Raw genomic sequence first — 55,175 nt, forward strand, 5'->3', positions numbered from 1 at the left:
AAAGCCGGGGCGCCGGCACCAAGCTCGACCTGACCGGCACCGCCCTGCTCAGCCTCGGCCTGTTCGGCGTGGTCCTCGGGTCACCGGGCCCGTTCCACCCGTCGTTCGTCCCAGACCGGCTCCGCCGTCTCGCGGACCCGGCCGTCGCTGCCGAAGACCAGGTAGCGGTCGAAGGAGCGGGCGAACCAGCGGTCGTGGGTGACCGCGAGGACCGTGCCGTCGAAGGCTTCCAGGCCCTCCTGGAGGGCTTCGGCGGACTCCAGGTCGAGGTTGTCGGTGGGCTCGTCGAGCAGCAGGGCCGTGACGCCCTGGAGCTCCAGCAGGAGGATCTGGAAGCGGGCCTGCTGGCCGCCGGAGAGCCGCTCGAAGGTCTGCTCGGCCTGGTTCGTCAGCTCGTAGCGGCGCAGCCGGGACATCGCGGCGCCCCGGTCCTGGGCGTGTTCCTTCCACAGGATGTCCAGGAGGGTGCGGGCTTGCAGCTCGGGGTGGGCGTGCGTCTGGGCGAAGTGTCCCGGCACCACGCGCGCGCCGAGCTTCCACATCCCCGTGTGGGCCACGTCCTCGCCGGCCAGCAGCCGCAGGAAGTGCGACTTGCCGGAGCCGTTGGAGCCGAGGACGGCGACCCGCTCGCCGTAGAAGACCTCCAGGTCGAACGGGTTCATCAGGCCGGTCAGTTCGAGGCCTTCGCAGGTGACGGCCCGCACCCCGGTACGGCCGCCCTTCAGGCGCATCCTGATGTCCTGCTCGCGCGGCGGCTCCGGCGGCGGGCCCGCCTCCTCGAACTTGCGCAGCCGGGTCTGGGCGGCCTGGTAGCGGGAGGCCAGCTCGTGGCTGATGCTGGCCGCCTGACGGAGGTTCAGGACGAGCTTCTTCAGCTGGGCGTGCTTCTCGTCCCAGCGGCGGCGCAACTCCTCGAAGCGGGCGAAGCGTTCACGCCGGGCCTCGTGGTACGTGGCGAAGCCGCCGCCGTGCACCCAGGCGTCGGCACCCGCGGGGCCCGGCTCGACGGAGACGATCTTCTCGGCTGCGCGGGCGAGGAGTTCACGGTCGTGGGAGACGAACAGGACCGTCTTGCGGGTCTCCTTGAGGCGCTCCTCCAGCCAGCGCTTGCCGGGCACGTCGAGGTAGTTGTCGGGCTCGTCCAGCAGCAGTACCTCGTCGGTGCCGCGCAGCAGCGCCTCCAGCACCAGACGCTTCTGCTCGCCACCGGACAGGGTGCGCACCTGGCGCCACTGCGCCTTCTCGTACGGCACGCCGAGCGCGGCCGTGGTGCACATGTCCCACAGCGTCTCCGCCTCGTAGCCGCGCACCTCGGCCCAGTCGGACAGGGCCTGCGCGTACGTCAGCTGGGCGGCCTCGTCGTCGACGGTCATCAGGGCGTGCTCGGCCTTGTCGACGGCCTGGGCCGCCTCACGGATCCGCGGCGGCGCCACGGACACCAGCAGGTCCCGTACGGTCGTCTCGTCCCGTACGGATCCCACGAACTGGCGCATCACGCCGAGGCCGCCGCTGACGGTGACCGTCCCGCCGTGCGGTTTCAGCTCGCCGGCGACCATCCGCAGCAGGGTCGTCTTGCCGGCGCCGTTGGGTCCGACGAGGGCCACGACGGCCCCTTCGCCGACCCTGAAGGACACATCGCCGAGCAGTGCCCTCCCGTCGGGGAGGTAGTACTCGAGGTGCGCTGCTTCCAGGTGTCCCATGGGAAGCCAGTCTGCGGTCGCCGGACCGCTCCGACAAGCGGATTTCCCACCGGTCCGGCACCCGGACGGTGCCGTGACAGCGCGTGTGGGGCCGTACAGGTTCCGTGCCGGCCGGGGTACACGCACGGCATGAAACCCGACGTCGACCTCACCGCCCTGAAGCCCGGCCCCCACGCCCTGCGCGACCGGCTGCTGGCCCTGGACTGCCGGCTCTTCGAGTTCGCCGCCGAACGTCACTGGCCCGGCGCGGAGCGCGTCCTGCCGCGGCTGAGCCGGAGCGCCAACCACGGGGTGCTGTGGTTCGCGACGGCGGCCGCGATGGCCGCGAGCCGCACCCCGCGCGCCCGCCGGGCCGCCGCGCGGGGCCTGGCCTCGCTGAGCCTGGCCTCCCTGGCCATCAACACCCTCGGCAAGCGGTCGGTGCGCCGGACGCGGCCCGTGCTGGACCCGGTTCCGCTGGGCCGGCAGCTGAAGCGGCAGCCGATCACCACGTCGTTCCCGTCCGGTCACTCCGCCTCCGCCGCCGCGTTCGCGGCCGGGGTCGCCCTGGAGTCGCCGGCCTGGGGCGCGGCGGTGGCGCCGGTCGCGTTCTCGGTGGCCGCCTCCCGTGTCTACACCGGCGTCCACTTCCCGAGCGACGTGCTGGCCGGTGCCGCGCTGGGCGTCGGCGCCGCGTTCGCCGTACGGCGTCTGGTGCCGACCCGGGCGCAGGTCCTGCCGTCGGCCCGGCCGCACCCGGAGGTGCCCGCGCTGCCGGACGGCGAGGGGCTGGTGATGGTCGCGAACACCGGCTCGGGCACCGCCGACCGGGTCCGCGCGCTGCGCGCGGGCCTGCCCGCGGCCGAGATCGTGGAGTGCGAGCCGGCCGACGTACCGGCGGAGCTGGAGAAGGCGGCGGCCCGGGCCCGGGTGCTCGGGGTGTGCGGCGGCGACGGCACGGTCAACACCGCCGCCGGGATCGCCCTGCGCCACGGCCTGCCCCTCGCGGTGCTGCCCGGCGGCACGCTGAACCACTTCGCCTACGACCTCGGCGTGGAGGGGGTCCGCGATCTGAGCCGGGCCGTCCAGGAGGGCGAGGGCGTGCGGGTGGACGTGGGCCGGTTCACCAGCGGCCCGCAGGAGGGCATCTTCCTCAACACCTTCAGCCTGGGCGTGTATCCCGAGCTGGTGCGCGAGCGGGAGCGCTGGTCGTCCCGGATCGGCGGCTGGCCGGCCGGGGTGCTCGCGGCGCTGCGGGTGGTGCGCGCCGACCGGCATCCGCTGGAGGCCCGGTTCCGCGGCGAACCGCGGCCGCTGTGGCTGGTGTTCGTCGGCAACGGCACGTACCACCGGATGGGTCTCGCGCCCGGCCGCCGGCTCGACCTGGCGGACGGTCAGCTCGACGTCCGGGTCGTGCACGGCGGGCGCCGGCCCGCCGCGCGGCTGCTCGCCGCCGCCCTCGCCGGACCGCTGACCCGCTCCCCGGCCCACGCGGCGGTCCAGGTCGGCCGTCTCCACCTGGCGGGCGTCGCACCGGGCACGCTGCTGGCGTACGACGGCGAGGTCACCGAGGTGGCGGGCGAGGTGACGCTGGAGAAGCTGCCGCAGGCACTCACCGTCTACCGGCCGCGGCCCGCCACCTGACCCTCCGTCAGTCCGTATCGCAAGACACCTGGTCTCAGCATGCGACATGCGCGCGTACGGTGATCCGTATCGCCTCAGGGGCCGCACGGCCCTTGTGCGCCGGTACACCGAGAGGGGACCAGCCATGTCCGAGGTACGGGAGACCGCCGTCTACACGCACGGGCACCACGAGTCGGTGCTGCGGTCGCACACCTGGCGCACCGCCGCCAACTCGGCGGGATACCTGCTCGGTTCACTGCGACCGCACATGCGGGTCCTGGACATCGGCTGCGGACCCGGCACGATCACCGCCGACCTGGCGGAACTGGTCCCCGACGGGCACGTCACCGGCGTCGACCAGGCGCCGGGCATCCTGGACCAGGCCCGGGCCACGGCCGCCGGACGCGGTCTGACGAACGTCGACTTCGCGGTCGCCGACGTGCACGCGCTGGACTTCCCGGACGACACCTTCTGCGTGGTCCACGCCCATCAGGTGCTCCAGCACGTCGGCGACCCGGTGCGGGCGCTGCGCGAGATGCGGCGGGTCACCGCGCCCGGCGGTCTCATCGCCGTCCGCGATTCGGACTACGCGGCGATGACCTGGTATCCCGGCTCCCCCGGAATGGACGACTGGCTGGACCTGTACCGCCGGGTGGCCCGCGCCAACGGCGGCGAGCCGGACGCCGGGCGCCGGCTGAAGGCATGGGCGCTGCGAGCGGGCCTGACGGACGTCAGGGCGACCTCCGGCACCTGGACCTTCGCCACCGCCGGTGAGCGGGCCTGGTGGAGCGGCCTGTGGGCGGACCGCACGATGGCCTCCACCTACGCCGAACGGGCCGTGACGGGCGGGCACGCGACGGCGGAGCGACTGCGGGCCGTCTCAGCGGCGTGGCGGGAGTGGGGGACGCGGGAGGACGGGTGGTTCAGTGTCCTCCACGGAGAGATCCTGTGCCGGAAGGAAGCCTGATCCCGTACTTCCGGGCACCCCGGAATGGACGACCTCGGGCGGGGGCAGGAGTCGCTGGTACAGGTGGTGAGGTGAACCCGCGGGCCCCGGGAGTGAACCCGGGGCACGGGATCACTCCCGGGGAAGCAGCGGTCCGAGCGGCCCGAGGTCCAGATTCAGGTCCTCCGGCCGCAGTCCGTAGCGCTCCCGCAGCTCGGTCATGCGGTCGTCGAGCAGCATCAGGGTGAGCCCGATGCGCTCCTCCTGCTCCTCGTCGAGATCGCCCGCGTCGAACCGGCGCAGCGCCTGCCGCTCCATGAGCTGGCGCAGCAGTTCCACCACGGTCAGCACCAGCTTGACCAGGTCCCGCTCGACGGTGTCGGGCTCCAGGTCCAGCCGGTTGCGGTCCACCGGGTTGCGGCGCTCGCTCACGACGACTCTCCCCACGGCGACGGCACCTGTTCGTTCACCGAGCTGATCAGCGCGTTCAGGTCGATGCGGACGAGGTCGACGTCCGCGATGCGCAGGGTGATGTCGCCGGTGATGACGACCCCGCCGGCCAGCAGCCGGTCGAGGAGGTCCACCAGGGCGACCTCACGCCGCTCGATCACCGTCACCGGCCCTCCTCCCCCGCGAAGGAATAGGCGGCCCAGGGACCGGTGAGTTCCACCCGCATTCCCGGGGCCTCGTCCTTCGTGCGGTCCACCATCTCCACGAATTCCTCGGAATCGGAGCGCGGCACGAGATAAGCCGCGTTGAGCACGTTCTGTCCCGAGGCACCGGAGAGAGCGGGGTTCTGGGGGGCGTGCAGCCGGGAATCCTCGGCGAACGCGGAGAGGCTCTCGTGGAGCCGGCCGGCGAAGGCCTCCGCCTGCTGCCACATGTCCTCGTGCGTCCGCACCCGCATGCGGCGCTGGCGCAGGTAGTCCCGGCCCGACGCGGCCTTCTCCGCCGGAGGACCGCTCTCCTCGGCGGTCTGCGGCTCCGCGTACACCTTGACGCCCCACTCGACCCGCCCCTCCAGGCGGTCGAGGGTGCTCCGGAAGCCGTCCTCACGCTCCTCGATCATCACGCGGACCCCGCTGTCGTCGCGGAAGACGGTGCCCAGCCGCAGCGGCAGCGGGGTGGTGACGACGGTGAGCGCGTCGATCACGCCCTGGTGGGCGCGGGCGGTCGCGGTCAGCCAGTCCAGGTCCTCCAGATGACGGCGGAGCGGTTCCTCGGCGAAGTCCCGCTCCGGCACATGGCTGACCACGGCCACCAGATCGTGGTGACGCAGCAGTCTGGGCGGATCGCCGGCCACTCCCGTCAGCTGGGACTGCAACGGGGAGCCGAAGGGGCGGCAGACGGCATACACGTACCGCAGTCCGGTCATGACGGCTCCTCCTCCTTGGCGCGGGAGGGCTCGAGCTGCTCCAGCCGCTCGAGCCGTTCCCGCAGCTCGGCGTTCTCCCGGGCGAGCTCGTCGCGCCGGGCGCGGGTGGACAGCGCCGGGTCGTCCTCCCACCAGTCGATACCCATCTCCTTCGCCTTGTCCACCGAGGCGACGATCAGCCGCAGCTTGATCGTGAGAAGTTCGATGTCGAGCAGGTTGATGCGGATGTCACCGGCGATCACGATGCCCTTGTCGAGGACGCGCTCCAGGATGTCCGCGAGGTTGGCGCCGCCGCCCTGCCCGTAGGGCTCGGGCAGGCGGCTCGGCATGCTCATCGCCGGCTCCCGCGGTCGGCGTCGGCGTACTCCTCTTCCTCGTCCTGCGCCGCCTCCGCCTCGGGCTCCTCGGCGTCCTCGTCCTCGTACTCGTCGTACTCGTCCTCGGTGCCCTTCTCCTGCTCGCCCTCCTCCGCGGTCTCGTCCTCGGCGTAGGGACCCTCGTCCTCTTCCTCCTCGTCCTCGTACGCCTCGGCGTCCTCGGTGTCCTCGGTGTCCTCGTCCGTCTCCTCCGCCTGGGCGGCCTCCTCCTCCTCGGCCACGACCTCGTCGTGGCCGCGGACGACCTCGCCGTCGCGGATCTCGCCGCGCCAGCCGTCCTCGGCCTCACCCTTGAGCGTGATGAAGCGGACGTAGTTCTTGAGGTCGAGCCGGGCCCGGCGGCCCTGGGCGCGCCATATGTTGCCGGTCTTCTCGAACAGACCCTTGGGGTAGTACTCGATCACCAGCAGCACGCGGGTGAGGTTGTCGGCGAGCCGGTGGAAGGTGACGACACCCTTCGTGGTGCCCTTGGCGCCCTCCGAGGTCCAGGAGATCCGGTGGTCCGGCACCTGCTCGGTGGTCTTCGCCTTCCAGCTGCGGTTGGACCAGAAGACCTTCATCTGCCAGTCGGAGGTCGTGTCGTCGGCGCGGTTCGCGCTCTTGACGCCCTTCGCGAAGGTGCTGAAGTCCTGGTACTGGGTCCACTGGTCGTAGGCCGTGCGCAGCGGCACACCCACGTCGACGGACTCCATGATGACGGTGGGCTTCTTGCCCGCCCCGCCCTTGTTCTTGCCCTTGCCGCCGCCGAGGCCCTTGAAGGCGCTCACCACCTTGTCCTTGGCCCGCGAGGCACCGAGCTCCACCGCGCTGCGCACGGGCCCCTTGCCCTCGGCCAGCTTGCGGCCGCCGTCGAGGGCGAGCTTGGCGAAGCCGGGGCTGTTGCCCTCGGCGATGTCGTTCAGCTTCCCCGTGGTCTGGCCGAGCTTGTGGCCGACCCCGACCAGCATGCGCTGGACCTGGGCGGCGAGATACTCCTGCACCTCCGCCTTCAGCCGGTCGGCGGCCTCGCTCTTGGCCACGTCCGTGATGGGGTTGTTCTTCGTCGCCTTGTCGGTGACGCCCCGCGCCGCTCCGAGTGCCTCGGTCATCACTCACCGCCTCCCTTCGGGAGCCGGTTCCGGGTCCCGCGGCCGGCATCCCGGGCCGCGGCGGTCTTCTTGCCGGCGGTCCGCTTGGACGCGGTCTTCTTGGCCGCCGTCTTCTTCGCGGGCTCCCCCTTGGCCGGGGCCCTCTTGGCCGGGGCCTTCTTGGCCGCCGGCCTACGGCGGGGCTCGGGCTCCTCATCGGCCTCGTCCGCCTGCTCGGCCTCGGGCTCCTCGTAGTCCTCCTGAGGCTCTTCGTCCTCGAAGTCCTCGGCCCGGTCGTCGTCCTCGGCCCGGTCGTCGTCCTTGGACCCGAGGTCCGGGACCACACCCGAGAGCTGGTCGCGGACCTGGGCGGTACGGCCGTGCAGCCGGTCGGCGATGGCGTCGATCTGCCGCTCGACCATGGCGCCCGAGGCCGCCTTGCCGACACCGCGCAGGTCGACGCGGAGCTGGTCCCCGATCTCCTTGAACTGCGGATTGTTCTTCAGCTGCCCGGACACCAGTTCCGCGACGGCCTTCGGAGTCAGATTCATCCGCTTGCCCGCCACGAAGGTGCCGACGGCGACCGCCAGTTTCAGTTTCTTCGTACGTCCGAGGACGTAGCCGGCCCCTATCGCGAGGCCCAGTCCCACTCGGTTCATCGTGTCGTCCCGTCGCCTGTCCCCGCGCCACCGCGCAGGCCGATCTCCAGCCGGTCGAGGAGGTCGTCCTCCTGTCGGTCGAACTCCTCCTCGTCTATCTCGCCCGCCTCCAACCGCTCCTCCAGCTGAGCGAGTTCGGCCCTGACCGTGGCCGGGTCGTAGTAGAGGCGTTCCGCCTCGCGCAGTACCTGTCTGATCACCCAGCCGCTGCCGCGCACGGGTGCGAACGGCAGCAGGAGGACCTCTCCGATGAGTCCCACCGCACCTCATCCCTCCACGTGGCCCTGGCCGGCCGCGCTGTCCGCCGGCTCGGCGGGTCCGGGGTCGACGAAGCTGTACGGCGGCAGCGGGCCGTTGACGCGCAGTTCGAGGTGCGGATGACCCTTGCGGATCTCCTCCACCGCGTTCAGGAACTCCGCGGCCGAGTCACGGCCCACCAGGAACGACACGTTGGCGAGCCAGCCGCTGGACTCCGGGCCCACGCTGATCGCCTCGGCGAGCGGTTCCAGGGCACGCTGCACCTCGCCGGAGTCCTCGGCCTCCCGGGCCTTGACCGCGGCGACGACCATCTCGCCGAGTTGCAGCTTCTGCTCGTAACTGCCGCCGCCCGACTGCCGGTTGGCCTCGGTCAGGGCGCGGATCTCCGGGCTCTCGGACATCACGCGGTGCAGTACGGCCTCTTCGTCGTGCGTGGCCTTGACGTTGTACTCGACCTTGCCGTCGAGCGTCCGCAGCCGCTCCTGGTAGTGGTCGGCGCGCTCGGCGAGCACCCCGGTGACCGTGCCGTCGTCCGGGGCGACGCTGCCGAACCGCATGGGCAGGATGCAGCCCTCCGCGCCCACCTCGCTCAGCACGTTCTGATGGGCGAGGAGGTCCTTGCGCTTGGGCCGCAGCCCCTCGGGGGCGTCGCTGACGACGGCCGCCAGCTCGCCCTCCCGCAGGATGCGCACGGGAAGCGGCGGATCACCGACGCCCGCCATGCCCTCGGGCAGCCCGGGATGGGACGAGGCCGTGATGCCGTAGACGTAGGTGCTCACTCCTCTTCGTCCTTCCTGCGCGCGGCGGTGGACTTGCGGGCGCGGGGCCGGGACTCGGTCTGGCCCTCCTCGCGCGCCTGCTTGAAGGCGCCGGAGATGGTGTCGGCCGCACCGGAGAGCGCGCCCTTGGACTTGCCGCGGGCGCCGGACTCGGTGATCTGGCCGACCATGTCGGGCAGGCCGGGGCTCTTGCGCGGCCCTGCCTCCAGGTCGAGCCGGTTGCACGCCTCGGCGAAGCGCAGATACGTGTCCACGCTGGCCACCACGACCCGGACGTCGATCTTCAGGATCTCGATGCCGACCAGGGAGACCCGTACGAACGCGTCGATGACAAGCCCCCTGTCGAGGACGAGTTCCAGCACGTCGTAGAGGCCACTGCTGCCGCCTCCGCCGCCGCTCTGCTGAGCCGGGACAACGGTCATGTCGACCGCGCCTCCTTGTCTGTGGGTTGGTATGCGGGTTGGTATGCGGGTTGGTGCTGTTCAGCTGGGCGGCCCTACCGGCCGCCGGACCTGTGGGGGTCGGCCCGCCCGCGTTCGTAGCGTCGAACGCGCCGATAACCGGTGAGCTCGCCCTCCGGGTCGAGCTCGACCTGGTAAGTCGCCATCAGGCTCATCGTGTCGGGCACGCGGGCCAGTTCGAGGACTTCGACCTCGAGCGACCAGCCGTCCTCGGTCTGTTCGAAGGACGACACGTTCTCCGCGGACATGCCGGTCAGCTCCCCGAGCTGGGTGCACGCGTCGCGCAGCACCTCCATGGGGCGCGGGCGTCGTCTCCTCGTCGCACTCCCCCCTGTGTCCTTTTCCTCCCCTTCGGGGGGACCCTGTGAATCGTGTGCGTCTGATGTGTTTTTTGTGTTCGACATCGCCACCTCTTACTTCGGGTGGCCGCTCGTTCGTTGGCCAAACCTTCAGCGTGGCATCAACGCGTTCAGTCGGCGGCGTGCCGGTCCCAGGGCGCGGCCCCTGCGCATCACATCGGCCCACGGGTCGGTGCGGGCCTGCTCGACAGCGTCGGCGATGGTCCAACGCCGGGCGTCCAGGCCGGGATCGTCCAGCTGGGACCAGGCGAGGGGGGTGGCCACCGGGGCGCCCGGTCTGGCGCGGACCGTGTAGGGGACGACCGCGGTCTGGGCGTAGGCGTTGCGCTGGATGTCCAGGTAGAGCCGGTCACCGCGGTCCTTCTTGCGGGCCGCGGTGGTGAGTTGACCGGGGTGGCCGGCCACGAGGGTGTCGGCCACCTCCCGGGCGAACTCCCGCACCTCGTCGAAGTCATGGCGGCCGGCGACCGGCACCACCACGTGCAGGCCCCGTGAGCCGGTGGTCATCAGCGCCGAGGGCAGGTGCAGTTCGTCGAGCAGTTCACCCAGCAGCAGAGCCGTCTCCCGTACCACCGCGAAGTCCTCCCGGGAGTCCCCGGGCGGGTCGAGGTCGAAGACCATCCGGTCCGGCCGCTCGACGCGGCCGGCACGGGACAGCCAGCGGTGCAGGGTGAGGGCGGCCTGGTCGGCGAGGTACAGCAGGGTGGCGGTGTCGTCGCACACGGTGTGGCGGACGGTGCCGCCCTCCTTGGCGACCTCGACGCGAGTGATCCACTCAGGGGAGGAGTCCGGGGTGTTCTTCTGCATGAACCGGGGGCCGCCGACGCCGTCCGGATGCCGCTCCAGCATCAGGGGGCGGCCCCGCAGGTGCGGCAGCATGAACGGGGCGACGGACCGGTAGTAGTCGACCAGGTCGCCCTTGGTGTACTCCTTCGCGCCGCCGCCCCCGGGGAAGAGGATTTTGTCCGGGCGATGCACCCGCACCGTGCGCCGGCCGGCCCGGACGGTGCGCGGTCCCTCGCCGCTCACCGCACGACGGACGGTGCGCGGTCCCTCGCCGCTCACCGCACGACCGCCTCCTCCACCAACAGCTTCCCGGCCGCCGCGATCGACTCGGCGTCGATGCCCGCGGCGTGCAGCTGCTCCTCCGGGGATCCCGAGCCCGGCATCGAGCGGACGGCCAGGCGCACCAGACGCGGCACGGGCCGCCCGTCGGCGAACGCGTCGAGGACGGCGTCGCCGAGGCCGCCCTCCTCGTGGTGGTCCTCCACGGTCAGCAGGCAGCCGGTCTCCTCGGCGGCCCGGCGCAGGGTGGGCCGGTCGACGGGCTTGACCGAGTACAGGTCGATCACCCGGACGCTGATGCCCTCCCCCGCGAGCGCGTCGGCGGCGGCCAGTGCCTCGTGCACGGTGACGCCCGCGGCGACGATCGTCATCCGGTCCTGCCCGGAGGAGCGCAGCACCTTGCTGCCGCCGATCGGGAACTCCTCGTCGGGCCCGTAGATCACCGGGCTCTCGCCGCGCGAGGTGCGCAGATAGCGGACGCCCTCCAGACCCGCCATCGCGGCGACGAGACGAGCCGTCTGGTTGGCGTCGCACGGGTACAGCACGGTCGAGCCGTGCACCGCCCGCATCATCGCCAGGTCCTCCAGACCCATCTGGCTGGGCCCGTCCTGCCCGATCGCCACACCCGCGTGAGAGCCGATCAGGTTGATGCCGGAGCCGCTGATGGACGCCATGCGGATGAAGTCGTACGCGCGGGTGAGGAAGGCCGCGAAGGTGGTGGCGTACGGCACCCAGCCGCGCGCGGCGAGTCCGACGGCGACGGCGACCATCTGCTGCTCGGCGATGTAGCACTCGAAGTAGCGGTCGGGGTGTTCCTTGGCGAAGAACTCCGCGCGCGTGGAGTCGCCGACCTCGCCGTCCAGGGCGACGACGTCACTGCGTCCGGTGCCGAGCGCGGCGAGCGCCTGCCCGAAGGCGTTGCGGGTGGCGACCTCGTCACCGCCCTTGTCGAAGCGGGGCAGTTCGAGGTTCCCGGCGTGCACGGCGTGCAGCATGCGGACGGTCGGCGGCTCGTTCACCTGGAGGCGCAGGTCGCGGGGCCCGCCGAGTTCGGCGATCGCGTCGTCGGCGTTCTTCAGCGGCTTGCCGTGCAGGCCCTCGCGGTCCTCGACGTCGGCGACTCCCTTGCCCTTGAGGGTGCGGGCGAGGATCGCGGTCGGCTGGCCCTTGGTGGAGACGGCCTCGCCGTACGCCCGGTCGATCGCGTCGACGTCATGGCCGTCCACCTCGACGGTGTGCCAGCCGAAGGCCTGGAAGCGGCGGGCGTAGGCGTCGAGGTCGTGGCCGTGCCGGGTCGCGCCGCGCTGGCCGAGCCGGTTCACGTCGACGACGACGGTGAGGTTGTCGAGGTGCTCGTGTCCGGCCTGTTCGGCGGCCTCCCACACCGATCCCTCGGCCATCTCGCTGTCGCCGCACAGCACCCACACGCGGTAGCCGGTGCGGTCCAGCCGCTTCTCGGACAGCGCGATGCCGACGCCGACCGGCAGTCCCTGCCCGAGCGAGCCGGTGGCCGTCTCCACCCACGGCAGTTGCCGGGGCGTGGGGTGCCCTTCGAGCCGGCTGCCGAGCGTGCGGAAGGTGAGCAGTTCCTCGTCGTCGACGGCGCCGACCGCCTTGTAGACGGAGTACAGCAGGGGCGAGGCGTGCCCCTTGGACAACACGAAACGGTCGTTGCCGGGGTGGGCGGGGCGGTCGAAGTCGTAGCGGAAGTGGTGGGCGAAGAGGACGGCCATCAGGTCGGCGGCGGACATCGAGGACGTCGGGTGCCCGGAGCCGGCGGCGGCCGAGGCGCGCACGCTGTCGACGCGCAACTGCTGGGCCAGTTCGACGAGTTCACCGGTGTTCATGAGTCTCCTTCCGCGGGGGTGACGTCAGGTGTGCCGTCGGTCCGCTTGACGGGGCCGGGAGCCCGGTCGGGCTCACCGCCGGTGTTGTCCTGGTTCCCGGCGGGTTCGCCGCCGGGTTGGTTCTTCACGGGCTCGGGACCCGGCTGGTTCTTCGCGGGCTCAGGGCCCGGCTGGTTTCTCGCGGGCTCAGGGCCCGGCTGGTTTCTCGCGGGCTCGGGGCCCGGGTGGCTGCCGGCGGGCTCGGAGCCCGGGTCGGGGCCCGTCGAGTCCTCCGCGTCCCTCCCCGGCCTTGCCCCGGGACACGCGGGACAGCTCGCGGGCGGTCCGGTACCCGGCGAAGCCGGTACCGGCGATCACGATGCGGGGTCGACTCACGGTTCGCCTCCGGCGCTGTCGCGTACCTCGGGAGACTTCCGCGTCCCCCTGGTCAGGTCAGCCAAACGTCCGCCGGGGCGCCGCCGCGGCCGGTGTTCGCCCGGTTTCCGCCGTGGCCGCCGGGTACCCGGGACGGCGAACCACCCGCCCACTCCGTGGAGGCACACCCCCCATGCCCGAATACGGTTACTTCCTCTCGTGCGAGCAGTACGGTCCCGCCGAGCTCGTCGAGCAGGCGCGCATGGCCGAACAGGCCGGGTTCCAGGCCCTGTGGATCTCCGACCACTACCACCCGTGGAACGACGCGCAGGGCCAGAGCCCGTTCGTCTGGTCGGTGATCGGCGCCCTGTCGGAGGCCGTGTCCCTGCCGATCGAGACGGCGGTGACCTGCCCGACCGTACGGATGCATCCGGCGGTGGTGGCGCAGGCCGCGGCGACCAGCGCGGTGATGACGAACGGCCGTTTCCGGCTGGGCGTCGGCACCGGCGAGGCGCTCAACGAGCACATCCTGGGCGACGCCTGGCCGCCCGCGCACGTCCGGCTGGAGATGCTGGAGGAGGCCATCCAGGTGATGCGGCGGCTGTTCACCGGCGAGGAGGTCAGCCACCACGGCACGCACTACACGGTGGAGAACGCCCGCCTGTACACCGTCCCCGACGAGCCCGTCCCGATCGACGTCTCCGGCTTCGGGCCCGCGGCCACCCAGCTCGCCTCCCGGGTGGCCGACGGCTACATCACCATCCAGCCGGACGCGGCGATGGTGGAGCAGTACCGCAAGGGCGGAGGCGGCGGAAAGCTCGTCAGCGGCGGCACCAAGGTCTGCTACGACACCGACAAGGACGAGGCCGTACGGACCGTGCACCGGCTCTGGGCCAACGAGCAACTGCCCGGCGAGCTGGGCCAGGTGCTGCCCTCGCCCAAGCACTTCGAGCAGGCGCAGTCGCTGGTCACCGAGGACATGGTCCGCCAGAACCGGGTGTGCGGCGACGACGTGGAGGAACACGTCGCGGAACTCAAGCAGTTCGCCGACGCGGGCTTCGACGTCGTCTACGTCAACCAGATCGGCCCCGACCTGCGCGGCTTCTTCGACTTCTACCGCACGAAGGTGCTGCCGCAGCTCCAGGGCGGCTGAGGACCCGCCGGACGACGAGACTCGGGGGCTCTCGGGGGCCGGGGGCTTCCCCGGCCCCCGAGAGCCCCCGAAGCGGCCCCCGAAGTCCCCGAAGCCCGGAACGGAGTTACCGTCCGTCACGCTGGCAACCGCCCGCCGGCAACCGCCCCCCGCGGATGCGGCGCACCACGCGTCACGCCCGGTGGTGCGGCTGCTCGGGGACGCTGCCGTCGGGCCGCGGCGCGGCCGGGGTCCCGGACGCGCCGGGGGCCGGGGCGCCTACCTGGGGAGCCACGGGCGGCATCGGCGGGTACGACAGGTCGGTGGCGCCCGGCGAGCCGGACGGCAGCGTGCCGCCGGCGCCCGGCCGGTGACCGCTCGCGGTGGGGCCGGATCCCTGCGGGTGCGACGGCCGGGACGCGGAGGGACGGGCGGCGCCGCGCAGCACGTAGGCGACGACGCCGAGGATCGCCGCGGTGATCAGTGCGGCGGCCCAGTCGGGCAGGACGAGGGCGAGCGCCAGTCCGGCGGCGAGCGCGAGGGCCGCGCCCGCGTACAGGGCGACGGTGCCGGAGGCGGCGTACAGCATGGCCCTACGGCGCTGCTTGCGGCTCTGTTCGCGCAGTTCCTCGCGGATGGTCTCGCGCGCGACCTGCGCCACCTCGTCGACCAGGTGCTTGTCCAGCTGCTCCAAGCGGTCCATGGCCGCCGGGTACCCCCGGCCACCGGCGCGTAACGCTTCCGGCGGGGCGCCTGCCGTCGGGGAGAGGGGATCGTGTGAAACGATCTCCGCGCCCCGCCGGCCCCAACTAGGCTTTCCCGCATGGACATTCTGGGAGCCACGCTGCGCGTCTGCGTCGACGACCTGGAGACCGCGGTCCCCTTCTACGAACGGCTCGCGGGCGGCACCGCCCTGCGCTTCGAACGCGGCGGCGTCCAGGTCGCCGCGGTCGGCTGCTTCCTGCTGATGAGCGGACCCCAGGCCGAGCTGGACGTGTTGCGCAAGGTCGCCGCCACGATCGCGGTCAAGGACGTCGACGAGGCGCACCGGGTGCTGACGGAACTCGGCGCCCGTGTCATCGCGGGCCCGGTCGCGACGCCGGCGGGCCGCAACCTGATCGCGATGCACCCGGACGGGGCGGTGTACGAGTACGTGGACCGCGGCGGCGTGTAGCGCTTTCCGGCCCGGCGCCGGGTCGCGGCGTGCTTCCGGTCCGGCGCCGCGTCGCGGCGCGCTTCCGGTCCCGTGCCCGGTCGCCGCGTGGCGATCAGCCGGCCGGCCGCATCTCGGCGGTGATCGCCCACCGCTCGTGGTCCCGCCAGGCCCCGTCGACGAAGATCATGTCCGGCGAGAAGCCCTCCAGCCGGAACCCGCAGGCCTTGGCCAGCGCGATGGACGCGGCATTGCCGGGCTGCACGTTGATCTCCAGCCGGTGCAGCCGCATCGGCCCGAACGCGTACCCGACCACGAGGTCGAGCCCCTCCCGCATCAGCCCGCGCCCGGCTGCGTGCGCGAACGCGCCGTAGCCGAGCGCCCCGCACTGGAATCCGCCCTGGACGATGTTGTTGATGTTGATGAACCCGGCGATGGCCCCGGCGACGGCTCCGCCCGGCTCCGGTGCCTTCTCGCACACCAGGAACCCGGCCTTGGCCGGATCCTCGATCAGCCGCCCCGCGTACGCGGTGTACGCGCCGGGGCTGTCCGGCGGAAACAGCCACGGCCGGTGCAGTTCCCTGCTCTCCCTGGCCCGGGCCGTGAACTCGGCGCCGTCCTCGTAGGTGAAGTGCCGCAGGCCCACGCGCGGGCCTTCGGCGAGATAGCGGGAAACATGGTGAGGCACCCCGCCACCCTACGGCTCACCCGCCCGCATCAGCGCAGCGCCGGTTCGTCGAGCGTCAAGGTGCCCGCGTCGGCGTCGAGCTCGGCGGCGACACCGAAGGGAACCGTCGACGCCCCCTCGCAGTGCCCGAACCCGAACTCCTCCAGGACGGGCACGCCCAGGCCGCCGAGCCGGTCGGCGAGGACCGCCCGCAGGTCGGCGTACGGACCGCAGTCGGTCCAGGAGCCGAGCGCGATACCCGTGACGCCGTCGAGCCAGGCGCCGCGCAGCAGCTGGGTCAGCATCCGGTCGACGCGGTACGCCTGTTCGGCGACGTCCTCGATCAGCAGCAGCCCGCCGCGTGCCGTGGTGCGGGCGTGCGGGGTACCGAGGTCGGAGGCGAGCATGCTCAGACAGCCGCCCAGCGTGACCCCCCGGGCCCGTCCGGGGACCAGGGCGGTGCCCCGGGAGACGAGGGTGCGGACCGTCTCCGGAGCCAGCAGCGTGGCTCTGAGGTGCTCCTGCGCCCCCGCGTTCTTGATGAAGTCGACGCCGGCGGCCGCCGGTCCGTGCAGGGTGACCAGGCCCAGCCGGGTGGCGAACGCCTGGTGGAGCGAGGTGATGTCGCTGAAGCCCACGAACACCTTGGGCCCGGCCGCCCGCATCGCCTCCCAGTCCAGCAGGTCGGCCATCCGCTGTGCCCCGTAGCCGCCCCGCGCGCACAGCACCGCGTCCACGGCCGGGTCGCACCACGCGCTCTGCAGGTCGGCGGCCCGGTCGGCGTCCGTACCCGCCAGATAGGCGAACTCACCGTGCCGGTCCAGCACATGGGGGGCCACGATGGGGTCGAGGTCCCAGCCGCGCAGTACGTCGAGACCGGCCTCCAGCCGCTCCTCGGCGACGGGCCCGCTGGGCGCGACGACGGCGACCCGGGCGCCGGGGGCCAGCCGCACCGGCCGGACGAGTTCCTTCACCTGGTGAGCTCCAGTGTCGGGACGCCGGGCGGGTTCAGCCCGAACACCTGGGCGTACAGGGAGAGTTCGGACTCCAGCACGCGGATCATGGTCTCCGCCCGCCGGAACCCGTGGCCCTCCCCCTCGAACGTGAGGTACGCGTGCGGCACCCGGCGGCCCGCCATCCGGGCGAGGAACTCCTCGCACTGCGCGGGCGGGCAGATCACGTCGTCCAGTCCCTGCATCAGGACGAAGGGCGCGGTGATCCGGTCGGCGTGCTCGGCGGGCGAGCGCTGCACGTACCGGCCGGGGACCTCGTCGTAAGGTCCGACGAGACTCTCCAGGTACCGCGACTCGAAGTCGTGGGTCTGCCCCGCGCCCCAGCCGACCAGGTCGAGGACCGGGTAGAGGATCGTGCCGCAGGCGTAGAGGTCGGTCGCGACGAGCGAGGCGGCCGCGGTCCAGCCGCCCGCGCTGCCGCCGCGGATCGCCAGCCGGTCGCGGTCGGCGGTGCCCTCGTCGGCGAGCGCGAGCGCGACGGCCGCGCAGTCCTCGACGTCGACCACCCCCCACTGCTCGCGCAGCAGGTCGCGGTACGCCCGGCCATAGCCGGTCGAGCCGCCGTAGTTGACCTCGGCGACCCCGATGCCGCGTGAGGTGAAGTAGGCGATCTGGAGGTCGAGGACGAGCGGTGCGCGTCCGGTGGGGCCGCCGTGTGCCCACACCACGTACGGCGGCAGTTCCCCGCCGGGCGCGGCGCAGCCGGGGTGGTGCGGCGGGTAGACGTGGGCGTGGACCTCGCGTCCGGCGGGCCCGGTGAAAGTGCGGATCTGCGGTTCGGGGTAGTGGGCGGGGTCCACGGCGTCGTCGTGCGGGGCTCCGACCACCCGGGCCCGGCCGGTGCGGGTGTCCAGCTCGACCACCTCGTACGCGCTGCGCGGGCTGGCTCCGACGGTGACCACGCGGTCGCCGTGCGCCGCGAGGGTGGGCGTGAACTCGGTCCAGGGGCCGGCCGCGTCGACGAGTTCGCCGGTCTCCGGGTCGAGCACGCCGAGGGTGGTGGCGCCGCGGCCGTGCACGACGGCGACGAGTCCGCCCTCCAGCGGGGCGAACCAGCGGGACCCGAGCTGCCACAGGGGTCCGCCGAACTCCTCCTCGCGCGGGCAGAGCGGTTCGCCGTCGCGGTACAGGTTCCACCAGCCCGTGCGGTCGCTCGCGTACAGCAGACGGCCGTCCGCCGACCATTCGGCCTGCGCGACGGACTCCTCCGGTCCCCCGGCCACCGTCCGGGCCGGCCCGAAGGTGCCGTCGTCCGTGACGTCGGCGACGATCAGCTCGGTGCCGTCCCACGGCATGCGCGGGTGGTCCCAGGCGAGCCAGGCCGCCCGCCGCCCGTCGGGCGTGAGGCGGGCGCCGGTGACGAACCGGTGCCGGCCGTCGCTGAGTTCACGGACGCCGTGCCGGTCCCGGGCCGCCGAGCCGTCCAGCGGTACGGCGGCCAGGACCCGGCGTACGTCGGTGGGCCTCTCGCCGGTGAACTCCTCCAGCACGCACCACACTTCGCCGTGTGCGAGGCGCAGCTGCGGCTCCGCCCAGCGCAGTCCGCCGCCGACCGGGGAAAGAGGGGTGAGCGGGACCGGTTCGCCGCCCGGCCGGCAGCGGTACAGGCGCTGGTCGGCGAAGTGCACGAAGACGACGAGCGGTTCGCCGTCCACCACCGCTCCGGCCCAGGGATGGCCGCCGTACTCGATGACCCGGCTGCGCACGTTCCACGGGGCGGGCAGCACCGGCTCGCGCGTGCCGTCGGCGTGCCGGCGCACCAGGGTGCGCCGGCCGCCCTCGGTGGGCCGGGGCTCGGTCCACCAGGCCTCGTCACCGACGAAGCCCACGTACTCGGGGTGCCCGTCGTGCGCGGCGGCGAGCGCCGCGTCGATGGGCGAGGGCCAGGAACCGTACGCCAACGTCCGCACTTCGTCTCCCGGATGCCTAGGCCGTGCGCAGGAAGCGGTCGAGGACACGGACGCCGAAGTGCAGCGCCTCGACGGGCACCCGTTCGTCGACCCCGTGGAAGAGGGCCTGGTGGTCGAAGCCCTCGGGAAGTCTCAGCGGTGTGAAGCCGTAGCCGGTGATCCCCAGCCGTGAGAACTGCTTGGCGTCCGTGCCGCCGGACATGCAGTACGGCACCACGTGCCCCGCGGGCGCGAACTCCTCGACGGCGGCCCGCATCCGCGCGTACGTCGTCGAGTCCAGCGGTGCCTGGAGGGCGACCTCCCGGTGCTCGAACTCCCACTCCACGCCGGGTCCGGTGAGTTCGTCGAGGGTGGCGCGGAACTCGGCCTCGGTGCCGAAGAGGCAGCGTCCGTCGACATACGCCACGGCCTCCCCGGGAACCACGTTGATCTTGTAACCGGCGTCCAGCATGGTCGGGTTGGCGCTGTTGCGGACGGTCGCCTCGACGAGCTTCGCCGCCGGGCCGAGCTTGTCGAGCAGCGCGTCCACGTCGTGGAGGCCGGTGTCGAGGCCGTGCAGCGCGGCGAGTTCGGTGAGCGCGGCGCGCACGGTCGGGGTGAGCCTGAGCGGCCACTCGTGCTCGCCGATCCGGGTGATCGCGGCGGCGAGCCGGGTCACGGCGTTCTCCCGGTTCACCTTGGAGCCGTGGCCGGCCCGCCCGCGTGCGGTGAGCTTCAGCCAGGCGGTTCCGCGCTCGCCGGCCGCGATCGGGTACAGCTCCCGCCCGCTCCCGTCGTGGAAGGTGAACGCCCCCGACTCGCCGATGGCCTCCGTGCAGCCCTCGAACAGCCCGGGGTGCTCGTCGGCGAGGAATCCGGAGCCGTCCTCGGCGCTGGCCTCCTCGTCGGCGGTGAACGCGACGACGAGGTCCCGCCGGGGCCGTACGCCCTGGCGGGACCAGCCGCGGACGACGGCGAGGATCATCGCGTCCATGTTCTTCATGTCGACGGCGCCCCTGCCCCACACGACCCCGTCGCGGATCTCCCCGGAGAAGGGGTGCACGGTCCAGTCCCGGGCCTCGGCGGGCACGACGTCCAGGTGACCGTGGACGAGCAGGGCGTCCGCCGACGGGTCGGTGCCCCCGATCCGGGCGACGACGTTCGTGCGGCCCCGGGTGCGTTCCAGCAGGACGGGGTCCAGGCCCGCCCCGGCGAGCCGTTCGGCGGCGTACTCGGCGGCGGGGCGCTCCCGGCAGTCACCGCCGCCGCGATTGACGGTGTCGATGCGGATGAGGCCGGAGGTGAACTCGACGACCTCGTCCAGTCCCTGCTGGTCAGCCATACTGCTCCTCCACGGCGGCCGAGACGATCGTGGTCACCGCCTTGAACGTGCGGATCCCCTCGTACATGGTGCCGCTGGTGTACGCCACCTTCCGCTCGCCGATCCGCGCCACGCCCGGCACGACGGTGGCGGCCATCGCCAGGTGCTCGGCGTCGAACTCCAGTGCCACGGTGAACGGTCCGCCCCGCACCGGTTCCTGACGGACCGCCAGGGCCGTGGCCGCCTTGGCCGCCGCCCGGATGTCGGCGGCGGTCCTGGCCGGCGTACGGCACACGGCCGCATAGCGCGACACATGGTCCTTGACGGCGACCTTCAGCGCCTCGGGGGCGTAGCCGAGCGCGTCCTCGCAGGCCACGTCGTCTCCGGTGACCAGCACGACCGGCACCCCGTACTCGGCGACGACATGGGCGTTGAGCAGGCCCTCGCTCGCCCGTACGTCGTTCAGCCACACGCCGGTGACGGAGTTGGCGAGGTAGGTGTGCGCGAGGACGCCCTCCGCGCCGGCGCCCGCGTGGTAGCCGACGAAGGCGATGCCGTCCACGTCGCCGTGCTGCACGCCCTCCACCATGGACAGCGACTTGTGGCGGCCGGTGAGCATCTGGGCCCGCTCGTCGAGCTGTTCGAGGAGCAGGTTGCGCATGGACCAGTGGGCCTCGTTGATCAGGACCTCGTCGGCGCCGCCGTCGAAGAACCCGAGGACGGCGGCGTTGACGTCCGAGGTGAACATCGAGCGGCACCGCTCCCACTGCGGGGTCCCCGGCAGCACGTCGGCCGGCCAGGTCACCCCGGTGGCGCCCTCCATGTCGGCGCTGATCAGGATCTTCATGCTCCGTCACGTTACGCGCCGCAGGCGGAACCGGCCAGGAAGCGCGGGCACCCGCGCCGGGGCGCGGGCCGGGTGGCCTGCCGCCGCGGCCGCACGACCGGCTGACGGCCGGCACTGAGACGGTTCGCCCTCGGGCTCCGGAGGGCGAACCGCCTCTTCGCGCGGGGTCAGAGGGAGACCGCGACGGCGTCGTACGTCGTCTCGGGCGTCGGGGTCGTGGTGAAGCGGGCGTTGACCAGGTACAGCCGGTCGCCGAAGCGGGCGGCCGTGGTGGGCACGTCGAAGCGCGGGTCGGTGATCGTCCTGCGCAGGGTCGCCGTGGTGGCCGTCCTGTCGAGGTCCCAGACACTGACCAGGTTCAGGCGGTTCTGTACGACGTACAGGGTGCGGCCGACGCGCCACAGACCGTCGCCGTTGACGACGGTGTCCTGGCCGGCCAGCGTGATCCTGGTGGCGTGTCCCGTCCTGAGGTTCACGTGGTACAGCTCGCCCGGCGTGCTCTTGACGACGATCAGACCGCGGCCGTCCGGGGTGCCGACGATGCCGTTGGCGTTGTTGACGTCGGGCAGCTGCGTCCAGTCGCCGGTGAGCGGCAGGGCGCGGACGGCGCCGGCCCGGCCGCCGCGCGGGACGCTGTGGAGCACCGCGTCGCGCGAGTCGGTGAACCAGGCGCGGTCGCCGAGCAGGGTGACGTCGTTGATGAAGTGGCCGGTGGCCGGGGTCAGTCGGTACGTGGCGAGGAGTTCACCGGAGCGGGAGTCGTGGACCCGGCCGACACCGGTGTTCCCGGCGACGTACAGCAGGCCCGCGCGGTCGTCGACCTTCAGGCCGACCGAGATCAGGCCGGTGCCGCCCGCGAAGAGGACCTTGCCCTCACCGGTGCGCAGGTCGGTGCGGTAGATGGCGCCGTTGGCGCGCGATCCCAGGTAGGCGTACGGCTTGCTGCCGATGGCGATGCCCTCGGGGAGCCAGCCGTTCGGGAGCGGGAACCGGGTCGGCCAGGCCGTGTCCGGGGTCGCGCTCGCCGTACCGGCGCCGACCGTCACGGCCAGGGCGGCCAGGGTCGCGCCGCCGAGCACGGCACGCCGGGTCGGGCGGGGGTGGGTCGGGGTCATGGTGGGGACCTCCATGGCGTTGGTCGCGCTGACAGGAACGACAACAATCACGTTGACGAGGGCGCCTGTTGGCAACGTCCCGGCGCTTTGGGGGGTTCCCCGCGGCCCCGGCCGCCCCTGCGGTCACGCCGTGCGGCCCGCCATCAGCCACGCGGACCACCGCGCGGGCCCGGCCGGCCTGGGCCGGGTCGAGGGGCAGCCGCCATTCGGCGACGTCGTCGGGCGTGATGCCGTTGAGGCGGGCCGGCAGCAGGGCCACGTCGTCCTTGCGGCCGCCGCGCGTGTTGAGGGCGCGGATGGGTCCCTCGGCGGACGGCTGTCGTACCCGGCGGCGGGCCGCGCCCGGCTCACCGTGCCGGGGAGCGACCGCGTCGACGTCCTGTGGTGGGCCTACCCGCTGGTCGGCCCCGGACGGGAGCGGCTGCTCGTCCTCGCCGCGGACGCGGGCGGACTGCGGCGGGCAGGCCCCGAGGAGAACCTGAGCGGAGCCCGCCTCCTGCGGACCGTACGCGGCCTACGACGGCCTCGGCCCCGGCCTGAAGTCGTGTTCGGGGAGCGCCCAGGAGACGGGCAGCAGATCGGCCGCCGGCCTGCCGATCGCGTCCTGCTCGGCGACGGCGAACAGGCGCCGGGCGCCGCTGCTCCAGTGGGACACCAGGCCGTCACGGTCCACCACGACCACGGCCAGCGGGATGCGCCCCGGCTCGGTGTCCCGTGCCGTGCCGTTGCCGGCGCCGAGACGGGAAGGAGCTTCCCTGTCGGTGCCACGGTCCATGGCAGATGCCGGCCCGCGCGCAGGGCCTCCAGGCCCTCTTTCCGCACGGCCGCGCGAGATCTGTGCTGCCGTCACCACCGTACGGCGCCGCTCGGTCACGATGTGCGGCAACCCGGGAATCGGCCCCACCGCAGCGCACCGGCGCGTACCCCCGCGTACCCGTCCTGAGCAGGGACGACGGACGCGGGGAGTGAGGTCGTCCACGGGTTCTCAGTCCTCGTGCGCCAGCTGGAGATCGCGTTCGGCGCGGCCACCGCCCGTCACCTGGAGGACGGTGGCGGCCGGCGGGTAACCCGCGGCGATGACGGTGTACTCGCCGGAGGCCAGGTCGACGAACCGGAAGGTTCCGTCCGGGCCGGTGGTGCGGGTGTCCACGACGTTGCCCGCCACGTCCAGCAGCGTCACGCGCGCGTCCTCGACGGGCCGTCCGCCGGTGGCCCGCACGGTGCCGCGCAGCACGGCACCGCCGGTGAGCTCGATGTCCTGGCGGGTCTCCCGGGACGCCTGGACGGTGACGGGGAGCGCGGCCGGGCGGAAGGCGGGCGCGCCGGCGGCGAGGGTGTACTCGCCGGCCACCAGCTCGGTGATGAGGTAGCCGCCCTCGCGCCCGCTGCGGGCGGTGGCCACCACCTCGCCGCGCACGTCGGTGAGCGTGACGATGGCGTCCCGCACCGGGGTGCCGTCCGCGGTCAGCACGCTGCCCGCGAGGCGTCCGGCGCCGCCGAGGACGACGTCGATCTCGACGGGGCGTTCGCCGACGGTCACGGAGACCGCCTGCGGCTGGTGCCCGCCCGCCGCGGCGATCAGGACGTACGACCCCGGGCCCGGCGCGGACAGCGCGTACCGGCCGTCCTCGCCGCTCGCGCCGCGCCCGGTCTGCTGCCCGAAGCCGTCGATCAGGGTGAGCGCCGCGCGGGGCACGACGGTGCCGTCGGGGTGCTGCACCGTGCCGCACACGGGGGCTGCGCCGGCGTAGGACGAACGGGCCGGCGGGACCGGCGCGTTCACGGTCGCGGGCTCCTGTTCGACGGCGTGGTGGGACACCAGCGGTTTCTCCTTGAGGAAGCAGGCGATGAGCAGGCCGAGGACGAGCACCGGCACCAGGAGGAGGAAGATCCGCGGCATGGCGTCGGCGTAGGCCCGGATGTAGCCGTCGCGCAGCGCCGGTGGCAGCGCGTGGACGAGCTGCGGGGTGAGGGACGCGGGGTCGGGGAGCCCGGCGCCCGCGCGCGCGGGGACCCGGTCGCGCAGGGCGTCGGCCAGCCGGTCGGCGAAGAGGGTGCCGAAGACCGCGGCGCCGACGCTGCCGCCGATCTGCCGGAAGTAGTTGTGGGCGCTCGTGGCGGTGCCGAGGTCGGCGGGGCGCACGGAGTTCTGCACGGCGAGGACGAGGACCGGCATCACCATGCCGATGCCGGCGCCGAGGACGGCCATCCAGACGCTGTAGTGCAGCCGGGGCGTGTCGGCGTCGAGGCGCGACAGCAGCCACATGCCGGCCACGGACAGCGCGGCGCCGATGACCGGGTGGATCCTGTAGCGCCCGGTGCGGGTGACGAGCTGTCCGGAGATGACGGACGCGCCGACGATGCCGCCCATCATCGGCAGCATCAACAGGCCGGACTCGGTGGCGGAGACACCGTCGACCATCTGCAGGTACGTCGGCAGGTAGCTGGCGGCGCCGAACAGGGCGACGCCGGTCACGAGGCCCACCAGCGCGGTGACGTTGAAGACCGAGTCCCGGAACAGCCGGAGCGGGATGAGCGGTTCAGGGGCGAAGCGCTCGGCGACGAGGAAGAGCACGGTGGCCGCCGCCGCTCCCGCGCCGAGGCCGAGGACGACCCGCGAGTCCCAGGCGTACTCGGTGCCGCCCCAGCTGGTCAGCAGGACCAGGCAGGTGGAGGCGGCGGCCAGCAGCAGCGCGCCGAGGACGTCCAGCCGCGGCTTCGCGGTCGGCTTCGGCAGCTTCAGCACGACGGCGACGACGGCCAGGGTGAGCAGGCCGAAGGGCACGTTGACATAGAAGCACCACCGCCAGGAGAGGTGGTCGGTGAAGTAGCCGCCCAGCAGCGGTCCGGCGACGGAGGCGAGCCCGAAGGCGGCGCCGATCAGCCCCAGGAAACGGCCGCGCTCCCGGGGCGGCACGATGTCCGCGATGATCGCCTGCACGCCGGTCATGAGCCCGCCCGCGCCGACGCCCTGCACCGCGCGGAAGGCGATCAGCTGGTCCATGGTCCGCGCGCGGCCCGCGAGGGCGGAGCCGACGACGAAGACGACGATCGCGAACTGGAAGACGCCCTTGCGGCCGTACAGGTCGCCGAGCTTGCCGTAGACCGGCAGTCCGATCGTGGCGGTGAGCAGGTAGGCGGTGATCGCCCAGGACATCCTGTCCAGGCCGTGCAGTTCGCCGACGATCTTCGGCAGCGCGGTGGCGACGATCATCTGCTCCAGCGCCGCCAGCAGCAGCGCGAGCATGAGTGCGAAGAAGACCAACCGCACGCGGCGTGGGCTCAGTCCGGCGGCCGGGTCCGGTGGCGGGACGGGAGTCCGCGGGGGCGCCGCGGCCGGTTCGTCCTGCGCCAGAGTGATCCCGCCCACGTGCCGCTCCCCTCGTCGCGCTGCCGCACAATTCCCGCGTAAAGCGACAACTGTGAGCAAGCGCGACGAGTTACGGCGTGACGCCGGGGGGCACGGAGATCCACTCGAACCGGTGAGGGGGCCAACCTCCGGTCACGAGCGGCGGGTTGCGTCTACTTCTCGACCTCGGCGGCCAGCCTGCCGAGCACGGCGTCGTAGATCCGGCCGAGCCCCTTGGGCGCGAAGGTCTTCTCGAAGAAGCCGCCGATACCGCCGGCGCCCTGCCAGGTCGTGGTGACGACGACCCGGGACCTGCCCTCACCGGCCGGGGTGACCCGCCAGGTGGTGACCATGGAGGAGTTGCGGTCCTTCTCGACGAGCTCGCCGTCGGTGGGCTCGGTGACCTCCAGGAGGCAGTCGCGCACCCGCTTGCTGGTGGCCTGGAGCTTCCAGTGGACGAGGGTGCCCTCGCCGTCGCCGCCCTCGCGCACCTCGTACTCGCTGAACTGCTCGGGCAGCAGTTTCGCGCGCGTGCCGGTGTAGTCGGCGAGGGCGTCGAACACCTTCTCCGCGTCCGCCGCGACGACTCGCTCCGTAGTGGCCTCGACCTGCGCCATTGACGTCCTCCAGGACCTGAGTTCTCGGGGGTGGGGGCAAGCCAACCACCCCGGTGCCCGGGCGCCCAAATCGGGGTCCCGGAAGCGGTCGGAAACGACCGTTGCACGATCATGCGAACGAGTGTTCTATTCTGGGGAGCAGTGCTACCGAGGAGGCCTCATGCGCTGGGAGAACCTCACAGACTCCGGCGACCACAGCCGGGCCGACGCCGCGTTGTTCGGCGCCGACGCGGTGATCACCCGTACGTTCGACACGCCCGAGTTCCGCGGGATCACCTTCCACGAGGTCCGCGCCCGGTCCATCATCAACCGGGTGCCGGCGGTCTCCCGGATGTCCTTCCAGTGGACGGTCAACCCCTACCGGGGCTGCACGCACGCGTGCGTGTACTGCTTCGCCCGCAGGACCCACAGCTACCTGGACCTCGACACGGGCCTCGGCTTCGACTCGCAGATCGTGGTCAAGACGAACGCGCCTCAGCTGCTGCGCCGCCAGCTCGGCTCCCCCCGCTGGCAGGGCGAGCACATCGCGATGGGCACGAACGTCGACTGCTACCAGCGCGCGGAGGGCCGCTACCGCCTGATGCCGGGCATCATCGGCGCGCTGCGCGACCACGCCAACCCCTTCTCGATCCTGACGAAGGGCACGCTGATCCTGCGCGACCTCGACCTGCTGGTCCAGGCCGCCGAGGTGACGGACGTCGGCATCTCGGTCTCGGTCGGCTTCACCGACCCGGAGCTGTGGCGCACCGTGGAGCCGGGCACGCCCGCCCCGGAGCGGCGCCTGGAGGTCGTACGGACGCTGGGCGAGCACGGCATCGAGTGCGGTGTGCTGATGGCGCCGGTGATCCCGTTCCTGGGCGACCAGCCGGCCCAGCTGCGGGACACCGTGCGGGCCATCGCGGCGTCCGGGGCCACCTCGGTCACCCCGCTGGTACTGCATCTGCGGCCCGGCGCCCGCGAGTGGTTCATGGCCTGGCTGACCCGGGAGCACCCGCATCTGGTGCACCGGTACGAGCGGCTGTACGCGGACGGCTCGTACGCACCGAAGTGGTACCAGCGCCGGATCACCCGTCAGGTCCACGAGCTGGCCGAGGAGTACGGCATCGGTCCCACGCGCGCGGGGATGCCGCGCCGGATCCGGGAGCCCGGGCCGGATCGACCCGGTCCGTCCGAGCCGACCCAGCTGTCGCTGCTCTGAGATCATCCGAGCGCATACCGCGGCCCAATTGGGTCAAGTCTTGGCAGAATGTGCTCTTCCAGGTGCTCTTTCCGGGACGATGCGGCGGGGACCGTGACCCTCGCGGCCCGAAGACCCTCCGTCCTGGGAGGACTCCATGAGAAAACGCGCAGCCGTGCTGTGCGCTGCCGCCGTCGTCATGGCCGGAACCGTCACGGCCGTCCCCGCCGACGCGAGCACCCCGACCGTCCCGCCCACCGCCCAAGCCGCGAAGCCCAGCTGGAAGAAGTGCGGCACCACCGACTATCCGACGCTCCAGTGCGCGTCCCTCAAGGTGCCGCTCGACCACGCGAAGCCGGGCGGCAAGCGGATCACGCTCGCGTTGTCGCGCGTCCCGCACACCGCGAAGACGTACCAGGGACCGCTGCTGGTCAACCCCGGCGGCCCCGGCGGCAGCGGCCTGACGCTGGCCGGGTTCGTCGCCTCCTCACTGCCCGAGGCGGTCGCGGCCCAGTACGACGTCATCGGCTTCGACCCGCGCGGGGTGGGCGCGAGCCGGCCCGCCCTCGACTGCAAGCCGGGGCACTTCGACCCGGTGCGCCCGGACTCCGTGCCGAGCACGCCCGCGACCGAGAGGGCCAACCTCTCCCGCGCCAAGTCCTTCGCCGCCGCGTGCGGCAAGAAGTACGCGAGCGTGCTGCCGTACATCGACACGGTCAGCGCCGTACGGGACATGGACGCGATCCGCAGGGCACTCGGCGCGAAGAGGATCAACTACTTCGGTTACTCGTACGGCACCTACCTGGGCGCGGTCTACGCCAAGCTCTACCCGGAGCGGGTGCGGCGCCTGGTCCTGGACTCGGTCGTCGATCCCACCGGCGTGTGGTACGACGACAACCTCGCCCAGGACCACGCCTTCAACGACCGCCACCGCGCGCTGATGTCCTGGATCGCCCGGCACGACGCCACGTACGGGCTCGGCACCGATCCGGAGAGGATCGAGGCCGCGTGGTACGCGATGCGGGCGGCGCTCGCCCGGAAGCCGGCCGACGGGAAGGTGGGCGCCTCCGAGCTGGAGGACACCTTCATCCCTGGCGGCTACTACAACGGCTACTGGCCCTATCTGGCCGAGGCGTTCGCGGCATACGTGAACGACCAGAACGTCGACCCGCTGGTCGAGGCATACGAGAACTTCGCCGCCGTCGACGCCTCCGGGGACAACGGCTACAGCGTCTACACCTCGGTGCAGTGCCGTGACGCCTCCTGGCCGCGCGACTGGGACCAGTGGCGCGAGGACAACTGGGCGGTGTACGCGAAGGCCCCGTTCATGACCTGGAACAACGCCTGGTACAACGCGCCGTGCGCGTTCTGGCCGGTCAGGTCGCTGAAGCCGGTGAACGTCGCCAACGGCAAGCTGCCGCCGGCGCTGCTGTTCCAGGCGACGGGTGACGCGGCCACCCCGTACGAGGGCGGCGTCACGGCCCACCGGCTGCTCGCCCACTCCGCTCTGGTCGTCGAGGAGGGCGGCGGGAACCACGGCATCACCCTCAGCGGGAACACCTGCCTGGACAAGCACCTCGCCGCCTACCTGTCCGACGGCACGGTGCCGCGCGGCCACGGCGAGGCCGACGCGGTCTGCCCGGCGCTGCCCGACCCCGAGCCGCTGAGCGCGGCGAAGACGGCGTCGGACACGTCGCGCGGTTCGACCCTGCACGGGCTGCTCGGCTTCCGCGGCTGACGGCCCCTCGCACCGCGATCCCGTCGGGGGCGTTGTCAGACCCGTGGTCCACGATGGACCCATGAGTGAGCTGACCAGGATTCCCGCCCCCGACGGGGTCTTCCCCGCCGCCCAGTACAGCCATGTCGTCCTGGGCACCGGCCGCCTCGTGGCCGCCTCCGCCGTCCAGGTCGCCGCCCTGGTCCGCCCGGAGTTCCTGATGGAGATCGAGGCGCTGGCGGTGGTGGCCGGATGACGGACCTCCGCGTCCGGGACCTGGCACTCGCCGACTGCGGGCGGGTGGCGGAGATCCGCGTCGCCGGCTGGCGAGCGCGTACCGGGGGCTGATGCCGCAGGCGCACCTCGACGCCATGGACGTGGCCGCGGACGCCGAGCGGCACCGCAGCCGCTTCCTCCGGGGCGACGGCGGCGTGGTGGACCTGGTCGCCGAACGGGCGGGCGAACTCGTCGGATGGGCCTGCCACGGACCGTACCGGGACGGCGAAGTACACACCTCGGACGCCGAGTTGTACGCGATCTACGTGGACCCCGAGCGGTTCGGCGGCGGCATCGGCCACGCGCTTCTCGAGGAGTCTCTACGGCTGTGCGCCGCCGCCGGGCGCACGCGCATGCTGCTGTGGGTGATCGAGGGCAACAGCGGTGCCCGGCGCTTCTACGAGCGGGCGGGTTTCCGCGCCGACGGCGCGCGGGAGCCCTTCGAGGTGGAGGGCGTGAGCGTGCCCGAGGTGCGGTACGCGAAGGATCTCGCCGGCTGACGGCTCACCGCTGCCTCGGGATCCGGGCCAGCGCGTGCACCGCGGCCTCGGCGAGCACCGGGTGGGCGAGAGCCTCGCTGAGGACCGGTGCGGCCCGGGTGTCGCCCAGGGTGCCGAGCCCCTCCACGCAGGCGAGGGCCACGCGCCGGTACGGGTCGTGCGGGCGCAGCCGCCGTCGCAGGGTGGTGATCAGCGCGGGCACGGCCTCCGGGGCGCGCAGGTCCACCAGGAGCCGGACCGGGTGCAGGGCGTAGGCGACGCGCAGTTCGTTGGTGGCGAGGGCGGCGGCGGCGCGGGCGGTGCGGGGGTCGCCGAGGCGGGCCAGGGCGTACGCCGCGGAGGCGCAGCGCGGCGCATCGCGGTGGTTGAGGAACAGGACGAGGGATTCGAAGGCCCGCCGGTCGCCCGCCAGTCCGAGTCGGAACGCGGCCAGTTCCCTGGCCCACAGCGGCCGGCCCGGCTCCGTGAGCACGCCCGCCAGTTCGTCGGGGTCCTCGGTCGCCACGAGCCGCTCGTACGCGACCGACGCCCCTGCCTCCCGCCGTAAGCGCTCCGTGAGTGATCGCAACTCTTCGTCCATGGACCTGAGATTAGGTGCCGCACCCCGGAGCCGGGACGTCTCGCGCAAACTCGGGGCTGGCGCGCTCGTTACTGACGGGTTAAGCTCATACGAGCGAGTTACCCACTCGCAGATCTGTTCGTGGTGGCCTGGTGACGCAGCCGCCACGGAGGCAGTCGGTTCGGTACACCGCGTACCAGTACGGCCCGGCCCCGGGACAGGGCCGGCCGGTTCCCGCCGTTCCCCGGGCGTGTGCACGCCCGTGGCCGCGGCACCGGGCGTGTGCGCCAGTCAGCCCGGCACCACCCGCACTCCTTCTCGCCCCCGGTGCGCCCGTCGGCCCGGCTTCGGCCTCGTTCCGCCGGCGTACCGGGCGCGCTCCCAGTCGTCACCCTCATTCTGGAGCCCGCGATGGCCACTCCCCTGCCCGATCCCTCCCTGTCCCCGTTGCGGACCGTCGCCGTCGTCGGCCTCGGCACCATGGGCACCGGCATCGCCGAGGTCCTGGCCACGGCCGGCCGCCAGGTCGTCGGCATCGACATCAGCGAGGCGGCGACCGCCCAGGCCGTCGCCGCCCTGGAGACCGCGACCGCGCGCTCCGTGGAGCGCGGCCGGCTGACCGGGCGGGAGCGTGCCGACGCGCTCGCCCGGGTCCGCACCTCCACCGACCTGCGCGCCGCGGCCGACGCCGACCTGGTCATCGAGGTGGCTCCGGAGTCGTACGAGATCAAGCAGCAGATCTTCCGCGAGCTCGACGGGATCGTGCGGCCCGAGGCGATCCTCGCGACCGGCACCAACGCGCTGTCCGTCACGCGGCTCGCCGCCGACTCGGCCCGTCCCGAGCGCGTGCTCGGTCTGCACTTCTTCAACCCGGCGCCGGCGATGAAGCTGGTCGAGGTCGTCTCGTCGGTGCTGACCGCGCCCCAGGCCGTCGCCGCGGTCACCGACCTCGCCGTCGAGCTGGGCAAGGAGCCGGTCGCGGTCGGCGACCGGCCCGGATTCGTCGCCGACGGGCTGCTGTTCGGCTACCTCAACCAGGCCGCCGCGATGTACGAGGCGAAGTACGCCTCCCGCGAGGACATCGACGCCGCGATGCGGCTCGGCTGCGGACTGCCGATGGGCCCCCTCGCGCTGCTGGACCTGATCGGCGTCGACACCGCGCGGACGGTCCTGGAGGCGATGTACGCCGAGTCCCACGACCGGCTGCACGCCCCCGCCCCGGTCCTCAGGCAACTCAGCGAGGCGGGCCTGACCGGCCGCAAGTCGGGCCGCGGCTTCTACACCTACGAGGCCCCCGGCAGCGCGGCGGTGGTGCCGGACGCCCTGACGCCCCTGTCCGGCGGCCTCCGGGTCCCCGGCCGGCCGGTCCGCTCGGTCGGTGTCGCGGGCTCCGGCACCATGGCGTCCGGCATCGCCGAGGTGTTCGCCAAGGGCGGGTACGAGGTCGTGCTCGCCGCCCGCAGCGAGGAGAAGGCCCAGGCCGCCAAGGCCCGGATCGGCACGTCCCTCGCGCGCTCCGTCGACAAGGGCCGGCTGACCGCCGAGGCCGCCGCGCAGACCCTGGACCGGATCACCACGGCGGGTTCGTACGACGCGTTCGCCGACGTCGATCTCGCCCTGGAGGCCGTCGCCGAGGACCTGGAGGTCAAGCGGCAGCTCTTCGCGACGCTGGACAAGGTCTGCAAGCCGGGCGCGGTGCTGGCCACCACGACGTCCTCGCTGCCGGTCGTCGCCTGCGCCCGCGCCACCTCGCGTCCGCAGGACGTGATCGGCATGCACTTCTTCAACCCCGCGCCGGCGATGAAGCTGGTCGAGGTGGTCCGCACGGTCCTGACGGCCGACGACGTGCACGCGACGGTCCGCGAGGTCTGCGGGAAGGTGAAGAAGCACGCGGTCGACTGCGGGGACCGCGCGGGCTTCATCGTGAACGCGCTGCTGTTCCCGTACCTCAACAACGCGATCAAGATGGTGCAGGAGCACTACGCGTCGCTCGACGACATCGACGCGGCGATGAGGCTGGGCGGCGGCTACCCGATGGGGCCCTTCGAGCTCCTGGACGTGGTCGGGCTCGATGTCTCCCTGGCCATCGAGAAGGTCCTGCACCGCGAGTTCCGCGACCCGGGCCTGGCCCCGGCGCCGCTGCTGGAGCACCTGGTGGCCGCGGGCTGCCTCGGCCGCAAGACGGGCCGTGGCTTCCGCGAACATGCCCGGCGCTGAGCCGCCGGGCGACTGGTTCTCCGCGGCGGCGGACTGGGGCGGGCTGCTCGGCCCCGGCAGCTCTCCCCCGCCGTGCGGGCCCGGTTCTCCCCCGCCCGCACCGGGCGGGGGAACCCCCGGACCTGCGCATCACGCTGCGCGCATGCAGTACGTTCAGGTCATGCCCCAGCCCGCCAAGTCCGCCCGTACGCCAGCCACGCCCGACGCGCCGGAGAGCGCCGCGAGCAGCCGCGCCGCCGCCCAGCGGCTCAAGATGCGGCGCGAACTGGCGGCCGCCGCGATGGAACTGTTCGCGACCAAGGGGTACGAGGCGACCACCGTCGACGAGATCGCGGCCACGGCAGGGGTCGCGCGCCGCACGTTCTTCCGGCACTTCCGCTCCAAGGAAGAGGCGATCTTCCCGGACCACGACGACACGCTGATCCGGGCCGAGGCCGTCCTCAACGCCGCCCCCGCGCACGAGCATCCGCTCGACACGGTGTGCCGCGGCATCAAGGAGGTCATGCGGATGTACGCGGCCCGGCCGGAGATCTCGGTGGCCCGGTACAAGCTCACGCGCGAGGTGCCCACCCTGCGTGAGGCGGAGATCGCGTCGGTGGCCCGCTACGAGCGCCTGTTCACCCGCTACCTCCTCGGCCACTTCGACGAGCACGCGCACGACGACGACGCCAACGACGACCCGCTGCTGGCGGAGGTCGCCGCGTCCGCCGTGGTGACCGCCCACAACCACGTCCTGCGGCGCTGGCTGCGGGCCGGCGGCCAGGGCGACGTCGAGGCCCAGCTGGACCACGCCTTCGACATCGTGCGCAAGACCTTCGGGTCGGGCATCGGGGCCGGACGCACCACGGCCCCCAGGCCGGCCGCGGCGACGGTCTCCACCCACGGCGAGGTCCTGGTGACGGTCGCCCGCACGGACGCCCCGCTCGACCAGGTCATGCGGACCATCGAAGAGGCACTCAAGGACCGCTGAACCCTTCGCATCTGTGACGACGGCCACCCCTCGGGGTGGCCGTTTTGGCATGTCGGAGCACCTTTTCCGGCGACTTTCAGGCACTGTTCGATCGATCATCGCTCATGTGTTACGTAAAGATTTCAGCTGAGAGGAACTTCTGGCACTCAGTGCCTTGCGAGGTGACACGCGGTGTCATACGTTGAAGAGGTCCGGGCGGCCGGCGTGCAGCGACCTTTCGTACGCCGGCTGTCCCAGCAAGCCACGGCTCGCCCGCCCGGACGCCTGCGTCACAGGCACCCTTCCGCGCCACAAAGCGCTGCCGAACCCGCACCACCGCCGAACCGACGGCACGCCTCACCACCACCCTCAGCAGCACCGACGTAACCCTCAGCGTCTCCCCTCAAGACGCCATTCGCCGGAGGCAACACCGTGACCGTGAAGGACATCCTGGACGCGATCCAGTCGCCGGACTCGACCCCCGCCGACTTCGCCGCTCTGCCCCTGCCCGAGTCCTACCGTGCGATCACCGTGCACAAGGACGAGACGGAGATGTTCGCGGGCCTCGCCACCCGCGACAAGGACCCCCGCAAGTCGATCCACCTCGACGACGTGCCGGTGCCGGAGCTCGGCCCGGGCGAGGCCCTGGTGGCCGTGATGGCCTCCTCGGTCAACTACAACTCGGTGTGGACCTCGATCTTCGAGCCACTGTCGACATTCGGCTTCCTGGAGCGCTACGGCAGGCTCAGCGAGCTCACCAAGCGGCACGACCTGCCGTACCACATCATCGGCTCCGACCTCGCGGGTGTGGTCCTGCGCACCGGCCCGGGCGTGAACTCCTGGAAGCCCGGCGACGAGGTCGTCGCGCACTGCCTGAGTGTGGAGCTGGAGTCGTCGGACGGCCACAACGACACCATGCTCGACCCCGAGCAGCGGATCTGGGGCTTCGAGACCAACTTCGGCGGGCTCGCCGAGATCGCGCTGGTCAAGTCCAACCAGCTGATGCCGAAGCCGGACCACCTGTCGTGGGAGGAGGCCGCCGCTCCGGGGCTCGTCAACTCCACCGCCTACCGGCAGCTGGTCTCCCGCAACGGCGCCGGCATGAAGCAGGGCGACAACGTCCTGATCTGGGGCGCCAGCGGCGGACTCGGCTCGTACGCCACGCAGTTCGCGCTCGCGGGCGGCGCCAACCCGGTCTGTGTCGTGTCCTCGCCGCAGAAGGCGGAGATCTGCCGCGCCATGGGCGCCGAGGCGATCATCGACCGCACCGCCGAGGACTACAAGTTCTGGAAGGACGAGCGGACCCAGGACCCGAAGGAGTGGAAGCGCTTCGGCAAGCGCATCCGCGAACTGACCGGCGGCGAGGACATCGACATCGTCTTCGAGCACCCCGGCCGCGAGACCTTCGGCGCGAGCGTCTTCGTCACCCGCAAGGGCGGCACCATCACCACCTGCGCCTCGACCTCGGGCTACATGCACGAGTACGACAACCGCTACCTGTGGATGTCCCTGAAGCGGATCATCGGCTCGCACTTCGCCAACTACCGCGAGGCCTGGGAGGCCAACCGGCTCATCGCGAAGGGCAAGATCCACCCGACCCTGTCCAAGGTGTACTCCCTGGAGGAGACCGGGCAGGCCGCCTACGACGTGCACCGCAACCTCCACCAGGGCAAGGTCGGCGTGCTGTGCCTGGCGCCCGAGGAGGGCCTCGGGGTGCGCGACGCGGAGAAGCGCGCCCAGCACGTCGACGCCATCAACCGCTTCCGGAACATCTGAGGTCACAGATGAGTGAGCGTCAGTCCGCCGACGGCAAGCGGGAGAGGGACCGGCCGTGGCTCATGCGCACGTACGCCGGTCACTCCACGGCCGAGGCGTCCAACGAGCTGTACCGGCGCAACCTCGCCAAGGGGCAGACCGGCCTGTCGGTCGCGTTCGACCTGCCGACGCAGACCGGCTACGACTCCGACCACGTCCTCGCCCGCGGCGAGGTCGGCCGGGTCGGCGTGCCGATCGCGCACCTCGGTGACATGCGCCGGCTGTTCCAGGACATCCCCCTGGAGCAGATGAACACCTCGATGACGATCAACGCCACCGCCATGTGGCTGCTGGCGCTCTACCAGGTCGTCGCCGAGGAGCAGGGCGCGGACATCACCCGGCTCCAGGGCACGACCCAGAACGACATCGTCAAGGAGTACCTGTCGCGGGGCACGCACGTGTTCCCGCCGGTGCCGTCCCTGCGCCTGACGACGGACATGATCGCGTACACGGTCTCCCACCTGCCGAAGTGGAACCCGATCAACATCTGCAGCTACCACCTGCAGGAGGCGGGCGCCACCCCGGTCCAGGAGATCGCGTACGCGATGTCGACGGCGATCGCGGTGCTGGACGCCGTGCGCGACGGCGGCCAGGTGCCGCCGGAACGCATGGGTGACGTCGTCGGTCGTATCTCCTTCTTCGTGAACGCGGGCGTCCGCTTCGTCGAGGAGATGTGCAAGATGCGCGCCTTCGGCCGCATCTGGGACCAGGTCACCCGCGAGCGGTACGGCATCGAGAACCCCAAGCACCGGCGCTTCCGCTACGGCGTCCAGGTCAACTCGCTCGGCTTGACCGAGGCGCAGCCGGAGAACAACGTCCAGCGGATCGTGCTGGAGATGCTGGCCGTGACCCTGTCGAAGGACGCACGCGCGCGTGCCGTGCAGCTGCCCGCCTGGAACGAGGCGCTGGGCCTGCCCCGGCCCTGGGACCAGCAGTGGTCGCTGCGCATGCAGCAGGTCCTCGCCTACGAGAGCGACCTGCTGGAGTACGCGGACCTCTTCGAGGGCTCGAAGGTGGTCGAGGCCAAGGTGGGCGAGCTGGTCCAGGACTCGCTTGCCGAGATGGAGCGGATCGAGGAGATGGGCGGCGCGATGGCCGCCGTCGAGTCGGGCTACCTCAAGTCGCAGCTGGTCGCCTCGCACGCCGAGCGCCGGGCCCGAATCGAGTCCGGGCAGGAGAAGATCGTCGGCGTCAACGTCTTCGAGACGACCGAGCCCAATCCTCTGACCGCCGACCTGGACACGGCGATCCAGACGGTCGACCCCGCGGTCGAGGCCCGGGTCATCGCCTCGCTCCAGCACTGGCGCGACACCCGCTACCAGCCGCCCTTCAACCACCCGCGCCCCTGCAAGGCGCTGGAGAGGCTGAAGGAGGCGGCCAACGGCACCGCGAACCTGATGGAGGCCACCCTGGAGTGCGCCCGCGCGGGTGTCACGACCGGCGAGTGGGCGGGGGCGCTGCGGGAGGTGTTCGGGGAGTTCCGGGCGCCGACCGGGGTCTCCTCCGCGCCGGTGGCCGTCTCCGCCGAGGCGGGCTCGGCCATGTCCGAGGTGCGCCGCAAGGTGGATCTGACCGCCCGGGACCTCGGCGTCGGCAAGCTCCGCTTCCTGGTCGGCAAACCCGGCCTGGACGGGCACTCCAACGGCGCCGAGCAGATCGCCGTGCGGGCGCGGGACGCCGGGTTCGAGGTGGTCTACCAGGGCATCCGGCTCACGCCCGAGCAGATCGTGGACGCGGCGGTCGCGGAGGACGTGCACGGGGTCGGCCTGTCGATCCTCTCCGGCTCGCACGCCCAGCTCGTCCCGGACGTGCTGGAGCGGCTGCGCGAGGCCGGTGCGGCCGACATCCCGGTGATCGCCGGCGGGATCATCCCGAACGCCGACGCCGAGCAGCTCAGGGCCGCCGGAGTGGCCGCGGTCTTCACCCCGAAGGACTTCGACATCACCGGGATCATCGGCCGTATCGTCGACGAGATCCGCAAAGCCAACAAGCTCGACCCGCTGGAGGTCCCCGCATGACCACGCCCGTCAACCGTCTGCGTCCGCGACGCTCCTGTCTCGCGGTACCGGGAAGCAACCCCCGCTTCCTGGAGAAGGCGCAGGGCCTCCCCGCCGACCAGGTCTTCCTGGACCTGGAGGACGCGTGCGCGCCGCTCGCCAAGCCCGAGGCGCGGCACACCATCGTCAAGTTCCTCAACGAGGGTGACTGGACGGGCAAGACGCGCGTCGTGCGCGTCAACGACTGGACGACCGAGTGGACGTACCGGGACGTCGTGACGGTCGTCGAGGGCGCGGGCCCGAACCTCGACTGCATCATGCTGCCGAAGGTCCAGGACGCCCAGCAGGTCGTCGCCCTGGACCTCCTCCTCACCCAGATCGAGAAGACCATGGGCTTCGAGGTCGGCAGGATCGGCATCGAGGCGCAGATCGAGAACGCCCAGGGTCTCAACAACGTCAACGAGATCGCGCAGGCCTCGCCGCGCGTCGAGACGATCATCTTCGGCCCGGCCGACTTCATGGCGTCCATCAACATGAAGTCGCTGGTCGTGGGCGAGCAGCCGCCCGGCTACCCGGCGGACGCCTACCACTACATCCTGATGAAGATCCTGATGGCCGCCCGCGCCAACAACCTCCAGGCGATCGACGGCCCCTACCTCCAGATCCGCAACGTCGACGGCTACCGCGAGGTCGCCCAGCGGGCCGCCGCCCTCGGCTTCGACGGCAAGTGGGTGCTGCACCCGGGCCAGGTCGAGGCGTCCAACGAGATCTTCTCGCCGTCCCAGGAGGACTACGACCACGCCGAACTGATCCTGGACGCGTACGAGTACTACACGTCCGAGGCGGGCGGCAAGAAGGGTTCGGCGATGCTCGGCGACGAGATGATCGACGAGGCCAGCCGCAAGATGGCGCTGGTCGTGGCGGGCAAGGGACGCGCCGCCGGCATGCGGCGCACCAGCTCGTTCGAGATCCCGGAGGCGTGACGACCATGCAGTTCGGACGCACGTACGAGGAGTTCGAGGTCGGGGCCGTCTACAAGCACTGGCCCGGCAAGACGGTCACGGAGTACGACGACCACCTCTTCTGTCTCCTCACCATGAACCACCACCCGCTCCACATGGACAGCAACTACGCGCAGAAGACGACCGACTTCGGCAAGAACGTCGTCGTCGGGAACTACATCTACTCGCTGCTGCTCGGCATGTCCGTGCCGGACGTCTCCGGCAAGGCGATCGCCAACCTGGAGATCGAGTCGCTCAAGCACGTGGCGCCGACCTTCCACGGCGACACGCTCTACGGCGAGACGACCGTGCTCGACAAGTGGCCGTCCAGGTCGAAGGACGACCGCGGCATCGTCCATGTCGAGACCAGGGGCTACAAGCAGGACGGCACGCTGGTGTGCGTGTTCCGCCGCAAGGTGATGGTGCCGACCGAGACCTACATCAAGGAGCGCGGCGGCGAGCAGCCCGGCCGCCCCGAACCGAAGCAGCAGGAGAAGTAGCCATGGCGCGACTCGCCCAGACCGCCGGTCTGACCGACGTCCAGCAGGAGATCCTGTCCACGGTCCGTGACTTCGTGGACAAGGAGATCCTCCCGGTCGCCACCGAGCTGGAACACCGCGACGAGTACCCGCAGCAGATCGTCGACGGGCTCAGGGAGTTGGGCCTGTTCGGTCTGATGATCCCCGAGGAGTACGGCGGTCTGGGCGAGTCGCTCCTGACGTACGCGCTGTGCGTGGAGGAGATCGCCCGCGGCTGGATGTCGGTGTCCGGCATCATCAACACCCACTTCATCGTGGCGTACATGCTCAAGCAGCACGGCACCCAGGAGCAGAAGGACCACTTCCTGCCGAGGATGGCACTGGGTGAGATCCGCGGCGCCTTCTCGATGTCGGAGCCGGGCCTGGGATCCGACGTGTCGGCGATCACGTCGAAGGCGGTCAGGGACGGTGACGAGTACGTCCTGAACGGTCAGAAGATGTGGCTGACGAACGGTGGAACGTCGAGTCTGGTGGCCGTTCTCGTCCGAAGTGACGAAGGACACTCCCCATCGGAGGCGGCCGCCAAACCCCACAAGTCGATGACCACCTTCCTGGTGGAGAAGGAGCCCGGCTTCGGCGAGGTCCGCCCCGGCCTCACCATCCCCGGGAAGATCGACAAGATGGGGTACAAGGGGGTCGACACCACCGAGTTGATCATGGATGACCTGCGCGTTCCGGCGAACCGGGTGCTCGGCGGCACGACCGGCCGCGGTTTCTACCAGATGATGGACGGCGTCGAGGTCGGCCGCGTCAACGTGGCGGCGCGTGGCTGCGGTGTCGCTCAGCGTGCGTTCGAGCTCGGCGTCTCCTACGCCCAGCAGCGCCACACGTTCGGCAAGCCGATCGCCCAGCACCAGGCCATCCAGTTCAAGTTGGCGGAGATGGCTACCAAGGTCGAGGCCGCTCATGCCATGATGGTGAACGCGGCACGCAAAAAGGACTCCGGAGAACGAAACGACCTTGAGGCTGGGATGGCGAAGTACCTCGCCTCCGAGTACTGCAAGGAGGTCGTGGAGGATGCCTTCCGGATCCACGGCGGCTACGGCTTCTCCAAGGAGTACGAGATCGAGCGCCTCTACCGTGAGGCTCCGATGCTGCTGATCGGTGAAGGTACCGCCGAGATCCAGAAAATGATCATCGGTCGCCGGCTGCTCGAGGAGTACCGACTCCAGGGCTAGATGTCTGGTTGGGGGTGTTTTCTTCGAGAAGAAGATCACACCCCGTCAACACCCCTCAGCCGCCGACTCGGCTTCCTGGCTTGCCCAGTTGTAGCCCCCGACCGGTACGATCCCGGGAAAGCCGCCGTCCCCCTCACGCAGCGCGGCATCATCCGCTACGAAGGTCATCCATGCCCCACAGCCAAACCTCTGCACCGCGCGACAGCCAGTTCGGCGTACGCCTCGCCCGCGGAGCATCGCCGTGGCTCCTGCCGACTGTCGCCACCGCAGCCCTCAGCCTGGTACGCGCGCGCAGGTCCGGCGCCGCCAAGGCCGTCGCCGTGCCCGCCACCGCGCTCGCGGCGGGCATGCTGTGGTTCTTCCGCGACCCCGAGCGCGAGATCGCCCAGGGCCGGGTCATCTCGCCCGCCGACGGTGTGGTGCAGAGCATCATGCCGTGGAAGGACGGTCGCACCCGCGTCGCGATCTTCATGAGCCCGCTCAACGTCCACGTCAACCGCGCGCCGCTCTCCGGCACGGTGACGTCGGTCGAGCACATCCCGGGTGGGTTCGTTCCGGCGTTCAACAAGGAGAGCGAGAACAACGAGCGGGTAGTCTGGCATTTCGACACCGAACTCGGCGACATCGAGATGATCCAGATCGCCGGCGCGGTCGCTCGCCGCATCGTCCCCTACGTGCCCCAGGGCACCAAGGTCGAGCAGGGCGACCGGATCGGTCTGATCCGGTTCGGCTCGCGCGTCGACGTCTACCTGCCTGAGGGCGTGGAGGTCGCGGTCGAGGTCGGGCAGAAGACCGTGGCTGGGGTGACTCGCATTGACCGTGATTGATCCGGAGACCCAGACGGGCTGGGTGCCCGAGGCCGACGAGGTGGACGACGAGGAGGAGATGCCCCTCTCTCTGCGCCTCTCGATAGCGGACACCCTCACCCTCGGCAACGCCACGTGCGGCTTCATGGCGGTGTACTTCACCACCACCGGCATCCTGATCCCGCACCTGACCGGCAGCCAGGAAACCGGCATGGCCCGCCACAGCGCGGCCACGGCGGTCATCCTGATGCTGTGCGCGGCGGTCTTCGACCTCTTCGACGGCCTGGTGGCGAGGAAGCTGCGTTCCTCCCCGATGGGCGCCGAGCTGGACAACCTGTCGGACCTGATCAGCTTCGGTCTGGCGCCGGCGTACTTCGTCCTGGTCTACGGCATGGTCGCCGACGACGCGCACCAGCGGGTGGCGGCGGTCGGCGCGATCGTGGTCCTGCTGGCGGTGGTGCTGAGACTGGCCCGCTTCTCGTGCGTGACGGTGAAGGACGGCACCTTCCAGGGCATGCCGTCGCCGTTCGGGGCGCTGACGGTGGTCTCGATCGTGCTCCTGGAGCTGCCCTTCGTGGCGACGCTGCTGGCCATCCTCGGTACGGCCTGGCTGATGGTGAGCCGGGTGGAGTACCCGAAGCCGCGCGGGCGGCTCGCGGTGGCGATGCTCACCTGGATCGTGCTGTCGATGGGGCTGCTGGCGGCGTGGGCGTTCGAGGCCCCGAGCGGACAGCTGCTGCTCCAGACCGGGTGCGCGCTGCAACTGGTCATGGGCGCGGTCATCCCGCTGTTCGCCACGGCTCGCCGGGTGAACAACTTCCGGGACAACCGGCGTGAGGCTCGGGCGGCACAGATCCCGTAGCGGTCGCACGACAACGCCAAAGGGCCCCGAGCCACCCGGCTCGGGGCCCTTTGGCGTTCCCCGGGGCGAGCTCCCTCAGGTCAGGAAGTCCCGACCGATGCGCTCCGCGGCCCGTTCCAGGATCGGACCCGCGTCCGCGAGGCACCTGGCCACGTCCGGCTCGACGTCCGTCAGCGGGTACGCGCGGCGGATGCCGGCCCGGCCCAGTGCCTCCGGCTGCAGGGCGAGGCGGCCGCACACCGCGACGACCTCCTTGCCCGCCGCCCGCGCGGCGGCGGCGACGCCCGCCGGGGCCTTGCCGTGCAGCGTCTGCTCGTCGAGGGAACCCTCACCGGTGATCACCAGCGTCGCGCGCTCCACCGCGGCCGTGAACCCCAGGACGTCGAGCATCACCTCGATGCCGGGGCGGAACCGGGCGCCGAGCAGCAGGGCGCCGTATCCGATGCCGCCGGCCGCGCCCGCGCCGGGCGAGGCGGCGTACGCGGCGGCCTTGGACCCGACCGTCTCCTCCAGCACCTTCACGTAGTGCGTGAGCGCCGCGTCCAGCGTGTCCACGTCGTCCGGTGCGGCGCCCTTCTGCGGGCCGTAGACGGCCGGTGCGCCCTTCGCGCCGGTCAGCGGATTGTCGACGTCGCTGGCCAGCACCAGTTCCACGTCGGCGAGGCGCGGGTCCAGGCCCGACAGGTCGGCCGAGGCCAGACTGGCGAGGCCCTCGCCGCCGGGTGTCACCGGCTCGCCCTGCGCGTCCGTGAACCGCGCGCCCAGCGCGGACAGCATGCCGGCGCCGCCGTCCGTGGTGGCGCTGCCGCCGACCCCGAACACGATCGTCCGCGCGCCCGCGTCCAGCGCGGCCCGCAGCAGTTCGCCGGAGCCGTACGTGGAGGCCGTGAGCGGCGCGAAGACGCCCGCGGGCAGCCGCTGCAACCCGCTCGCCTCCGCCATCTCCACGACCGCCGTGCCGTCGCGCAGCGCGAACGCGGCCGTGATCTCGTGACCGAGCGGCCCCGCGACCCGTACCTCGCGCCGTTCGAAACCGGCCGCGACCGCCGCGTCCACCGTCCCGTCGCCGCCGTCGGCCACCGGCAGCGAATCCACGGCGAGGTCCGGCAGAACCCTGCGCAGTCCGGCCGTGACCCGCTCGGCGACCTGTACGGCCGTCAGCGAGCCCTTGAACTTGTCCGCGGCGATGAGCACCCTCTGGGCACCCCTCACTCCAGCGTCCGCCACCTTGAACATCCCCTTGCTCTCCGGGCCCGACGCACGTCAGGGCCAGCCGCGCCGCTGCGACCATAACCGGCGGACGCCGCCGCCGTCATGCCCGACCGGCCCGCGGACCGAGCCGGGGAACGCGCACGGCACGGCACCCCGCGCGGGCGGCCCCGGAACCGGGTGGACCGGAGCCATGACCCCTGCGGGCACTGAACCAGAGCTCGCCGACCGCGTCCTCGGGGGCTGGCTCGGCCGGATCGCGGGCGACATGCTCGGCAAACCGGTCGAGCAGGGCGACCTGTGGACGCGGCTTCGGCTTCAGCGCGGAGCAGGCCGGCGACCACTGGCTGCTGCGGCTGCCGTACCCGCAGACGTTCACCGCGGAGCGGGCCGCCTACCGCAACCTCGCCAACGGGCTGAAGCCGCCGCTGACGGCGGGGCGCGGATCAGTGACCTGGCGGAGCGGACGCCGCGGCTGGCCGGGACGGGGGTCTGACCGGCCGGGACGGGCGCGGAAGCTGGTTACCCTTCCGGCATGACCTCCACTCACGACTTCGCCGCCTACATCGCGGGACTCCCCCGGGTGCTCGCCGGGGCCGCCGCCCTCTTCCGTGACGCGGAGGGGCGGGTGCTGCTCGTCGAGCCCAACTACCGTGACGGGTGGGCCCTTCCGGGCGGCACGATCGAGTCCGACGACGGCGAGACCCCGCGCCAGGGCGCGCGCCGGGAGACCGCCGAGGAGATCGGCCTGGACCGCGAGCTGGGCCGGCTGCTCGCGGTGGACTGGGTGCGCGGGACGGGACGCCCGCCGCTGGTGGCGTACCTGTACGACGGCGGTGTCCTCGGTGAGGACGACGTCAAGGCGATCCGGCTCCAGGAGGAGGAACTGCTGTCCTGGCGGCTCGTGCCCCGCGAGGACCTCGCCGAGCATCTGCCGGGCGCCCTCGGCCGCCGCGTCCTGGCCGCACTGGACGTGCTGGCGCAGGGGTCGGGGACGGCGGAACTGGAGAACGGCCACCGGGTGAGCTGACCTCGGCGGCGGGCGGGCCCGGTTCCGAGGGCGGTCCGATATCCGTTCGCCCGCCCCGGACCCTCCGTCCTACCCTCGGTGGCATGACCAAGCCCCTCGTCGCCCTCCTGAGCGGCGCCGGTGTCTCGACCGACTCCGGCATCCCGGACTACCGCGGGCCCCACGGGCTGTGGCGGCGGGACCCCGAGGCCGAGAAGCTCGTGACGTACGAGTACTACATGGGGGATCCGCAGATCCGGCGCAGGTCCTGGCAGCTGCGGCGCGGCAGCCAGGCGCTTTCGGCCGGGCCGAACGCCGCGCACCGGGCGGTCGCCGGGCTGGAGCGGGCCGGGGTGCCGGTGCGGGTGATCACGCAGAACGTGGACGGGCTGCACCAGCTCGCCGGGATGCCCGCCCGCAAGGTGCTCGAACTGCACGGCACCGCGCGCGGGGTGGTGTGCACCAGGTGTCATGCGCGCGGCTTGATGGAGGACGCGCTCGCCCGGCTCGACGCCGGGGAGGAGGACCCGCCGTGCCTGGAGTGCGGCGGGATCCTCAAGCCGGCGACGGTGATGTTCGGCGAGCGGCTCGACCCGGTGGTCCTCGGCGAGGCCGTCGCCATCGCCAAGGCCTGCCAGGTCTTCATCGCCGTCGGCAGCAGCCTGCTGGTGCAGCCGGCGGCCGGGCTGGCCGGCGTCGCCGCCGACCACGGGGCCAGGCTGGTCATCGTCAACGCCGAGCCGACCCCGTACGACGCGCGGGCCGACGAGATCGTGCGGGAACCGATCGGGACGGCGTTGCCGAAACTGCTGCACGAAATCGCCGGACAGATCACACTCCGTCCATGACTTCCGCGATACGCCATGTGACGGTCGGCTCCGCCGACCCCTACCGCCTCGCCGCCTTCTGGTCCCAGGTCCTCGGGCTGCCCGTGCACGAGGACGACAAGCCGGGCGACGAGGACGCGCTGATCGAGGGCGCCGGGCTGCTGTTCGTCACCGTGGGCTCCGGACGGTCAAGAACCGTGTCCATCTCGACCTCCAGCCACAGGACCGTACCCGCGACGAGGAGGTCGAGCGTCTGGTCCGCCTCGGGGCCACGCTGGTCGACGACCGGCGGGTTGCGGACGGCAGGGGCTGGGTGGTCCTCCCGATCCGGAGGGCAACGAGTTCTGCGTGGAGCGCGGTGACGCGGAGCGGGCCGGCTGACCCGGGCGGGTCAGAACAGCGCCCTGCCGCTCTCGAAGTCCAGCAGGCGCTGCTTGCGGTCCAGGCCGCCGCCGTAACCGGTGAGGCTGCCGTTCGAGCCGACCACACGGTGGCACGGCACGATGATGCCGACCGGGTTCCTGCCGTTGGCGAGGCCCACCGCCCGGGAGGCGGTGGGGTTGCCGAGGGCGTCGGCGAGTTCGCCGTACGTGCGGGTCTCGCCGTAGGGGATCCCGCGGAGCTGCTGCCAGACGCTGCGCTGGAACGGGGTTCCGTGCAGGCGGAGTTCGACGGTGAACTCCTTCAACTCGCCCGCGAAGTAGGCCTCCAGCTCCTCCTCGGCCGCCGCGAAGGGGGTCTCGGCGCGGACGCCGAAGGTCTCCTCCGCGGGACGGTGACGCTGGCCGGTCATGTAGAGGCCGCACAGGACACCGTCGTCGGCGACGAGGGTGAGAGGGCCGTAGGGGCTGTCGATGATCGTGTGCTGCTTCACGCGGATGTCCTCAGGCCGGAAGGGAGTTGATCGGGTGGCTGTCGGTCGCCCACAGGTACTGGACGGCGTACGCACGCCAGGGCCGCCAGGCCGCCGCGCGGGCCGTGAGTGCCGCCGGCGTCGACGGGAGGCCCAGCTCGCGGGCGGCCCGGCGGATGCCGAGGTCGGTGGGGAGGAAGGCGTCAGGGTCGCCGAGGGCGCGCATCGCGATGACGTCGGCCGTCCAGGGGCCGAAGCCGGGCAGGGCGAGGAGCCGGGCGCGGGTTGCGGCCCAGTCGCTCTCCACGCCCAGGGTGAGGGTGCCGTCGGCGAGTCCGGCCACCAGGGTGGTGAACGTCGTGCGGCGGGTGCGGGGCATGGCGAGTGAGTCGGGGTCGAGGGCGGCGAGCGCCTCGGGGGACGGGAACAGGTGGGTGAGGCCGCCCTCGGGGTCGTCCACCGGGTCGCCGTACGCGGTGACCAGGCGGGCCGCGTGGGTGCGGGCCGCCGCCGTGGACACCTGCTGGCCGAGCACCGCGCGGACGGCGAACTCCGCCTCGTCGACGGTGCGGGGTACGCGCCGGCCGGGGGCCTTGTCGACCAGGGGGGCGAGGACCGGGTCGGCGCGCAGCTGGTCGTCGACCGCGACCGGGTCGGCGTCCAGGTCGAGCAGGCGGCGGCAGCGGCTGATGGCGACGGTCAGGTCGCGCAGGTCGCCGAGGGTGAGGCGGCAGGCGATGTGGTCCGGCCGCGGGGTGAGTGCCACGATGCCGTGGCCGTACGGCAGCCGGAGCGTGCGCCGGTAGGCGCCGTCGCGCCACTCCTCGACTCCCGGGACCGCGGTCGCCGCGAGGTGGCCGAAGAGGTTGTCGGGGTTGAGGGGGGTGCGGAACGGCAGGCGCAGGGCGAGCGCCCCCACAGTGGCCTGGGGGCGGTCCGTCGTGGCACGGGACCTGGGTACCCGGGCGCGCAGGTCGCTCGGGGACAGGGCGAAGACCTCGCGCACGGTGTCGTTGAAGGTGCGGATGGAGGAGAAGCCGGCGGCGAAGGCGATCTCCGCCATCGGCAGCGGGGTCGTCTCGATGAGGAGCCGGGCCGTCTGGGCGCGCTGGGCGCGGGCGAGGGCGAGCGGCCCCGCGCCCAGTTCGGCGAGCAGCTGGCGTTCGACCTGCCGGGTGCTGTAGCCGAGCCGGGCGGCGAGGCCCGGGACGCCCCCGCGGTCCACGACGCCGTCGGCCACCAGGCGCATGGCGCGGGCCACGAGGTCGGCGCGCTGGTTCCACTCCGGGGAGCCGGGGCTGGTGTCGGGTCGGCACCGTTTGCAGGCCCGGAAGCCGGCCTGCTGGCAGGCCGCGGCGCTCGGGTGGAAGGTCATGTTCTCGGGCTTGGGCGGCACGACCGGGCAGCTGGGCCGGCAGTAGATACGGGTGGTCAGGACGGCGGTGAAGAACCAGCCGTCGAAGCGGGCGTCCTTGGACCGGACGGCGCGTACGCAGCGTTCGGTGTCGGTGTGCATCCCCATCTGCATGGGTCCAGCTTCGGGCACGCGCCGTCCCGGGGCTGGCGAGAATCCGACATCGACCTCAGGCGCCCTGGGCCGGCCCGGACCGCCACGCGGACTCGCGCAGCAGCCGGAGGCCGTTGAGGCCGACCAGGACCGTCGAGCCCTCGTGGCCGGCGACGCCGAGGGGCAGCGGGAGGTGCCCGATCAGGTCCCACAGGACGAGTCCCGTGATGAAGGTGCCCGCGATCACGAGGTTCTGCAGGACCAGCCGGCGGGCCGCGCGGGAGAGCCGTACGACGGCCGGGACGGTGGCGAGTTCGTCGCGCACGATGACGGCGTCGGCCGTCTCCAGCGCGAGGTCGGAGCCCGCGCGGCCCATCGCGATGCCGGAGTGGGCGGCGGCGAGGGCGGGGGCGTCGTTGACGCCGTCGCCGACGAAGAGCACCTTGCGGCCCGCCCGCTGAAGGTCCCGTACGGCGCTCACCTTGTCCTCGGGGAGCAGCTCGGCGCGGACGTCGGTGAGGCCGGTGGCGTCGGCCACGCGGGCGGCGGCTCCGGCGTTGTCGCCGGTGAGCAGGACCGGGGCGGTGCCCGTCAGCGCGGTGAGCGCGGCGGTGGTCTCGGCCGCGTCGGGGCGCAGGCGGTCGGTGAGGGTCAGGGTGCCGACGGGGATGCCGTCGCGGGCGACCTGGACGACGGTCGCGTCGCTCTCGGTGTCCGCGCGGCCGACGCTCACCACCCGGCCCTCGACGGTGGCGGTGACTCCGCGTCCCGGCGCGGCCGTGAAGTCCTCGGCCGCCGGGATCCGCAGGTCACGGGCGCGGGCGGCCGCCACCACCGCCCGCGCCAGCGGGTGTTCGCTGGGGTGCTCGGCGGCTGCGGCCAGCGCCAGCAGTGTGTCCTCGGTGAGGCCGGAGTCCGGCAGCGGGTGGACGCCCGTCACCTCGGGGGTGCCCTCGGTGAGGGTGCCGGTCTTGTCGAGGGCGGTGGTGTCGATCTCGCCGAGGCGTTCCATGGCGACGGCCGACTTGACCAGGACGCCGTGCCGGCCGGCGTTGGCGATGGCGGACAGCAGGGGCGGCATGGTCGCGAGGACGACCGCGCACGGCGAGGCGACGATCATGAAGGTCATGGCCCGCAGGAGGGCGTCGGCGAGGTCGGCGCCGAAGGCGAGCGGGATCCCGAAGACGGCGAGCGTGGCGGCCACCATGCCGACCGCGTACCGCTGTTCGACCTTCTCGATGAACAGCTGGGTGGGGGCCTTGGTGCGCGAGGCCTCCTCGACCAGGGTCACGATGCGGGCGATCACCGAGTCGGCGGGGTCGCGTGCGACGCGGACGCGCAGGGCGCCGGTGCCGTTGAGGGTGCCCGCGAAGACCTCGTCGCCGGTGCTCTTGGGGACCGGCAGGGGTTCGCCGGTGATGGTGGCCTGGTCGGCCTCGCTGGTGCCGTCCAGGACGCGGCCGTCGGCCCCGATGCGTTCGCCCGGGCGGACCAGGACGAGGTCGCCGACGGCGAGGTCGGTGGTCGGGACCGTCTCCTCGCGGCCGTCGCCGGTGAGCCGGGTCGCGGTGGCCGGCGCGAGGTCGAGCAGGCCGCGCACCGAGTCGGCGGTGCGGGCGGTGGCCAGGGCCTCCACGGCGCCGGAGGTGGCGAAGATGACGATCAGGAGGGCGCCGTCCAGGACCTGGCCGATCGCCGCCGCGCCCAGGGCGGCGACGATCATCAGCAGGTCGACGTCCAGGGTCTTCTCGCGCAGGGCCCGCAGCCCTTCCAGGGCCGGTTCCCAGCCGCCGGTGGCGTAGGCGACCGCGTACAGGGGGCCGTACGCCCACATCGGCGCTCCGCCGAGGTCCAGGGTCAGGCCCAGCAGGAAGGCGACGGTCGCGGCGAGCGCCCAGCGGGCCTCGGGCAGGGCGAGGACGCGGGTGCGGCGGCGAGGGGCCGTGCGGGTGGGGGCGGGGGCATGCGTGGGGGTGAGAGTCGTGGACACCCGGCCACCATACAGGAACACATGAAGAGTCATTCATCTGTTCATCTACGATGGGTAAGATACCGCCATGGGTCATGGAGCGGTCACCGCAGCGCAGGACGCCACCGAGCGCGTACGCCTGGACGCGGGCAATGTCGCCAAGGTGGCCACCACCCTCCAGGCCCTGTCGACCCCCTCCCGGCTGCTGATCCTGGCGCGGCTGCGCGAAGGGCCGCTGCCGGCCACGGAGTTGGCGGCGGAGGTGGGCATGGAGCAGTCGGCGTGCTCGCACCAGCTGCGGCTGCTGCGCAATCTGGGGCTGGTCGTGGGTGAGCGCCAGGGCCGGTCGGTCGTGTACGCGCTGCACGACCACCATGTCGCCGAGCTGCTCGACCAGGCCGTCTACCACGTGGAGCATCTGCGGCTGGGCATCAGTGACGCCACCGAGTGATGCCTGACGGCGTCACCCGCGGCGCCCGAACTCGCCGACGGGTGTGAGGCGTCGGCGCGGCCCGGCGTCAGGTGACCGCCCCCGGCCCGCGCCCGCGGGCCGGGCCGCCGTACGGGGGCGACGGCCGGGACATCGTGGCGGAGCACGGCCGGGACCTCGCGGCGGAGCCGGGACACCGCGTCCTTCGGTGGCCCGGCCCGCCCCGCGGCTACTCCGTCGCCGTCGGCCGCCGCGAGGCCGCCATCGCCTCGTCGACGTTCCTCAGCGGGCGCAGCCGGTAGCTGTACGTGTAGTCACGGTCGGCGAAGAGCTTGAACTCGTCGTGGGTGTGCGCGCCCCAGCTGTTGTCGCCGCCGACGCCCATCTGCCGGTGGTTCACGCGCAGGACGATCTCGTCGCGCGGGGTGAGCTGGTAGTCGTGGCGGGCCCCGACCGACAGGTCCTCCGGTGTGAAGTGCGAGGCGTTGATCTCGATGAGGGGCTCCCCGCTGACCAGCAGTCCGGCGCCGTCACGGCCGGTCAGCGCGGCCCAGCGGACGTCGGTCTTGTTGCCGTTCTCCTGCGGGCGGATGTAGGAGGTCCACTGCCCGGAGACGGTCCCGGAGTACACGCCGACGTCGGTGCCGGTGTTGCGGTCCCAGTAGTTCTCCTCCGGACCCCGCCCGTAGTAGTGCAACCGCTCCAGCCGGCCCGGCAGGAACAGCATGCTGCCGACCTCCGGGATGTACGGCAGGCTCGACGCGCCCGGGTGCAGGGTGTGGTCGACCTTGATCTCCCCGTTGCCGAAGACCGTGTAGGTCGTGGCGTACGTCGACGCGACCGTCGTCGGCAGGGTGCAGCCGACCTTGATCTCGACGGCCTTGTCGCTCAGGGCGCGCACGCTCACCCCGGCCGTCTCGCGGTGCGCGCCCGCGTCGCGCCAGGTCTGGTTGCGGGTGCGCTGGCCGTTGCCGTGGTCGTTGTCGGTGGGCGCGCGCCAGAAGTTCGGCACGGGTCCGGAGGTGATCAGCGGGGCGCCGCGGACCTCGTAGGAGGTGATGGTCCCGCTGCTCTTGTCGACGGTGACGGTGAAGTCCGCGCCCGTCACCCTGACTTCGTCGTCCGCGTCGGTGTGGCGCAGGGCGGGCACGCTGTTCAGCGGTGCCGGTGTCACGGCGGGGCCGCCCGCGTCGAGGGCGAGTTGCTGCCGGGCCACCTCGAAGCCGGGCTTGGCCCAGGGGGCGGACTCCTTGGTGGTGAAGGACAGTTCTAGGAAGTACTCGGTGCCGGGCGCCGGGTCGGCCGGCGGTCGCACCGGCACGGTGATGTCCTTGGCGGACAGCGGGGGCACGTCGAGCTGGGCTCTGCTCAGCCGGCCGCTTCGGATGGTCCTGCCGTCGGCGACCAGGGCCCAGCGCCCGTCGAACTCGCGCAGGTTGGTGAACAGGTACTCGTTGGTGAGGGTGACCGCTCCGGCGGCGCCGCCCGCGACCGGGGCCACGCCGATCGCCTGGTGGACCCGCTTGACCTCGGCCGCCTTGCCGGTGTGGCCGCGGTCGGCGGTGACGATGCCGTCGGCGACGAAGTTGCCGTCGTTGGGGTTGTCGCCCCAGTCGCCGCCGTACGCGAGGAACGTCTTCTCCTTCGGGCGCTTCTCGGTGACGCCGACGGTGGCCGCGTCGAACCAGAAGCGCACCCCCTCGTCACCGGGTCCGCGCCCGTCAGAGGCCAGTTCGGCGGCGCTCAGCGCGCGGGCGTAGACCCGGGCCCGCCGGATGGTGCCGCTGAACTCGCGGGTGATGTTGTCCACGTCGGTGGCGAGCGCGAGGGGCGCGGTGTTGCTGCCGGGCCGCCGGGTGGTGGTGCGGGTGGCCCGGATCTCGCCGTCCACGTGGAGGGTGAGCGTGCCCGCGTCCGCGTCGAAGACGCCGGCGATGTGGTGTTCGGTGCCGGTCCAGTCGTCCGGCAGGGCCCAGGTGGCGGTGACCCACTGGCCGCCGCCGTGGATGAAGAACTCCAGGTTCCGGCCGGACTGCTTGAGCGCGTACTGGGTGTCGCCCTTGGCGATGACCGGCTGGTGATAACCCGTCACGTGCGGGGTGACCCAGGCCTCCAGGGTCAGCGAGCCGGTGAGGTCGAGACGCGCGTCGCGGGCGAAGACCGTACCGCCGAAGACACCCTTGCCCCGGTCGAACGAACCGCTGGGGGCGAGGAGTTCACCGCGCAGCCCGCCCGGACCGGTCTCGGCGAACAGCGTGCGCGCCGGGGTCGGCCAGCTCAGGGACTGGTCGACGAAGTCCCAGATCCAGCCGCCCTGGAGGACGTCGTGGCGGCGGACGATGTCCCAGTACTTCTTGAAGTTGCCGTTCGAGTTCCCCATCGCGTGCGAGTACTCGATCATCACGTACGGCCGCGTGTCGGTGGTGTCCTTCGCGCGGGCCTCCACGCGCGCGGGGCTCTCGTACATCTCCGAGCGGATGTCGCTGATCGTGGGCCGGTCGTCGCCCTCGTACTGGATGACGCGGGTCGGGTCGTAGGAGCGGATCCAGTCGCGCATGGCGACGAACGTGCTGCCGCCGCCCGCCTCGTTGCCCAGCGACCAGATGACCACGCAGGCGTGGTTCTTGTCGCGGTGGACCATGTTCTGCGCACGGGCCACGCACGCCTCGGTCCAGTCGGCGTGGTCGCCCGGGTACTCGTTCCGGATGCCGTGCGTCTCCAGGTTGGTCTCGTCGACGAGGTACAGGCCGTACTCGTCGGCGAGTTCGTACCACAGCGGATTGTCGGGGTAGTGCGAGGTGCGGACGCTGTTCATGTTCAGGCGCTTGATGATCGTGATGTCCTCGACCATGTCCGCGCGGGTCAGCGCGGTGCCCCGGTCCGGGTGCATCTCGTGCCGGTTGGTGCCGCGGAAGGAGACGGGCTTGCCGTTGATCCGCATCAGCCCGTCCTTCAGCGCGAACTCGCGCAGACCGACCCGGTGCGAGAGCGTCTCGATCACCTTGCCGGCCGGATCGCGCAGCCGCAGGACCGCGGTGTAGAGGTTCGGGTGCTCGGCCGACCACAGCCGCGGCGCGGGCACGGCTCTCGCCGCCTGTACGGTCGTCTCCTCGCCGTCACCGAGGGCCACGGCCTGGCGCAGGGGCCGGGACCACACCGGGTGCCCCTGGCCGTCGTAGAGCTGGGTCTCGACGGTGTACGAGCCCTTCCCGCCGCCGCCGTAGTCCCGCACGCTCGCGGTGACCGACAGGGCGGCGGCCGTGCAGTCGTCGCTCAGCGGGGTGTCCAGCTTGAAGTCGCGCAGGTGCACGGCCGGGGTGGAGTACAGGTAGACCGAGCGGAAGATGCCGCTCAGCCGGATCATGTCCTGGTCCTCCAGCCAGTCCCCGTCGGAGTACCGGTACACCTCGACCGCGATCTGGTTGGTGCCCGGCCTGAGGTACTCGGTGATGTCGTACTCGGCGGGGCTGAAGGAGTCCTCGTGGTAGCCCGCCAACTCCCCGTTGATCCACACGTAGTGGGCGGACTTCACGCCCTCGAAGTGCAGGAACGTGCGGCGCCCGGCCCAGTCGCGCGGCACCGTGAACGTACGGCGGTACTGGCCGACCGGGTTGTAGCGGGTCGGCGCGGCCGGCGGCTGCGGCTCCTCGCCGAGGCCGTTGGGGCCCCAGTAGGGGTAGGTGATGTTGACGTAGACCGGGAAGTCGTAGCCGTGCAGCTGCCAGACGGAGGGGACGGGAATCGTGTCCCAGCCGCGGTCGTCGACGTCGGTGCGGTGGAAGTCGGCGTCGCGGTCGTCGGGGCGGTCGGCGTAGGCGAACTTCCACGTGCCGTCGAGGCTGAGGCGGTACGGCGAGCGGGTGCGGTCGGCGGCCAGTGCCTGTCTGACGTCCTGGTACGGCATGAGGGTGGTGTGCGGCGGTTCGGTGCCCAGCCGGAAGACGGCGATGGTGCCGTTCCACTCCGGCGGGCCGTCCGGCGTCGCACGCCGGCCGGCGGCGTGCGCCGGGGCGGGCGCCCCCGACAGGGCGAGCGCGCCGAGCACGGCGGCGCCCGACTCCAGCAGACGGCGGCGGCTGACGAGCGGTCGGTCGTCGTGGGGCACGTGCGGGTGCGGCATGGCGGTGGCCTTCCTCGGTGCGACGGTGGGGGGTGCGCGTAGTGAGGGTGCGTCAGCCAGGGAACCGTAGAACTCGCACACAACCGAAGCAACGATCCTGTCGGACTTTGTGCGGTCCTGTTGAGCCACCGGGGGATGCGGGCCCCACGCCACCGGTGAGGGATGTGACCCAGAACACAAAGAGAACGGTGCCGTTTCGATAGCACGGAGGCTACTCTGAGGCCATCCAAGTGAACGAAACAGTTTCGTTCATAGAGGGGTGGTTCCCGTGCACGCTCTCATGTCCCGGCAGACGGCGTCCACCGCCCCTCGCCCCGCAGCGCCGCGCCCCGGCACGACCGCCGTACTGATCGTCCACGACCAGGCACTGCAGCGTCTCGGCCTGCGCATGCTCCTGGCGGCCCAGCCCGATCTGGAAGTCGTCGGCGAAACGGCGGGCGGCGCCGAGGCGATCCGGCTGAGCGCCCGGCTCCGCCCGGATGTCGTGCTGCTGGACAGCGCCACGGCCGGCCCGGACGCCATCGAGACCCTCCGGCGTCTCGCCCGGCCCGACACTCTCCCCCAGCCCCTCGTCTCCGCCCCGCCGGGAGAGCACCGCCCGCGCGTGCTCGTCCTGAGCCCGGCCGGCCACGACGAGTACACCTGTGCCGCCCTGCGCGCCGGAGCCGGCGGACTCCTCCTCAAGGACGCCACCCCCGACGAACTGACCGCGGCCATCCGCACCGTGGCCGCCGGAGACGCCGTCGTCTCCCCCGGCCTGACCCGGGCGCTCATCGACGCGGTCCGCCGGGAGCGCCCCTTGGGCACCGCCGCACCGGAAGACCGGCTCGCCGCCCTCACCGGGCGGGAGCGTGACGTGCTCACCGCCGTGGCCTCCGGCGCGTCCAACGCCGAGATCGCCGGGCTGCTGCGCATCGCCCCGACCACGGTCAAGTCCCACGTCAGCAGCATCTTCACCAAGATCGGCGCCCGCGCCCGTGTGCAGGCGGTGGTCTTCGCCTACGAGTCGGGCCTGGTCCGGCCCCACGACAGGGCCCCCGCCACCGCCGCGTGAGCAGCCGGGCACAGGGGAGTCGCCGCCGCCCGGCCGCCGCGTCCCTCATGGGCGTCAAGGCTTGGCAATGGTTTTCATATGGATGGGCACGTGCGGGTTTCTGACATCCGTTTCCATCTAGCGTGAGGGCGCGCCCGGCTCGCACCGGGCCGATCCCCTCTCCCGGAACACCCCTGTTCCCCCCTGCCGTGGAGGCACCATGCCCACGTCCTCGTCCCGAAGCCTGGCCCTGATAGCGGGTGCCTCCCTGGCCCTCCTGGCGGGCTGTGGCGACTCGTCGGACTCCGGCAGCGGTGGGAGCGGCGCGCAGAGCCCGGTCTCCGCGTCCGCGATCCCCGTCGTCGCCTCGACGAACGTCTACGGTGACATCGTCCGCCGGATAGGCGGCGGGAAGGCCGACGTCACCGCGATCATCAGCGACCCCGACCAGGACCCGCACTCCTACGAGGCCGACACCCAGAACCAGCTGGCGCTGTCCAAGGCGAAGATCGTGATCGAGAACGGCGGCGGCTACGACGACTTCGTCGACCGCATGCTCAGGAGCAGCGGCTCCTCCGCCGAGGTGATCAACGCCGTCAAGGTCTCCGGCAAGGCCGCCCCCAAGGGCGGCGAGCTCAACGAGCACGTCTGGTACGACTTCCCGACCGTCGCC

49 protein-coding genes and 4 pseudogenes (1 of these 53 running past the window's edge) are annotated in these 55,175 nt (G+C 72.2%); 24 read left to right on the plus strand and 29 right to left on the minus strand.

Translation table 11 applies throughout. The annotated features are described in order from the left end of the window. Window positions 1–80: 80 nt before the first annotated feature. Window positions 81–1,700 carry an ABC-F family ATP-binding cassette domain-containing protein gene (locus ACWD0J_RS12890; RefSeq protein WP_451495820.1) on the minus strand — a complete coding sequence of 540 codons (1,620 nt, stop codon included), beginning with the start codon at window positions 1,698–1,700 and terminating at the stop codon, window positions 81–83. 129 nt (window positions 1,701–1,829) lie between these two features. Between ACWD0J_RS12890 and ACWD0J_RS12895 the strand changes: the two genes are divergently transcribed. Together ACWD0J_RS12895 and ACWD0J_RS12900 are read left to right on the plus strand one after the other, a co-directional pair. Continuing rightward, window positions 1,830–3,323, plus strand: coding sequence for a phosphatase PAP2 family protein (locus ACWD0J_RS12895; RefSeq protein ID WP_451495821.1), 1,494 nt, complete (start codon window positions 1,830–1,832; stop codon window positions 3,321–3,323). A gap of 124 nt (window positions 3,324–3,447) precedes the next feature. Then, window positions 3,448–4,269: a methyltransferase domain-containing protein gene (locus tag ACWD0J_RS12900; RefSeq protein ID WP_451495822.1), complete on the plus strand. Its 822-nt coding sequence runs from the start codon at window positions 3,448–3,450 to the stop codon at window positions 4,267–4,269. A gap of 111 nt (window positions 4,270–4,380) precedes the next feature. Here the strand turns inward: ACWD0J_RS12900 and ACWD0J_RS12905 are convergent, their stop codons facing one another. From ACWD0J_RS12905 to ACWD0J_RS12960, 12 genes are all read right to left on the minus strand, one after another. Further along, window positions 4,381–4,680: a gas vesicle protein K gene (locus ACWD0J_RS12905; RefSeq protein ID WP_451495823.1), complete on the minus strand. Its 300-nt coding sequence runs from the start codon at window positions 4,678–4,680 to the stop codon at window positions 4,381–4,383. Next, window positions 4,677–4,865 (minus strand): gas vesicle protein, encoded by a 189-nt coding sequence (locus ACWD0J_RS12910; RefSeq protein WP_286065636.1) that lies wholly within the window; start codon window positions 4,863–4,865, stop codon window positions 4,677–4,679. The genes ACWD0J_RS12905 and ACWD0J_RS12910 overlap by 4 nt, the downstream gene beginning before the upstream one ends. Continuing rightward, window positions 4,862–5,623 (minus strand): GvpL/GvpF family gas vesicle protein, encoded by a 762-nt coding sequence (locus ACWD0J_RS12915; protein WP_451495824.1) that lies wholly within the window; start codon window positions 5,621–5,623, stop codon window positions 4,862–4,864. The genes ACWD0J_RS12910 and ACWD0J_RS12915 overlap by 4 nt, the downstream gene beginning before the upstream one ends. Further along, on the minus strand, window positions 5,620–5,958 hold the full coding sequence (locus ACWD0J_RS12920; RefSeq protein WP_451495825.1) for a gas vesicle protein: 339 nt from the start codon (window positions 5,956–5,958) through the stop codon (window positions 5,620–5,622). Before ACWD0J_RS12920 ends, ACWD0J_RS12915 begins: the two co-directional genes overlap by 4 nt. Continuing rightward, window positions 5,955–7,088 carry an SRPBCC family protein gene (locus tag ACWD0J_RS12925; RefSeq protein WP_451495826.1) on the minus strand — a complete coding sequence of 378 codons (1,134 nt, stop codon included), beginning with the start codon at window positions 7,086–7,088 and terminating at the stop codon, window positions 5,955–5,957. Before ACWD0J_RS12925 ends, ACWD0J_RS12920 begins: the two co-directional genes overlap by 4 nt. After that, on the minus strand, window positions 7,088–7,726 hold the full coding sequence (locus ACWD0J_RS12930) for a DNA primase (protein ID WP_451495827.1): 639 nt from the start codon (window positions 7,724–7,726) through the stop codon (window positions 7,088–7,090). The genes ACWD0J_RS12925 and ACWD0J_RS12930 overlap by 1 nt, the downstream gene beginning before the upstream one ends. Continuing rightward, window positions 7,723–7,986, minus strand: coding sequence for a gas vesicle protein GvpG (locus tag ACWD0J_RS12935; RefSeq protein WP_451495828.1), 264 nt, complete (start codon window positions 7,984–7,986; stop codon window positions 7,723–7,725). The genes ACWD0J_RS12930 and ACWD0J_RS12935 overlap by 4 nt, the downstream gene beginning before the upstream one ends. A 6-nt stretch (window positions 7,987–7,992) precedes the next feature. Beyond that, the gene (locus ACWD0J_RS12940) at window positions 7,993–8,763 is read right to left on the minus strand and encodes a GvpL/GvpF family gas vesicle protein (protein ID WP_451495829.1); all 771 of its coding nucleotides are present in this window, start codon (window positions 8,761–8,763) and stop codon (window positions 7,993–7,995) included. Continuing rightward, window positions 8,760–9,185, minus strand: coding sequence for a gas vesicle structural protein GvpA (locus ACWD0J_RS12945; protein WP_451495830.1), 426 nt, complete (start codon window positions 9,183–9,185; stop codon window positions 8,760–8,762). The genes ACWD0J_RS12940 and ACWD0J_RS12945 overlap by 4 nt, the downstream gene beginning before the upstream one ends. A gap of 74 nt (window positions 9,186–9,259) precedes the next feature. Next, window positions 9,260–9,628, minus strand: coding sequence for a gas vesicle protein GvpO (locus ACWD0J_RS12950; protein ID WP_451495831.1), 369 nt, complete (start codon window positions 9,626–9,628; stop codon window positions 9,260–9,262). 45 nt (window positions 9,629–9,673) lie between these two features. Further along, window positions 9,674–10,648: a non-homologous end-joining DNA ligase gene (gene ligD, locus ACWD0J_RS12955; RefSeq protein WP_451495832.1), complete on the minus strand. Its 975-nt coding sequence runs from the start codon at window positions 10,646–10,648 to the stop codon at window positions 9,674–9,676. Then, window positions 10,645–12,495, minus strand: coding sequence for a transketolase (locus ACWD0J_RS12960; RefSeq protein ID WP_451495833.1), 1,851 nt, complete (start codon window positions 12,493–12,495; stop codon window positions 10,645–10,647). The genes ligD and ACWD0J_RS12960 overlap by 4 nt, the downstream gene beginning before the upstream one ends. A gap of 547 nt (window positions 12,496–13,042) precedes the next feature. Between ACWD0J_RS12960 and ACWD0J_RS12965 the strand changes: the two genes are divergently transcribed. Then, window positions 13,043–14,002, plus strand: coding sequence for an LLM class F420-dependent oxidoreductase (locus tag ACWD0J_RS12965; protein WP_451495834.1), 960 nt, complete (start codon window positions 13,043–13,045; stop codon window positions 14,000–14,002). 172 nt (window positions 14,003–14,174) lie between these two features. On the opposite strand, the gene ACWD0J_RS12970 is transcribed toward ACWD0J_RS12965, so the two are convergent. After that, window positions 14,175–14,684, minus strand: coding sequence for a phage holin family protein (locus ACWD0J_RS12970; protein WP_451495835.1), 510 nt, complete (start codon window positions 14,682–14,684; stop codon window positions 14,175–14,177). Between the two features lie 120 nt (window positions 14,685–14,804). Here ACWD0J_RS12970 and ACWD0J_RS12975 point away from each other — a divergent pair, with 120 nt between their 5' ends. Further along, window positions 14,805–15,155 (plus strand): VOC family protein, encoded by a 351-nt coding sequence (locus ACWD0J_RS12975; RefSeq protein WP_451495836.1) that lies wholly within the window; start codon window positions 14,805–14,807, stop codon window positions 15,153–15,155. Window positions 15,156–15,249: 94 nt separating this feature from the next. On the opposite strand, the gene ACWD0J_RS12980 is transcribed toward ACWD0J_RS12975, so the two are convergent. From ACWD0J_RS12980 to ACWD0J_RS13020, 9 genes and pseudogenes are all read right to left on the minus strand, one after another. Then, window positions 15,250–15,822, minus strand: a complete 573-nt coding sequence (locus tag ACWD0J_RS12980; protein ID WP_451495837.1) for a GNAT family N-acetyltransferase — start codon at window positions 15,820–15,822, stop codon at window positions 15,250–15,252. A gap of 29 nt (window positions 15,823–15,851) precedes the next feature. Further along, window positions 15,852–16,775 carry a S66 peptidase family protein gene (locus ACWD0J_RS12985; protein WP_451495838.1) on the minus strand — a complete coding sequence of 308 codons (924 nt, stop codon included), beginning with the start codon at window positions 16,773–16,775 and terminating at the stop codon, window positions 15,852–15,854. Beyond that, entirely contained in the window at window positions 16,772–18,724 is a 1,953-nt protein-coding gene (locus tag ACWD0J_RS12990) for a prolyl oligopeptidase family serine peptidase (RefSeq protein ID WP_451495839.1), read from the minus strand. Before ACWD0J_RS12990 ends, ACWD0J_RS12985 begins: the two co-directional genes overlap by 4 nt. A 16-nt stretch (window positions 18,725–18,740) precedes the next feature. After that, entirely contained in the window at window positions 18,741–20,045 is a 1,305-nt protein-coding gene (locus ACWD0J_RS12995) for a M20/M25/M40 family metallo-hydrolase (protein WP_451495840.1), read from the minus strand. Beyond that, a complete protein-coding gene (locus tag ACWD0J_RS13000; RefSeq protein WP_451495841.1) occupies window positions 20,038–20,871 on the minus strand; it encodes a M55 family metallopeptidase in 834 nt (277 codons plus the stop codon). Before ACWD0J_RS13000 ends, ACWD0J_RS12995 begins: the two co-directional genes overlap by 8 nt. A gap of 167 nt (window positions 20,872–21,038) precedes the next feature. Then, the gene (locus ACWD0J_RS13005) at window positions 21,039–21,986 is read right to left on the minus strand and encodes a superoxide dismutase (protein WP_451495842.1); all 948 of its coding nucleotides are present in this window, start codon (window positions 21,984–21,986) and stop codon (window positions 21,039–21,041) included. 547 nt (window positions 21,987–22,533) lie between these two features. After that, window positions 22,534–22,761, minus strand: a pseudogene (locus ACWD0J_RS13010) (PAS domain-containing protein); the annotation flags it as partial. 210 nt (window positions 22,762–22,971) lie between these two features. Further along, window positions 22,972–25,356: an MFS transporter gene (locus ACWD0J_RS13015; protein ID WP_451495843.1), complete on the minus strand. Its 2,385-nt coding sequence runs from the start codon at window positions 25,354–25,356 to the stop codon at window positions 22,972–22,974. A 152-nt stretch (window positions 25,357–25,508) separates the two neighbouring features. Continuing rightward, window positions 25,509–25,952 carry an SRPBCC family protein gene (locus tag ACWD0J_RS13020; protein WP_451495844.1) on the minus strand — a complete coding sequence of 148 codons (444 nt, stop codon included), beginning with the start codon at window positions 25,950–25,952 and terminating at the stop codon, window positions 25,509–25,511. Window positions 25,953–26,112: 160 nt separating this feature from the next. Between ACWD0J_RS13020 and ACWD0J_RS13025 the strand changes: the two genes are divergently transcribed. From ACWD0J_RS13025 to ACWD0J_RS13040, 4 genes and pseudogenes are all read left to right on the plus strand, one after another. Beyond that, complete coding sequence (locus ACWD0J_RS13025; RefSeq protein WP_451495845.1) at window positions 26,113–27,150, plus strand: Rv2578c family radical SAM protein; 1,038 nt, start codon at window positions 26,113–26,115, stop codon at window positions 27,148–27,150. 136 nt (window positions 27,151–27,286) lie between these two features. Beyond that, on the plus strand, window positions 27,287–28,867 hold the full coding sequence (locus tag ACWD0J_RS13030; RefSeq protein WP_451495846.1) for an alpha/beta hydrolase: 1,581 nt from the start codon (window positions 27,287–27,289) through the stop codon (window positions 28,865–28,867). Between the two features lie 61 nt (window positions 28,868–28,928). Continuing rightward, window positions 28,929–29,102 (plus strand): hypothetical protein, encoded by a 174-nt coding sequence (locus tag ACWD0J_RS13035; protein WP_451495847.1) that lies wholly within the window; start codon window positions 28,929–28,931, stop codon window positions 29,100–29,102. After that, window positions 29,099–29,622: pseudogene (locus ACWD0J_RS13040) on the plus strand (N-acetyltransferase family protein). Before ACWD0J_RS13035 ends, ACWD0J_RS13040 begins: the two are co-directional and overlap by 4 nt. 4 nt (window positions 29,623–29,626) lie before the next feature. Here the strand turns inward: ACWD0J_RS13040 and ACWD0J_RS13045 are convergent. Next, the gene (locus ACWD0J_RS13045; protein ID WP_451495848.1) at window positions 29,627–30,202 is read right to left on the minus strand and encodes an adenylosuccinate lyase; all 576 of its coding nucleotides are present in this window, start codon (window positions 30,200–30,202) and stop codon (window positions 29,627–29,629) included. A gap of 390 nt (window positions 30,203–30,592) precedes the next feature. On the opposite strand from ACWD0J_RS13045, the gene ACWD0J_RS13050 reads away from it, so the two are divergent. From ACWD0J_RS13050 to pssA, 9 genes are all read left to right on the plus strand, one after another. After that, entirely contained in the window at window positions 30,593–32,398 is a 1,806-nt protein-coding gene (locus ACWD0J_RS13050; protein ID WP_451495849.1) for a 3-hydroxyacyl-CoA dehydrogenase family protein, read from the plus strand. 142 nt (window positions 32,399–32,540) lie between these two features. Further along, window positions 32,541–33,368, plus strand: a complete 828-nt coding sequence (locus tag ACWD0J_RS13055) for a TetR family transcriptional regulator (RefSeq protein WP_451495850.1) — start codon at window positions 32,541–32,543, stop codon at window positions 33,366–33,368. 411 nt (window positions 33,369–33,779) lie between these two features. Beyond that, window positions 33,780–35,123: a crotonyl-CoA carboxylase/reductase gene (gene ccrA, locus ACWD0J_RS13060; RefSeq protein WP_451495851.1), complete on the plus strand. Its 1,344-nt coding sequence runs from the start codon at window positions 33,780–33,782 to the stop codon at window positions 35,121–35,123. Window positions 35,124–35,131: 8 nt separating this feature from the next. Beyond that, a complete protein-coding gene (locus ACWD0J_RS13065; protein ID WP_451495852.1) occupies window positions 35,132–37,180 on the plus strand; it encodes a protein meaA in 2,049 nt (682 codons plus the stop codon). Continuing rightward, window positions 37,177–38,142, plus strand: coding sequence for an HpcH/HpaI aldolase/citrate lyase family protein (locus ACWD0J_RS13070; protein ID WP_451495853.1), 966 nt, complete (start codon window positions 37,177–37,179; stop codon window positions 38,140–38,142). The genes ACWD0J_RS13065 and ACWD0J_RS13070 overlap by 4 nt, the downstream gene beginning before the upstream one ends. A gap of 5 nt (window positions 38,143–38,147) precedes the next feature. After that, complete coding sequence (locus tag ACWD0J_RS13075; RefSeq protein WP_451495899.1) at window positions 38,148–38,660, plus strand: MaoC family dehydratase; 513 nt, start codon at window positions 38,148–38,150, stop codon at window positions 38,658–38,660. A 2-nt stretch (window positions 38,661–38,662) separates the two neighbouring features. Beyond that, a complete protein-coding gene (locus ACWD0J_RS13080; protein ID WP_451495854.1) occupies window positions 38,663–39,877 on the plus strand; it encodes an acyl-CoA dehydrogenase family protein in 1,215 nt (404 codons plus the stop codon). A 170-nt stretch (window positions 39,878–40,047) separates the two neighbouring features. Beyond that, window positions 40,048–40,704, plus strand: coding sequence for a phosphatidylserine decarboxylase (locus tag ACWD0J_RS13085; protein WP_451495855.1), 657 nt, complete (start codon window positions 40,048–40,050; stop codon window positions 40,702–40,704). A 22-nt stretch (window positions 40,705–40,726) separates the two neighbouring features. After that, window positions 40,727–41,545: a CDP-diacylglycerol--serine O-phosphatidyltransferase gene (pssA, locus tag ACWD0J_RS13090; RefSeq protein ID WP_451495900.1), complete on the plus strand. Its 819-nt coding sequence runs from the start codon at window positions 40,727–40,729 to the stop codon at window positions 41,543–41,545. 75 nt (window positions 41,546–41,620) lie between these two features. On the opposite strand, the gene ACWD0J_RS13095 is transcribed toward pssA, so the two are convergent. Beyond that, window positions 41,621–42,781, minus strand: a complete 1,161-nt coding sequence (locus ACWD0J_RS13095; protein ID WP_451495856.1) for a glycerate kinase — start codon at window positions 42,779–42,781, stop codon at window positions 41,621–41,623. Between the two features lie 166 nt (window positions 42,782–42,947). On the opposite strand from ACWD0J_RS13095, the pseudogene ACWD0J_RS13100 reads away from it, so the two are divergent. The 4 genes and pseudogenes from ACWD0J_RS13100 to ACWD0J_RS13115 all read left to right on the plus strand — a co-directional run. Continuing rightward, a pseudogene (locus ACWD0J_RS13100) lies at window positions 42,948–43,284 on the plus strand (hypothetical protein); the annotation flags it as partial. Between the two features lie 5 nt (window positions 43,285–43,289). Next, window positions 43,290–43,784: an NUDIX domain-containing protein gene (locus ACWD0J_RS13105; protein ID WP_451495857.1), complete on the plus strand. Its 495-nt coding sequence runs from the start codon at window positions 43,290–43,292 to the stop codon at window positions 43,782–43,784. An 83-nt stretch (window positions 43,785–43,867) separates the two neighbouring features. Continuing rightward, window positions 43,868–44,611 (plus strand): SIR2 family NAD-dependent protein deacylase, encoded by a 744-nt coding sequence (locus ACWD0J_RS13110; protein WP_451495858.1) that lies wholly within the window; start codon window positions 43,868–43,870, stop codon window positions 44,609–44,611. After that, window positions 44,608–44,834 (plus strand): annotated as a pseudogene (locus ACWD0J_RS13115) (VOC family protein); the annotation flags it as partial. The gene ACWD0J_RS13110 and the pseudogene ACWD0J_RS13115, both read left to right, overlap by 4 nt. A 147-nt stretch (window positions 44,835–44,981) precedes the next feature. Here the strand turns inward: ACWD0J_RS13115 and ACWD0J_RS13120 are convergent. The 3 genes from ACWD0J_RS13120 to ACWD0J_RS13130 are packed head-to-tail and all read right to left on the minus strand — an operon-like array spanning window position 44,982 to window position 48,973. Further along, on the minus strand, window positions 44,982–45,464 hold the full coding sequence (locus ACWD0J_RS13120) for a methylated-DNA--[protein]-cysteine S-methyltransferase (RefSeq protein WP_451495859.1): 483 nt from the start codon (window positions 45,462–45,464) through the stop codon (window positions 44,982–44,984). A gap of 10 nt (window positions 45,465–45,474) precedes the next feature. Beyond that, on the minus strand, window positions 45,475–46,971 hold the full coding sequence (locus tag ACWD0J_RS13125; protein WP_451495860.1) for an AlkA N-terminal domain-containing protein: 1,497 nt from the start codon (window positions 46,969–46,971) through the stop codon (window positions 45,475–45,477). A gap of 55 nt (window positions 46,972–47,026) precedes the next feature. Further along, a complete protein-coding gene (locus ACWD0J_RS13130; protein ID WP_451495861.1) occupies window positions 47,027–48,973 on the minus strand; it encodes a heavy metal translocating P-type ATPase in 1,947 nt (648 codons plus the stop codon). A gap of 34 nt (window positions 48,974–49,007) precedes the next feature. On the opposite strand from ACWD0J_RS13130, the gene ACWD0J_RS13135 reads away from it, so the two are divergent. Further along, complete coding sequence (locus ACWD0J_RS13135; protein ID WP_451495862.1) at window positions 49,008–49,370, plus strand: ArsR/SmtB family transcription factor; 363 nt, start codon at window positions 49,008–49,010, stop codon at window positions 49,368–49,370. A 208-nt stretch (window positions 49,371–49,578) separates the two neighbouring features. Here ACWD0J_RS13135 and ACWD0J_RS13140 read toward each other — a convergent pair whose 3' ends face one another. Next, on the minus strand, window positions 49,579–53,469 hold the full coding sequence (locus tag ACWD0J_RS13140) for a glycoside hydrolase family 2 TIM barrel-domain containing protein (protein ID WP_451495863.1): 3,891 nt from the start codon (window positions 53,467–53,469) through the stop codon (window positions 49,579–49,581). A 280-nt stretch (window positions 53,470–53,749) separates the two neighbouring features. On the opposite strand from ACWD0J_RS13140, the gene ACWD0J_RS13145 reads away from it, so the two are divergent. Together ACWD0J_RS13145 and ACWD0J_RS13150 are read left to right on the plus strand one after the other, a co-directional pair. Then, window positions 53,750–54,523: a LuxR C-terminal-related transcriptional regulator gene (locus tag ACWD0J_RS13145; RefSeq protein WP_451495901.1), complete on the plus strand. Its 774-nt coding sequence runs from the start codon at window positions 53,750–53,752 to the stop codon at window positions 54,521–54,523. 199 nt (window positions 54,524–54,722) lie between these two features. Next, window positions 54,723–55,175: the 5' portion of a metal ABC transporter solute-binding protein, Zn/Mn family gene (locus ACWD0J_RS13150; protein WP_451495864.1), read on the plus strand. 483 nt of this gene lie beyond the right edge of the window; only the first 453 of its 936 coding nucleotides appear in the window; its start codon is at window positions 54,723–54,725; its stop codon lies beyond the right edge, outside the window.

This window comes from Streptomyces sp. NPDC003011, assembly GCF_053591515.1.

What these genes read in the sequence shown, in the direction of transcription:
- ACWD0J_RS12890 (WP_451495820.1), bottom strand. Translation starts at nt 1,700, where the DNA reads ATGGGACACCTGGAAGCAGCGCACCTCGAGTACTACCTCCCCGACGGG.
- ACWD0J_RS12895 (WP_451495821.1), top strand. Translation starts at nt 1,830, where the DNA reads ATGAAACCCGACGTCGACCTCACCGCCCTGAAGCCCGGCCCCCACGCC.
- ACWD0J_RS12900 (WP_451495822.1), top strand. Translation starts at nt 3,448, where the DNA reads ATGTCCGAGGTACGGGAGACCGCCGTCTACACGCACGGGCACCACGAG.
- ACWD0J_RS12915 (WP_451495824.1), bottom strand. Translation starts at nt 5,623, where the DNA reads ATGACCGGACTGCGGTACGTGTATGCCGTCTGCCGCCCCTTCGGCTCC.
- ACWD0J_RS12920 (WP_451495825.1), bottom strand. Translation starts at nt 5,958, where the DNA reads ATGAGCATGCCGAGCCGCCTGCCCGAGCCCTACGGGCAGGGCGGCGGC.
- ACWD0J_RS12925 (WP_451495826.1), bottom strand. Translation starts at nt 7,088, where the DNA reads ATGACCGAGGCACTCGGAGCGGCGCGGGGCGTCACCGACAAGGCGACG.
- ACWD0J_RS12930 (WP_451495827.1), bottom strand. Translation starts at nt 7,726, where the DNA reads ATGAACCGAGTGGGACTGGGCCTCGCGATAGGGGCCGGCTACGTCCTC.
- ACWD0J_RS12945 (WP_451495830.1), bottom strand. Translation starts at nt 9,185, where the DNA reads ATGACCGTTGTCCCGGCTCAGCAGAGCGGCGGCGGAGGCGGCAGCAGT.
- ACWD0J_RS12950 (WP_451495831.1), bottom strand. Translation starts at nt 9,628, where the DNA reads ATGTCGAACACAAAAAACACATCAGACGCACACGATTCACAGGGTCCC.
- ACWD0J_RS12960 (WP_451495833.1), bottom strand. Translation starts at nt 12,495, where the DNA reads ATGAACACCGGTGAACTCGTCGAACTGGCCCAGCAGTTGCGCGTCGAC.
- ACWD0J_RS12965 (WP_451495834.1), top strand. Translation starts at nt 13,043, where the DNA reads ATGCCCGAATACGGTTACTTCCTCTCGTGCGAGCAGTACGGTCCCGCC.
- ACWD0J_RS12970 (WP_451495835.1), bottom strand. Translation starts at nt 14,684, where the DNA reads ATGGACCGCTTGGAGCAGCTGGACAAGCACCTGGTCGACGAGGTGGCG.
- ACWD0J_RS12975 (WP_451495836.1), top strand. Translation starts at nt 14,805, where the DNA reads ATGGACATTCTGGGAGCCACGCTGCGCGTCTGCGTCGACGACCTGGAG.
- ACWD0J_RS12995 (WP_451495840.1), bottom strand. Translation starts at nt 20,045, where the DNA reads ATGGCTGACCAGCAGGGACTGGACGAGGTCGTCGAGTTCACCTCCGGC.
- ACWD0J_RS13000 (WP_451495841.1), bottom strand. Translation starts at nt 20,871, where the DNA reads ATGAAGATCCTGATCAGCGCCGACATGGAGGGCGCCACCGGGGTGACC.
- ACWD0J_RS13005 (WP_451495842.1), bottom strand. Translation starts at nt 21,986, where the DNA reads ATGACCCCGACCCACCCCCGCCCGACCCGGCGTGCCGTGCTCGGCGGC.
- ACWD0J_RS13020 (WP_451495844.1), bottom strand. Translation starts at nt 25,952, where the DNA reads ATGGCGCAGGTCGAGGCCACTACGGAGCGAGTCGTCGCGGCGGACGCG.
- ACWD0J_RS13025 (WP_451495845.1), top strand. Translation starts at nt 26,113, where the DNA reads ATGCGCTGGGAGAACCTCACAGACTCCGGCGACCACAGCCGGGCCGAC.
- ACWD0J_RS13030 (WP_451495846.1), top strand. Translation starts at nt 27,287, where the DNA reads ATGAGAAAACGCGCAGCCGTGCTGTGCGCTGCCGCCGTCGTCATGGCC.
- ACWD0J_RS13035 (WP_451495847.1), top strand. Translation starts at nt 28,929, where the DNA reads ATGAGTGAGCTGACCAGGATTCCCGCCCCCGACGGGGTCTTCCCCGCC.
- ACWD0J_RS13045 (WP_451495848.1), bottom strand. Translation starts at nt 30,202, where the DNA reads ATGGACGAAGAGTTGCGATCACTCACGGAGCGCTTACGGCGGGAGGCA.
- ACWD0J_RS13050 (WP_451495849.1), top strand. Translation starts at nt 30,593, where the DNA reads ATGGCCACTCCCCTGCCCGATCCCTCCCTGTCCCCGTTGCGGACCGTC.
- ACWD0J_RS13055 (WP_451495850.1), top strand. Translation starts at nt 32,541, where the DNA reads ATGCAGTACGTTCAGGTCATGCCCCAGCCCGCCAAGTCCGCCCGTACG.
- ACWD0J_RS13065 (WP_451495852.1), top strand. Translation starts at nt 35,132, where the DNA reads ATGAGTGAGCGTCAGTCCGCCGACGGCAAGCGGGAGAGGGACCGGCCG.
- ACWD0J_RS13070 (WP_451495853.1), top strand. Translation starts at nt 37,177, where the DNA reads ATGACCACGCCCGTCAACCGTCTGCGTCCGCGACGCTCCTGTCTCGCG.
- ACWD0J_RS13075 (WP_451495899.1), top strand. Translation starts at nt 38,148, where the DNA reads ATGCAGTTCGGACGCACGTACGAGGAGTTCGAGGTCGGGGCCGTCTAC.
- ACWD0J_RS13080 (WP_451495854.1), top strand. Translation starts at nt 38,663, where the DNA reads ATGGCGCGACTCGCCCAGACCGCCGGTCTGACCGACGTCCAGCAGGAG.
- ACWD0J_RS13085 (WP_451495855.1), top strand. Translation starts at nt 40,048, where the DNA reads ATGCCCCACAGCCAAACCTCTGCACCGCGCGACAGCCAGTTCGGCGTA.
- ACWD0J_RS13095 (WP_451495856.1), bottom strand. Translation starts at nt 42,781, where the DNA reads ATGTTCAAGGTGGCGGACGCTGGAGTGAGGGGTGCCCAGAGGGTGCTC.
- ACWD0J_RS13105 (WP_451495857.1), top strand. Translation starts at nt 43,290, where the DNA reads ATGACCTCCACTCACGACTTCGCCGCCTACATCGCGGGACTCCCCCGG.
- ACWD0J_RS13110 (WP_451495858.1), top strand. Translation starts at nt 43,868, where the DNA reads ATGACCAAGCCCCTCGTCGCCCTCCTGAGCGGCGCCGGTGTCTCGACC.
- ACWD0J_RS13125 (WP_451495860.1), bottom strand. Translation starts at nt 46,971, where the DNA reads ATGCAGATGGGGATGCACACCGACACCGAACGCTGCGTACGCGCCGTC.
- ACWD0J_RS13130 (WP_451495861.1), bottom strand. Translation starts at nt 48,973, where the DNA reads ATGACTCTTCATGTGTTCCTGTATGGTGGCCGGGTGTCCACGACTCTC.
- ACWD0J_RS13135 (WP_451495862.1), top strand. Translation starts at nt 49,008, where the DNA reads ATGGGTCATGGAGCGGTCACCGCAGCGCAGGACGCCACCGAGCGCGTA.
- ACWD0J_RS13140 (WP_451495863.1), bottom strand. Translation starts at nt 53,469, where the DNA reads ATGCCGCACCCGCACGTGCCCCACGACGACCGACCGCTCGTCAGCCGC.
- ACWD0J_RS13145 (WP_451495901.1), top strand. Translation starts at nt 53,750, where the DNA reads ATGTCCCGGCAGACGGCGTCCACCGCCCCTCGCCCCGCAGCGCCGCGC.